The organism is Salmonella sp. SAL04162, from assembly GCF_046551535.1.
Classification (GTDB): domain Bacteria; phylum Pseudomonadota; class Gammaproteobacteria; order Enterobacterales; family Enterobacteriaceae; genus Salmonella; species Salmonella enterica.
In genome coordinates this window covers 111,386-163,826 of the sequence record NZ_JBGDVX010000012.1, presented here as the reverse complement: position 1 = coordinate 163,826, position 52,441 = coordinate 111,386, and the positions used below count along the sequence as shown (strand labels likewise).

Below are 52,441 nucleotides of genomic sequence, written 5' to 3'. Positions count from 1 at the left end.
TTGCATGTGTTAGGCCTGCCGCCAGCGTTCAATCTGAGCCATGATCAAACTCTTCAATTTAAAAGTTTGATGCTCAAAGAATTAAACTTCGTAATGAATTACGTGTTCACTCTTGAGACTTGGTATTCATTTTTCGTCTTGCGACGTCAAGAATCCGTATCTTCGAGTGCCCACACAGATTGTCTGATAAATTGTTAAAGAGCAGTGCCGCTTCGCTTTTTCTCAGCGGCGCGGGGTGTGCATATTACGCTTTCCCGCTTCAGAGTCAAGCGTTTATTTTCGCTTTTCTCCGTGAGGTTCTGGTCTGAACCCCGCTGACCCGGCGGCCTGTGTGCCGTTGTTCCGTGTCAGTGGTGGCGCATTATAGGGAGTTATTTCTGCCTGACAAGAGGAAATTTAAAATAATTTCTCAAGTGCCTGGTATTTACCCAAAACGCCATTAAACCGCCAGTTTTTCGAGCGTTTCAAAGCCATAACGCTGTAAAACGGGTAATAATTGTTCAGCTCCTGGCGTCATTGCCATGCAATAAGCAATATTGGCATCGGTTGATTTCGCATCCGGCGCTTCATGTTCCAACAGCCAGGCTGTACGACGCGCTATCGCCGCGCCGGAATCCACTAACCGCGTCCCTTCGGGCAGGACTTGCAAAAGCTCGTCCCGTAATAGAGGGAAATGCGTACACCCCAGAACGACCGTGTCAGGCGGCTCCGGCATTCGTAGCCATGGGCGTAATATGCGGCGCAGCTCTTCCAGCGATACCGAATCGCCATGTAATTTAGCTTCCGCCAGTTCCACCAGTTCTGCCGACCCCAACATCGCTATCTGACATTCATTGGCGAAGCGCGCAATCAGCTCGTGAGTATAAGGACGTTTGACCGTCGCTCTCGTCGCCAGTAGCCCGACGACGCCATTGGCGGTCAGCCGCGCCGCTGGTTTAATTGCAGGCACAACGCCCACCACCGGGAAGGCAAACTTTTCACGTAATGCGGGAAGTGAGACCGTACTGGCGGTATTGCAGGCAATCACCGCCAGTGAAAGGGGATAGCGCTGCTGTACCGCAGTCACAATCTCGACAACGCGCTCGACGATAAACGTTTCGCTCTTTTCCCCGTAGGGGAAAGCCACGTTATCGAAAGCATATATATAGTGGAGATCCGGCAGGAGCCGCCGAATCTCATCATAGACCGACAATCCACCGACGCCGGAATCAAATACCAGCACGGTGGGACGTGGTTCAGAAGGTGTAGCTGCCAGACAAGGTGTATTCTCGTCCTGCAGTTTGGTAGCCATAAACTGTCTCGTAATCTTTGTCGAACAGGTTGGCTATTTTACCACGAACTGTAAGGTGTGAGGTGACCGGATATGCAACCGTAAGATCCCATAAACTGACGCCGCCCATTTTTACTGTCCGGTATGGGTAAGCGGAGTAGTCCGAATCATAGCGGGAACCAAGGTATTGATATGTCACCCCCCAGTCAAAATCGTAAACGTCCCAGTCAAGTTGATATTTTGCCATCTGTTTGGAACGCCGGGGTAATGGCGTATCGGTAATCGCATTACGCGCATCAACGTAATCGTAACTGACCGTATGCGTTAACGGTCCGGTATCGAAATTCGCCGTCGCCTCAATACCTTAAATGCGCGCCTTACCTTCGTTGTAATATTTTTGCAGATGATCGTCATAATCGATCATGTCATTAATATCGTTACGATAACCTGAAATACGCCAGCTGACGCCAGCGGTTAGCCCTTCAAATGCGCCTTCCCACTGTTTACTCTTTTCAGGATTCAGGTTCGGATTACCGTAATAACCATACAGTTGGCCCAAATTAGGCGCTTTGTAGGAGGTTCCGTAGGAGGCAATAAAGCGATAACCTTCTATAAACTCCCATCCCGCGCTGGTTTGCCATGTACCATGACGACCAAACTGGGAGTTGTCATCACTGCGCGCCGCCGCTTCCAGAGTGAAGTCACCCAACTGTTGTAATCCTGTCAGGTAAACCCCGGTATTACGCTGGTCATATCCCTCGGGCACATAGCCGGTACCTGGCGTGGTAGTCTGTTTCTGCCAGTCTACGCCCGCCCCAACATTACCGTGCCCCACGACCACACTGTTGGTCCATTGAACATTGTACTGTTTCATCTCATCCAGCGTGGCGGAGGTATCATACCGGCCATAGTGCGGATCATAGTTGTAATCTTTACTGTGGCTATAGCTTGAAACCAGCTGAGACTGAATACGTTCGCCATTAAAGCGCAGCCCGGCGTCCCAGCTTTGGCTATAAAGTTTGCGTGTATCAATCAACGGCGAGCCCGGCGAGTAATAGGCGTCGTAATCGGTACGGTTATCGTAGCCATAACCACGCACGAATCCGCTCCAGCGATCAGAAAAGGTATGCTCTAACGCGCCATAAAGCGTTTTACTCAAAAAGCCGTCCCGGTCAGGCTGCGCCTGCATCCCGGTACCGCCTTTCGCTACCACGTCAAACCCTTTGGTGTATTCGTAATCGCCGATCAACGTCGCCCGCGTGTTTTCGCCAAGTTGCTGTTGCGTCGAGATGTCGTAATTCTGGTAGCTATTGCTTCCCCATCCAGCGGTTAATTCTGTGCCTGGGTTATCGCGCGTCGTAATGATATTCACTACGCCGCCGATAGCATCGGAACCATAAATAGCGGAGCGCGGACCACGAATATATTCAATGCGCTGTACCAGCGACACCGGGAACTGGCTGAGATCGGCGGACCCGCTCACGCCTGCTAAATTCAGACGCACGCCGTCAATCAATACCAGTACATGGCTGGAGTTGGTGCCGCGAATGAAAATGGAGGAGTTTTGTCCAGCGCCGCCGCTCTGCGCAATATCGACGCCAGGCAAACGGCGCAGAACATCATTTACGGAGGTCGATTGCCAGCGTTCAATATCCTGACGCGTCACGATGGTAACGGGCGCCAGAACCGCGCTGCGCGGCTGCTGAAAACGGTTGGCGGTGACAACCAGGGTATCCGGGCTAGTGTCCTGCGCCCAAGCGGAAAAGGCCGTGACGGAGAACGCCGTCAGCAGCGTAGCTTTTTTAATCATTGTAAAGCATCCACAATATAAGAAGGATGCCGCAGGCTTCATCGATAGTACGCGATGATGAAAAACCAGATGCGACGTTAGCCGGCAGGTCTTCGGGCTTGGAGGGTTATCCGTTGGCTGGATAGCAGAAATGATGACTTCCCGCCGGAGGCAGTGTCTGCTTACGCTCTCATCTCACCTTTCCTTACCGCTGCGCGTCAGCTCCAGATTTTCACTGGATTCCCTATTAACTCACAGGACCGGCCCACGGATGCTACCGTCTGTCACAACACCCTGTCCAGACCGCGCATCACAAATCAGAAATCATCAATAGCTGGACATCCACTGAGCAATCCCTACAATCCCCGCGTACTTTTATTATTCAGGATGCGATATGACCCCCGAACATCTTCCGACAGAACAGTATGAGGCGCAGCTGGCCGAAAAAGTGGCACGCTTGCAGAGTATGATGGCGCCGTTTTCTGGCCTGGTTCCGGAAGTATTTCGCTCGCCGGTCAGTCACTATCGTATGCGTGCGGAATTTCGCCTGTGGCATGACGGCGATGATCTGTACCACATTATGTTTGATCAGCAGACCAAAAGCCGGATTCGCGTTGACACCTTCCCGGCGGCCAGCCAACTGATTAATACCTTAATGAAGGCGATGATTGCCGGCGTGCGCGATAATCATGCACTGCGGCATAAGCTGTTCCAGATCGATTATCTCACGACCTTGAGCAACCAGGCGGTAGTGTCGTTGCTGTACCATAAGAAGCTGGACGAAGAGTGGCGTGAAGCCGCCACTGCGTTACGCGATGCTTTACGCGCGCAAGGTCTGAACGTACACCTGATTGGCCGGGCTACTAAAACCAAGATCGAATTGGATCAGGATTATATTGATGAGCGTCTGCCTGTGGCAGGTAAAGAGATGATCTACCGCCAGGTCGAAAACAGCTTTACGCAGCCAAACGCCGCCATGAATATTCAGATGTTAGAGTGGGCGCTGGAGGTGACGAAAGACTCAAAAGGCGATCTGCTTGAGTTGTATTGCGGCAACGGCAATTTTTCTTTAGCGCTGGCGCGCAATTTTAACCGCGTGCTGGCAACCGAAATCGCCAAACCGTCCGTCGCTGCCGCACAGTACAATATTGCCGCTAATCATATTGATAATGTGCAAATTATTCGCATGGCGGCGGAAGAGTTTACCCAGGCGATGAACGGCGTTCGTGAGTTTAACCGCCTGCAGGGGATCGACCTGAAGCGCTATCAGTGCGAAACCATTTTTGTCGATCCGCCGCGCAGCGGTCTGGACAGCGAAACGGAAAAAATGGTGCAGGCTTATCCACGTATTCTGTACATTTCCTGCAATCCGGAAACGTTGTGCAAAAACCTGGAAACGTTCAGCCAGACGCACACGGTGTCTCGCCTGGCGCTATTCGATCAGTTCCCGTATACGCATCATATGGAATGCGGGGTATTACTCACCGCAAGGTAAAATGTACGTCGGATGGCCGGTTATACCGCCATCCGGCATTCGCACACTATTCCGCGGTGTCCTGCTTGCGGTTACGCAGTTTAAAGCCAATCCAGAATACCAGAATCACCGACAGCACCGCCGGGAAGAAATTAGAGCCAATATCCGGATATTCTGCACGCACGACGGTGCTATACAGTAAAACGCCAAGAATGAAACAAGCGGCGGCCAACCCCGGCAAACCTACCGGCATAGTACGATTTTGGTAGCGCTGATGCAGGCAATATACCGTCAGCACCAGCGAGATAACCGGGAATACGGAGAACGGCACAATAGCGCTAAACAGCGCCGCGAATGTGCCGTTAATCGATAAGCCAGCGATGAGCGCCAGCAACAGCGTACCTTTATCTTGACCTGACTGTTTCATTACTCGTCCTTCACGTTATTCGGAATGATGTGCTATTTTCTCTTGCTCACGGCGATACCAGTAATACGCCCCTTTCGCAATCATGCGCAGTTGCAATACCAGCCGCTCTTCTAATTGCCGACGCTGTTCAGCGCCGATGTCCAACGCCTCTGCGCCCGCGCTAAAGACAATAGTCACCATCGCTTCGGCCTGGGCTTCAGTAAACGCGCGCGGCATATGGTTTTCGAGTTCCAGATAGTCGGCAAGTTCCGCAATAAAATGCTGAATCTCCCGCGCGACGGCGGCACGAAACGCCGCTGAAGTGCCGGAACGTTCGCGCAACAACAGACGGAAGGCGTTGGGATTGTTGCCGATAAACTCCATAAATGTGGAGACCGACGTGCGAATGACGCTGCCGCCTTTCGCGATGCGCTGCCGCGCCTGACGCATCAACTGACGCAGCATCAGACCGCTTTCATCCACCATCGTCAGACCGAGTTCATCGACATCGCGAAAATGACGGTAAAACGACGTTGGCGCAATGCCCGCTTCACGCGCCACCTCACGCAAACTCAGGCTGGCAAAACTCCGCTCAGCGCTCAGTTGGCTGAATGCGGCTTCCACCAGCGAACGCCGGGTTTTTTCTTTTTGTTGCGCTCTAACACCCATCACAATGTCTGAATCCTTCCATATGCCTTATTCGGCACTATACCAGAGAATAAAAGTAACGGGTTCACACTGGATTGTGAATGATTGTTTACAGACAGTTTGTGCTCCGGCTTCGCAAAAAAGCACAACGATAATTGGGTTAAAGCTGGGCAAATGTTATCATCGTGTTTATTTTATGTATAAAAACAGGTGAGTAATACCATGCCACATTCCTGGGATTATGATGCAGTCGTCATAGGGTCAGGCCCCGGCGGTGAAGGCGCTGCAATGGGTCTGGTTAAGCAAGGAGCACGCGTCGCGGTGATTGAGCGTTATCATAACGTTGGCGGCGGATGTACCCACTGGGGCACCATTCCATCCAAAGCCCTTCGCCACGCCGTCAGCCGCATTATTGAATTTAATCAAAACCCGCTCTATAGCGACCACTCCCGTCTTCTTCGTTCTTCATTCGCCGATATCCTTAATCATGCCGATAACGTGATTAATCAACAAACGCGTATGCGTCAGGGGTTTTATGAGCGTAACCACTGTGAAATCTTGCAGGGCAACGCCCATTTTATTGACGAACATACCCTGGCGCTGGAATGCCATGACGGCACGGTTGAAACCCTGACGGCAGAAAAATTTGTTATTGCCTGTGGTTCGCGTCCTTACCATCCCAATGATGTGGATTTCTCGCATCCGCGCATTTATGACAGCGACTCAATCCTGAGTCTCCACCATGAACCGCGCCACGTTATTATTTACGGCGCCGGCGTTATCGGCTGCGAATATGCGTCCATCTTCCGCGGTATGGATGTGAAAGTGGATCTGATCAACACCCGCGATCGCCTGCTGGCCTTTCTCGATCAGGAGATGTCCGACTCTCTCTCTTACCATTTCTGGAATAGCGGCGTGGTTATTCGCCACAATGAAGAGTATGAGAAAATCGAAGGCTGCGATGATGGCGTCATCATGCACCTGAAATCCGGTAAAAAACTGAAGGCTGACTGCCTGCTCTATGCTAATGGCCGTACCGGTAACACCGATTCGCTGGCGCTGGAGAATATTGGTCTGGAAACAGACAGCCGTGGACAGCTCAAAGTCAACAGTATGTACCAGACCGCCCTGCCGCACGTCTATGCGGTGGGCGACGTGATTGGCTATCCCAGTCTGGCCTCCGCCGCCTACGATCAGGGGCGTATTGCAGCGCAGGCGCTGGTGAAAGGCGAAGCGACCGCGCATCTTATCGAAGATATCCCCACCGGGATTTATACCATTCCGGAAATCAGTTCTGTCGGCAAAACCGAGCAGCAGTTAACGGCAATGAAAGTGCCTTACGAAGTGGGCCGCGCGCAGTTTAAGCATCTGGCGCGAGCGCAAATCGTCGGCATGAACGTCGGCACGCTAAAAATTCTCTTCCACCGCGAAACCAAAGAAATTCTGGGGATTCACTGCTTTGGCGAACGCGCCGCCGAAATTATTCATATCGGCCAGGCGATCATGGAGCAGAAAGGTGGCGGTAACACCATCGAATACTTCGTTAACACCACCTTTAACTACCCAACCATGGCGGAAGCTTATCGGGTTGCGGCGTTGAACGGCTTAAACCGCCTGTTTTAACGCCTTGTCGAAATGGCCATCCATTGCGCCACGGATGGCCTCTGCCAGTTGCTCATAACGGCTACGCAGCGGCGATCCAGGGCGATAAACCAGCCCCACGGTACGACGCGGCTCCGGCTTAATGCATGGCAGATAAACCACGCCGTCGCGCTTACGCTCCTGCGGTACGGCCAGCGCGGGGAGTAGTGTAATACCACTGCCCGCCGCCACCATGTTGCGCAGCGTTTCCAGACTGGTTGCCCGGAAATGGGTATCTTCATCCGCTCCCGCTTCAAAACAGAACCCCATCGCCTGATCGCGCAGACAGTGGCCATCTTCCAGCATCAGCAATTTCTCGCCCGCCAGGTCGGACATCGGCACGCGATCGCGATTCGCCCACGGATGATCCTCATAAATAGCCAGCATCATGGGCTCATCAAACAGCGGCACTTCGATAAACGCCTCGCTCTCTTTCACCAGCGCCAGAATAGCGCAGTCAAGCTTGCCGCTATCGAGTTGCGCTAACAACTGATGCGTTTGCGCCTCATGCAGATACATTTCCAGCTTCGGGAAAGTCTGGTGCAACATTGGAATGATAAGCGGCAGCAAATAGGGACCAATCGTTGGGATTAAACCAATATGCAGCGGGCCGGACATCGTCTCGCCTTGTTGGCTTGCCATCTCCTTGAGCACCTTGACCTCACGCAGTACGGTACGCGCCTGATCCACCAGCAGTAAGCCCGCCTGGGTAAACAGCACCTTACGGCTCGTACGCTCCAGCAGCATAACGCCCAGCTCATCTTCCAGCTTACGTATTTGCCCACTAAGGGTTGGCTGGCTGACGTGACAGGAGTCCGCCGCTCGCCGGAAATGGCGATGTTCGGCTAACGCCACCAGATATTCAAGATCACGAATATTCATTATTCATCCTCCGTCGCCACGATAGTTCATGGCGATAGGTAGCATAGCAATGAACGATTATCCCTATCAACCTTTCTGATTAATAATACATCACAGAACGGAGCGGTTTCTCGTTTAACCCTTGAAGACACCGCCCGTTTAGAGGGTATCTCTCGAACCCGAAATAACTAAAGCCAACGTGAACTTTTGCGGACCTCTGGTCCGCTTTTTTTTTGCGTAAAAAAGCCCGGCGTCGCTGATGCTCGGCCGGGCAGTATTACCTGATGGCGCTACGCTTATAAGGCCTACAACGCGAGGCGCGCCCTGGCATCGTCGATGGCCTGCGCCACCTGTTGTGGAGAAACGCCGCCTTTTGCCGCCCGTTTATCCAGACACGACTGCAAAGACAATATCGGATACACATCGTCGCCAATCACGCGGCTGAATTTCTGTAAATCGGCCAGCGGCAACGCTTCCAGCGGCTTACCCTGGCGAATAGCTTCTACCACCGCTTCGCCGACAATATGGTGCGCTTCGCGGAACGGCACGCCTTTCGCGACCAGGTAATCCGCCAGCTCCGTGGCGTTGGCATACCCCTGTTGCGCCGCGTCCTGACAACGTGGGCGTTTCACCTGAATACCGTCCAGCACCAACGCCGCCATATGCAGGCAGTCAAGCCAGGTATCGAGCGCATCGAACAGCCCTTCTTTGTCTTCCTGCATATCTTTGTTATACGCCAGCGGCAGACCTTTTAAAGTCATCATCATGCCGGTTAGCGCCCCTTGTACGCGACCGCACTTACCGCGAATCAGCTCCAGCGCGTCCGGGTTTTTCTTCTGCGGCATTAACGATGAACCGGAAGTCACGCGGTCAGAAAGCTCTACAAAGCCCGCTTCACCAGAATTAAAGAAAATCAGATCTTCCGCGAAGCGTGACAGATGCACCATGCCGATAGCCGCATCAGAAAGCAGTTCCAGTACGTGGTCACGATCGGACACGCTGTCCAGGCTGTTGCGGGTCGCAGACGTAAAGCCCAGCCAGCCTGCCAATTGTTCACGGTCAATTTCATAGGCCGTTCCCGCCAACGCGCCGCAACCTAGCGGACTCACGTCCAGACGTTTAAGCGTGTCCTGCAGGCGGCTTTCATCGCGCGCCAGCATTTCGACATACGCGAGACACCAGTGGGCGAAAGTCACCGGCTGCGCGCGTTGCAGATGGGTATATCCCGGCATTACCGCGTCCTGGTTCGCCTGCGCGGTTTCCACCAGCGCGCTCTGTAGCTGGCGGTTAGCGGTAAGCAGTTCCCTCACCGTCTCTTTGCACCACAGTTTCAGGTCCGTCGCCACCTGATCGTTACGGCTGCGTCCGGTGTGCAGCTTTTTACCCAACTGACCCACTTTGTCGATGAGCTTACCTTCCACCCAGCTATGGATATCTTCCGCATCGCTTTGCAGGATTTGCTGCGGATTCGCGCGAACCTCTTCCAGCAGCACGTTCAGCGCTTCTTCCAACTGTCGTTGCTCATCGGCAGTCAGTACGCCTACCGTGACCAATGCTTTGGACCAGGCCACAGAACCGACAATATCCTGCTCCGCCAGACGGTAATCGAAGCGCAACGAATCATTGAATTGTTTAAACCGCTGGTCTGCCGCCTGTGTAAAACGCCCACCCCAAAGTGCCATAATAGACTTCCTTAAATTCTTCGAATTTCACTGCCGGATGGCGCTACGCTTATCCGGCCTATAATTTCTGTTCACGTAGGCCCGATAAGGCGCAGCCGCCATCGGGCGAACAAATAGTTAAGCCAGAATACGCGTGCCAATCGGCGTGCCGTTAAACAGCGCCGGCAGTTGCTCCGCATGACGCCAGGAAGCGATATCCACAGGGCGACCCAGCGCCCGCGCAGCATCGAGGGCCGCATTCACTTTCACAATCATCCCGTCGGTAATAATGCCCTGGTCGATAAGCTGCTCGGCTTTGGACGCCGTCATTTCGGCGATACGCTGGCCTTTGCCGTCCAGAATACCGCTCACGTCAGAAAGCAGGATCAGATCGGCCCCCAGCGTCGCCGCCAGCGCGGTTGCCGCCTGATCGGCGTTGACGTTCATCAGTTGGCCGTCGTCTGTTACGCCAATGGAGCTGACCACCGGCAGAAAGCCATTTTCCAGCAGCATGTTAATCAGCTTCGGCGACCCCGGCTGTGCCAGCCCGACGTGGCCTAAAGCTTCATCGAGTTGGGTCACTTTTACGCTGTCGCCATCGCCCAGAAACAGACCAACAGAGGCGATATGGTGTTTCTTCGCCCAGGCCAGCAGAGTTTTGTTAGCGGTTCCCGCCAGCGCGCCGGTAATGATGCCAATCTGATCGGCAGGCGTCACGCGCAGGCCGTCTTTCTTTTTCACTGGCAAATTAAGCCCTTTCATCAGCTCATCCACCACGCAACCGCCGCCGTGAACAATCACCAGCGGACGCTGATGGGACTCACGATAGTTGACCAGCGCGGTAAAAAGACGTTCCAGAGCCTCTTCGCTATCCAGTAATACGCCACCCAGCTTGATAATTAATGGATTCATCATTTCACCCTTAAATAAGAGACTGCGTTTCAGCGAAGCCAAAACGAATATTAGCGCACTGCACCGCCTGCGCCGCTGCGCCTTTCAACAAGTTGTCTTCGGTTGCCACCACAATCAGATGTTCGCCCTGGACGGCAAAACCAATATCGCAGAACGGCAGCCCGACGACGTTCTTTAACGCCGGAACGCCTTTGTCATACAGGCGCACCAGCGGTTTGTCGCCATAGGCTTTTTGCAACACGTCGGCGACCTGCGCATGGGTTACTCCCGCTTTCAGGCGGCAGGTAATGGTTTCCAGAATCCCGCGCGGAAAATTCCCCAGATGCGGGGTGAAGATGACCTCCGCGCCCAGATGGACGGCGATTTCCGGCTGATGACGATGCGTAAACACACCATACGGTTGCAAACTCACTTCACAGAAACTGTTCGATATTGCCGCTTTGCGCCCCGCGCCGCTCACCCCGCTGGTGGCATTAATTACCGGCCACTGCGTCAGATCCAGAAGCCCGCCGTCAATCAGCGGTTTTAGCGACAACTGCGCTGCGGTTGGATAGCAACCAGGAACCGCAATCAGATTCGCCGTGTTCAGTTTATCGGCATTCCACTCCGCCAGACCGTACACCGCCTGCTCCAACAGCTCAGGATACTGATGAGTAAATCCGTAGTACTTTTCATAGAAGGCGCGATCGTTTACCCGAAACGCGCCGGAAAGATCGAATACGACGCATCCGGCCTGTAAAAATTGCGGCGCCAGATCGTGGCTCACTTCATGCGCTGTCGCCAGGAACACCACATCAACATCTGCACTAAAATCACGTACATCCGACATCGGTTGCAATGGCAGGTCGACAATCCCTTTTAACTGCGGATGTAAATCAGAAATTAACTTTCCTGCATCATTGCTTTGCGCTGAGACGGTCAAAGCGGTTATGGTCATATGTGGGTGGCGATTTACGTAGCTTACAAGCTCTGCGCCCGCATAACCGCTAGCGCCTACAATCAGCGTATTCAACATCGGGTTCCTTTATGCTCAACGTTAATGTATTTTTATTCATAATTAATGCATGAATATTGATACTATCATGACCTGAGGTGTGTCAACAATGAAAAACGTTTTACCGCCATTTATCGAGATTTACCGCGCTCTGATTGCCACACCGTCGATAAGCGCAACCGAAGAATCCCTCGATCAAAGTAATGCGTCTTTAATCACTTTGCTTGCAGGCTGGTTCAGCGATCTTGGTTTCAACGTAGAGGTTCAACCGGTTCCAGGAACGCGAAACAAATTTAATATGCTCGCCAGCACCGGACATGGCGCGGGCGGTTTGCTGCTGACCGGCCATACCGACACGGTTCCCTTTGATGACGGACGCTGGACGCGCGACCCGTTCACGCTGACCGAGCACGACAATAAGCTCTATGGTCTGGGCACTGCGGATATGAAAGGCTTCTTCGCTTTTATTCTGGACGCGCTACGTGACGTTGACGTCACAAAGTTGAAAAAGCCGCTCTACATTCTGGCGACCGCCGATGAAGAGACCAGCATGGCGGGGGCGCGTTATTTTTCCGAAACCACGGCATTACGTCCGGACTGCGCGATCATTGGCGAACCGACGTCGTTGCAACCGATACGCGCGCACAAAGGGCATATCTCTAATGTCGTTCGCGTCCTGGGGCAGTCCGGTCATTCCAGCGACCCGGCGCGTGGGGTTAACGCCATTGAACTGATGCACGATGCGATTGGCCATATCATGCAACTGCGTGACTCGCTGAAAGCGCGGTATCACTACGAGGCGTTTACCGTTCCGTATCCAACGCTGAATCTGGGCCATATCCACGGCGGCGATGCCTCAAACCGTATCTGCGCCTGCTGCGAATTGCATATGGATATTCGTCCACTGCCGGGCATGACGTTAAACGACCTTAATGGACTGCTTAACGACGCGCTGGCCCCGGTAAGCGAACGCTGGCCGGGCCGCCTGACGGTGGCGGAATTACATCCGCCGATTCCAGGTTACGAGTGTCCACCGGACCACCAGCTGGTTGAAGTAGTAGAAAAACTGTTGGGAACAAAAACCGACGTGGTGAACTACTGTACTGAAGCGCCGTTTATGCAGACATTATGCCCAACGCTGGTGCTTGGTCCGGGCTCAATTAATCAGGCGCATCAGCCGGATGAATATCTCGAAACGCGTTTTATTAAGCCAACCCGGGAATTGATTACCCAGGTAGTACATCATTTTTGCTGGCATTAATGCATATTGCCCGGTGACACGATGTTTACCGGGCCTCCCCCGTCTTGTAGGCCGGATAAGCGCAGCGCCATCCGGCATCTCTACGCCACATGTTCATAAGCATTTCTTATTTGGCACGATGCGAATTAACTTTAATAAATTACCGCCATTTTTTCGTTTGCTGAACCGATTTCGCAGTAATTGACGCCACGGGTTTTACGTGGCTTTATAAAAGACGGCTAAAAAGCAAAGTCCGAAAAATCTCACGTCACAGCAAGGCGGCAAACGAGCCCATTCCGCAGAACTGGCATACGGGCGAGCGCAGCCACTGCCGCTGTGGCATGAAAGAGACAGGGCAATTACATTAAAGATGGGGTGTCTGGGGTCATATGAACGAACAATATTCCGCGTTGCGTAGTAATGTCAGTATGCTCGGCAAGGTGCTGGGAGAAACCATCAAGGATGCGCTGGGAGAACACATTCTTGATCGCGTAGAAACAATCCGTAAGCTATCCAAATCTTCACGCGCCGGCAATGAAGCTAATCGCCAGGAGCTGCTCACCACGCTACAAAACTTGTCTAATGACGAGCTGCTGCCAGTTGCGCGCGCGTTTAGTCAGTTCCTGAACCTGGCCAATACTGCCGAGCAATACCACAGCATTTCGCCAAAAGGCGAAGCCGCCAGCAACCCGGAAGTGATTGCCCGCACTCTGCGCAAACTGAAAAACCAACCGGACCTCAACGACGCAACCATCAAAAAAGCGGTAGAGTCGCTGTCTCTGGAGTTGGTGTTAACCGCCCATCCGACAGAAATTACCCGCCGTACGCTTATTCACAAGATGGGTGAAATCAATAACTGTCTGAAACAGCTTGATAATACCGATATCGCCGACTACGAACGCCACCAGGTAATGCGTCGCCTGCGCCAGTTGATTGCCCAATCCTGGCATACGGATGAGATCCGCAAGCAGCGCCCAAGCCCGGTGGATGAAGCCAAATGGGGCTTCGCCGTGGTTGAGAACAGCCTGTGGCAGGGCGTACCTAACTATCTGCGTGAACTGAACGAACAGCTGGAAGAAAATCTCGGCTACAAATTGCCGGTGGATTTTGTGCCGGTACGTTTTACCTCCTGGATGGGCGGCGACCGTGACGGCAACCCGAACGTGACGGCGGATATCACCCGCCACGTGCTCCTGTTAAGCCGCTGGAAAGCCACCGATCTGTTCCTGAAAGACATTCATGTTCTGGTATCAGAACTGTCGATGGTCGACGCCACGCCGGAGCTGCTGGCGTTAGTGGGCGAAGAAGGCGCGTCTGAACCGTATCGCTACCTGATGAAAAAATTGCGCGCCCGTCTGATGGCGACCCAGTCCTGGCTGGAAGCGCGTCTGAAAGGCGAGAAACTGCCCAAACCGGATGGCCTGCTGACGCAAAACGAGCAGCTCTGGGAACCTCTGTACGCCTGCTACCAGTCGTTACAGGCCTGCGGCATGGGCATTATCGCCAACGGCGAGTTACTCGACACGCTCCGCCGCGTGAAGTGTTTCGGCGTACCGCTGGTGCGTATTGATATCCGTCAGGAGAGCACCCGCCATACCGAAGCGCTGGGCGAAATTACCCGCTACCTTGGTATTGGCGACTACGAAAGCTGGTCAGAAGCCGACAAGCAGGCCTTCCTGATCCGCGAGCTGAACTCCAAACGTCCGCTGCTGCCGCGTAACTGGGAGCCGAGCAACGATACCCGCGAAGTGCTTGAAACCTGCAAGGTTATTGCCGAAGCGCCAAAAGGGTCGATCGCCGCCTACGTAATTTCAATGGCGAAAACGCCGTCTGATGTGCTGGCTGTGCATCTGCTGCTGAAAGAGGCAGGTATCGGCTTTGCCATGCCGGTCGCGCCGCTGTTTGAAACCCTCGACGACCTGAACAACGCCGACGACGTAATGACCCAGTTGTTGAATATCGACTGGTATCGCGGGCTGATTCAGGGTAAGCAGATGGTCATGATCGGCTACTCCGACTCGGCGAAAGACGCCGGCGTTATGGCCGCGTCATGGGCGCAGTATCAGGCGCAGGACGCCCTGATCAAAACTTGTGAAAAAGCCGGCATCGAGCTCACCCTCTTCCACGGCCGCGGCGGCTCTATTGGCCGTGGCGGCGCGCCAGCCCACGCGGCGCTGCTTTCGCAACCGCCAGGCAGTCTGAAAGGCGGTCTGCGCGTGACCGAGCAGGGCGAGATGATCCGCTTCAAATACGGCCTGCCGGAAGTCACCGTCAGCAGCCTCTCGCTTTACACCAGCGCAATTCTGGAAGCAAACCTGCTGCCGCCGCCGGAACCGAAAGACAGCTGGCGTCATATTATGGATGAGCTTTCCGTCATCTCCTGTGAAACCTACCGCGGCTACGTGCGCGAAAATAAAGACTTTGTACCGTACTTCCGCTCCGCGACGCCGGAGCAAGAGCTGGGCAAATTGCCGCTCGGCTCACGTCCGGCGAAACGTCGTCCAACTGGCGGCGTCGAATCGCTGCGCGCGATTCCGTGGATCTTCGCCTGGACGCAAAACCGCCTGATGCTGCCAGCCTGGCTGGGCGCGGGTACTGCGCTGCAAAAAGTGGTGGAAGACGGTAAACAAAGCGAACTGGAAGCCATGTGCCGCGACTGGCCGTTCTTCTCCACGCGTCTTGGAATGCTGGAAATGGTATTCTCGAAAGCCGACCTGTGGCTGGCCGACTATTACGATCAGCGTCTGGTGGCGAAAACGCTATGGCCGCTGGGCAAAGAGCTACGAGACCTGCTGGAAGAAGACATTAAAGTGGTGCTGGCGATTGCCAACGATTCGCACCTGATGGCCGACTTACCGTGGATTGCGGAGTCCATTCAGTTAAGAAACGTTTATACCGATCCATTAAACGTGTTGCAGGCCGAATTGCTGTATCGTTCCCGTCTGACTGAAGAGCAGGGCAAATCGCCCGATCCTCGCGTCGAACAGGCGTTGATGGTCACGATTGCGGGCGTCGCCGCCGGTATGCGCAACACCGGCTAACGCCAAAAGAAAGCCGCCCTCACGCAGTTATGTGGGGGCGGCATGAAATACTGCTGTCATCCTCGTCATTTTTTCAATATATTCCTGTCTGCATTTTATGCATTTGTAAATCTTTCTTAGCAAAACGTGCGGCATAAAGCAGGTTTGCTTCAGATTCTTTTAAGGTTCAGGCGTTACGTTTGGCGCTACGATTAAAGACAGGCTCTCATTATGCAATCCACATTACTCCAGACTAAACCCGCGTTTAGCTGGAAAGCCCTGGGCTGGGCACTGCTCTACTTTTGGTTCTTTTCCACCCTCCTGCAGGCCATTATTTATCTCACCGGATACAGTGGGACAAACGGTCTGCGGGATTCGCTACTGTACAGCTCACTGTGGCTGATCCCGGTCTTTCTGTTTCCAGGCCGCATCCGGGTTATTGCTGCCGTTATTGGCGTCGTACTTTGGGCCGCCTCGCTGGCGGCGCTGAGCTATTACGTAATCTACGGGCAGGAGTTCTCGCAAAGCGTGCTGTTTGTGATGTTTGAAACCAACGCCAATGAAGCCAGCGAATATTTAAGCCAATATTTCAGTCTGAAAATTGTTCTTGTCGCCCTGGCTTATACGGTAGCGGCGATTCTGCTGTGGACACGTCTGCGCCCGGTTTATATTCCATCGCCCTGGCGCTATCTGGTGTCGTTTGCCCTGCTGTACGGGCTGATCCTCCATCCCATCGCGATGAATACCTTTATCAAGCATAAGTCGATGGAGAAAACGCTGGATAGCCTGGCGTCACGAATGGAACCCGCCGCGCCGTGGCAATTTATTACTGGCTACTATCAGTACCGTTTACAGCTCGCTTCGCTGAATAAACTGCTGAATGAAAACGATGCCCTGCCGCCGCTGGCTAACTTCCAGGACCACTCCGGCGATGCGCCGCGCACGCTGGTACTGGTGATTGGCGAATCGACCCAGCGTGGCCGTATGAGTCTGTACGGTTATCCGCGCGAAACCACGCCGGAACTGGACGCACTGCATAAAACCGACCCCGGGCTGACCGTGTTTAATAACGTGGTAACTTCGCGACCGTACACCATTGAGATTCTGCAACAGGCGCTAACGTTCGCGGACGAAAAGAACCCGGACTGGTATCTGACGAAGCCATCGCTGATGAATATGATGAAACAGGCCGGGTATAAAACCTTCTGGATCACTAACCAGCAGACGATGACGGCGCGTAATACCATGCTGACCGTGTTCTCTAAGCAGACTGATAAGCAGTTCTATATGAACCAGCAGCGCACTCAAAGCGCACGCGAATATGACAGCAACGTGCTGGCGCCGTTTAAAGCGGTGTTAGCCGACCCGGCGCCGAAAAAATTCATTATTGTGCATCTGCTGGGAACGCACATTAAATACAAGTTCCGCTATCCAGAAAACCAGGGCAAGTTTGATGGTAAAACCGACCATGTTCCGCCGGGATTAAGCAGCGACGAACTGGAGTCGTATAACGATTACGACAACGCGAATCTGTATAACGACTATGTTGTCGCCAGCCTGATTAAGGACTATAAAGCGACCGATCCGAACGGTTTCCTGCTCTACTTCTCCGATCACGGTGAAGAAGTGTATGACACGCCGCCGCATAAGACGCAGGGACGAAACGAAGATTCGCCAACCCGTCATATGTATACGGTGCCGTTCCTGCTGTGGACCTCAGAGAAATGGCAGGCGGCGCATCCGCGCGACTTCTCACAGGATGTCGATCGTAAGTACAGCAGTTCCGAGCTTATCCATACCTGGTCGGACTTAGCGGGCCTGACCTATGATGGTTACGACCCGACACGTTCCATCACCAACCCGCAGTTCAAAGAGACCACGCGCTGGATTGGCAACCCGTATAAGAAAAACGCGCTGATTGATTATGATACGTTGCCGTATGGCGATCAGGTCGGTAATCAATAGCCTGTATGCTGCCCGATAACGCTAACGCTTATCGGGCCTGGCGTGCTTCTCTCCCGTAGTCCGGATAAGGCGCAAAGCGCCGCTATCCGGCAATAATCGCTTGAGGACATCGGTTTTCGACGTTACTGTTTCCTCTGTTTGCGATCGGCAGGGGATTATCATGTATCACGACGTCAGCCACCTTCTCTCCCGTCTCATCAACGGTCCGCTGCCGCTGCGCCAGATTTATTTTGCCAGCGCCAGCGGCCCAGCGCCGGAACTGGCGTACCAGGTGGATTTTCCGCGGCTGGAGATTGTGCTGGAGGGCGAGCTTACTGACATGAGCATTACCGCCCCGCTCATTCCTTGCGATGTTCTCTACGTTCCGGCTGGCGGCTGGAACATCCCGCAGTGGCAAACGCCCGTCACCACCCTGAGCATTCTGTTTGGCAAACAGCAGTTAGGTTTCAGCGTAGTCCACTGGGATGGTCAGCAGCATCAAAACCTCACGAAACAGCACGTTGCGCGCCGCGGCCCGCGTATAGGCTCGTTCCTGTTACAAACGCTTAATGAGATGCAGATGCAGCCGCAAGAGCAGCAAACGGCCAGATTGATTGTCGCCAGCCTACTAAGCCATTGCCGCGATCTGCTCGGCAGCCAAATCCAGACCGCCTCCCGCAGCCGCGCGCTTTTTGAAGCCATTCGGGAGTATATTGATGAACGCTACGCCGCGCCGTTGACGCGCGAATCGGTAGCACAGGCGTTTTATATCTCGCCAAATTACCTCTCGCACCTGTTCCAGAAAACGGGGGCCATCGGCTTTAACGAATACCTGAACCATACGCGACTGGAACACGCCAAAACGTTGCTGAAGGGCTATGACCTGAAAGTGAAAGAGGTGGCGCACCGCTGCGGCTTTGTCGACAGTAACTATTTCTGCCGCCTGTTTCGCAAAAATACGGAACGCTCGCCGTCGGAGTATCGCCGCCAGTATCACAGCCAGCTAACGGAGAAATAATCCACACGCCAATAAAGAGAATACAGTAGATAAAACGCGCATTTACTGGATTATTGTAATATCAATGCAAAAACCTCACTCCCCCACATGGCATACAACAGCACGTTATACGTTAATCATTACCAACTTGTGAAGTAAATCACACTTTACCAAGAGCATCACATTTGTCCAGTTTTTGGCAGATTTGTCACATAGCGCATCCGGGACACGCTCCTTTATCCTGTCCATAACGAAAACTCACGAAGAGAAAGACTATGGAACTCTATCTGGATACCGCTAACGTAGCGGAAGTTGAACGTCTGGCGCGCATTTTCCCGATTGCCGGCGTCACCACCAATCCAAGCATTGTGGCAGCCAGCAAAGAATCTATCTGGGATGTGCTGCCCAGGCTGCAAAACGCCATCGGCGAAGAAGGCACTTTATTTGCGCAGACCATGAGCCGCGACGCGAAAGGGATGGTGGAAGAAGCCAAACGGCTGAATAACGCCATCCCCGGCATTGTGGTTAAAATTCCGGTGACCGCCGAAGGTCTTGCAGCGATTAAATTGCTGAAAAAAGAAGGCATCGTGACGCTGGGCACCGCCGTCTACAGCGCATCGCAGGGCCTGCTGGCGGCGCTGGCGGGCGCAAAATATGTCGCTCCCTACGTCAACCGCGTTGATGCGCAGGGCGGCGATGGCATTCGTATGGTTCAGGAGCTGCAAACGCTACTGGAACATCACGCTCCCGACAGCATGGTGCTGGCGGCCAGCTTTAAAACACCGCGGCAGGCGCTGGATTGCTTACTGGCAGGTTGCCAGGCGATTACCCTTCCTTTAGATGTAGCGCAACAAATGCTCAATACGCCTGCGGTAGAGTCAGCAATAGAGAAGTTTGAGCAAGACTGGAAAAACGCTTTTGGTAATCTGAACCTGTAGGGGAGAAATGTATGGATCGCATTATTCAGTCACCAGGTAAGTATATTCAGGGTGCAAACGTCATCGCGCGTCTTGGCGATTATTTAAAACCAATGGCGAACAACTGGCTGGTTGTGGGCGATAAATTCGTGCTGGGATTTGCCGAAGAGACGCTGCGCAAAAGCCTGACGGATGCCGGTTTGTCAGTAGAAATCGCCCCGTTTGGCGGCGAATGTTCGCAAAATGAGATCGACAGGCTGCGCGCCGTCGCCGAAAAAAGTCAGTGTGGCGCCGTACTGGGTATCGGCGGCGGTAAAACGCTGGATACCGCCAAAGCGCTGGCGCATTTTATGAACGTCCCGGTCGCTATCGCGCCGACCATCGCCTCTACCGACGCACCGTGCAGCGCGCTCTCGGTTATTTATACCGATGCCGGTGAGTTTGACCGTTATCTGTTGCTGCCGCATAACCCGAATATGGTCATTGTCGATACGCAGATAGTGGCGGGCGCGCCGGCGCGTCTGCTGGCAGCCGGTATCGGCGATGCACTGGCGACCTGGTTTGAAGCGCGCGCCTGCTCACGCAGCGGCGCCACCACAATGGCGGGCGGCAAGTGTACACAGGCCGCGCTGGCGCTGGCGGAGCTATGCTATAACACGCTGATCGAAGAAGGCGAAAAAGCCATGTTGGCCGCCGAACAGCACGTCGTCACGCCAGCGCTGGAGCGCGTCATCGAAGCCAACACCTACCTGAGCGGGGTCGGTTTTGAAAGCGGCGGTCTGGCCGCAGCGCACGCGATTCATAACGGTTTAACGGCGATTCCGGATGCGCACCACTATTATCACGGTGAGAAGGTCGCTTTCGGTACGCTGACGCAACTGGTGCTGGAAAACGCGCCGGTCGAAGAAATCGAAACCGTTGCGGCGCTGTGCCATTCCGTTGGCCTGCCGATTACGCTGGCGCAACTGGATATTAAACAGGATATCCCGGCCCAAATGCGCACCGTCGCGGAAGCCTCCTGCGCAGAAGGTGAAACTATTCATAACATGCCTGGCGGCGCAACGCCGGATGAAGTGTACGCCGCGCTGCTGGTCGCCGACCAGTACGGTCAACGCTTCTTGCAGGAATGGGAATAAGGTCGGCTTGCAATGAAAAATCCCCGCAATTGCGCGGGGATTTTTTTGCCCGGTGGGCATATGAGACGGTAGGCCGGATAAGCGTTAGCGTCATCCGGCATAAGATTTACAACAGATCGAAACGGTCCAGGTTCATCACTTTCACCCATGCCGCGACGAAGTCCTTCACAAACTTCTCGTGCGCATCGCTACACGCGTAAACTTCCGCCAGCGCGCGCAGTACGGAGTTGGAACCAAACACCAGATCGGCGCGGGTAGCCGTGTATTTCACCTCGCCAGTCAGACGATCCCGGCCTTCGAACAGCTCATTAGATTCGTCGGTCGGTTTCCACTCGTAACGCATATCCAGCAGATTAGCGAAGAAGTCTGTGCTGAGCACGCCCGGTCTGTCGGTAAAGACACCGTTCTGGCTGCCGTCAAAGTTGGTTCCCAGCACACGCATCCCGCCAACCAGTACCGTCATTTCCGGCGCGGTCAACGTTAACTGCTGCGCTTTATCAATCAACAGCGATTCGGTCGTCGACACATCCAGACGCGCACGATAGTTACGGAATCCATCGGCAATCGGTTCAAGCAGCGAGAACATCTCGATGTCGGTCTGATCCTGACGCGCATCCACCCGGCCCGGCGCAAAAGGTACGCTGATGCTGACACCCGCAGCAGCGGCCGCCTGCTCGATACCGACCACGCCCGCCAGCACAATAATATCGGCCAGCGAAGCTTTATTCGTCGTTTTCTGGATCTCTTCTAATACCGGCAGAACGCGAGCCGCAACGGCGTTGACCTCCCAGTCGCGCTGAGGCGCTAATGCCAGACGCGCGCCGTTAGCGCCGCCACGCTTATCGCCGCCGCGGAAAGTAGACGCGGATGCCCAGGCAACCGAAACCATCTCGCTAATAGAAAGCCCGGATGCAGCGATCGCCGCTTTCAGGTTGATAATGTCTTCCTGCGTTGGCTGATAGAGCGGTTGCGGCAACGGGTCCTGCCAGATCAGATCTTCTTTCGGCACTTCCGGTCCGATGTAACGCGCTTTTGGTCCCATATCTCTGTGCGTCAGTTTGAACCAGGCACGAGCAAAGGCTTCATTAAAGGCCTGCGGATCGTTAAGGAAACGACGGGAAATCTTCTCGAACTCCGGATCAAAACGCAGCGTCAGGTCGGTGACCAGCATGGTTGGCTTACGTTTTTTCGACGGATCGAACGGGTCCGGGATGATGTCCGGCGCGTCTACCGCTTCAAACTGGATAGCGCCAGCCGGACTACGGGTTTGTACCCACTCATATTTGAACAGGTTCTCGAAGAAATAGTTGCTCCACTGGGTCGGCGTCTGCGTCCAGACCACTTCCAGCCCGGAGGTGATAGCATCCGCGCCAACGCCGCTACCATAGCTGCTGGCCCAACCTAAGCCCTGCGCTTCAATCGGCGCGGCTTCCGGATCGGCCCCTACATGGGATGCCGCTGCCGCGCCGTGGGTTTTACCGAGGGTATGCCCGCCAGCGATCAACGCCACGGTCTCTTCGTCGTTCATCCCCATATTGCCAAAGGTAGCGCGAATAGCGGCGGCGGCAGAAAGTGGTTCGCCGCTGTGATCCGGCCCTTCCGGGTTAACGTAGATAAGGCCCATCTCGGTCGCGCCCAGCGGCGCTTTTGCCAGCGCTTCAGGGTGTCGGTGAGTCAACCAGGCTTTTTCATCGCCCCAGTTCACATCCAGATCCGGTTCCCAGACATCTTCACGCCCGGCGCCGAAACCGAAGGTACGGAAGCCGGAGTTTTCCAGCGCCACGTTACCCGCCAGAATAAACAGGTCGGCCCAGGAAATTTTCTGGCCATATTTCTGCTTAATCGGCCACAACAAACGACGCGCCTTATCCAGGCTGACGTTATCCGGCCAGGAGTTAAGCGGCGCAAAACGCTGTTGACCACGACCCGCGCCGCCACGACCATCAATAGAACGGTAGGTGCCAGCGCCATGCCAGGCCATACGAATAAACAAACCGACATAGCTGCCCCAGTCGGCGGGCCACCACGGTTGTGAATCGGTCAGCAGCGCCTTGAGATCCCCTTTCAGGGCGGAGTAGTCTAACTTGCTAAACTCTTTGCGGTAGTCAAAGTCTTCACCCAACGGGTTAGAACGGTTGGAATGTTGATTCAAAAGATCCACACGAAGCTGGTTCGGCCACCAGTCGCGGCTGGCTGTCCCTGCGCCTGCGCTTCGGTCATGCCCCCCCTGATGGAAAGGACATTTTCCAGTGGATAACGTGTTATGGGTATCGTCGGTCGTGCTCATATCTCAGCTCCCTTTTAAAGTGTTACCGTTACGATATACACCAGGAGCAAATAGATATAGTTGAATTAATCCACAGATTCGATAGCTAATACCTTTTATATTTTTAGTTACAGAGATGTAGATCAATATGAGGTGTAATAAAGCTCCCGGCAGGGAGCTGGAGATTATAAACCGGGTCTTACGCCCAGCGTGTGGCAAATGGCATAACTCATTTCCGCACGATTCAACGTGTAGAAGTGGAAATCCTTCACTCCTTCGCGGCTTAAAATTTTCACCATGTCCATCGCAATGTTAGCGCCCACCAGCTTGCGGGTTTCTGCGTCATCATCCAGCCCCTCAAACATCAGTGACATCCAGGACGGAATGCGGACATTGGTCATATCGGCAAATTTTTTCGCCTGTTTAAAATTAGACACCGGTAAAATGCCGGGAATAATTTCTACGTCGATACCGGCGGAAACACAGCGGTCACGAAAACGCAGATAGCTTTCCACATCGAAGAAAAATTGGGTTATCGCGCGGTTAGCGCCAGCATCCACTTTACGCTTCAGATTAAGCAGATCGGCCTGCGCGCTTTTCGCTTCCGGATGTACCTCCGGATAGGCCGCTACTGAAATATCGAAATCGGCCACCTCTTTGAGCAAACCAACCAGATCGGCGGCGTACATCTCCGGCTTACCGCTGCCCGGCGGCAAATCGCCGCGCAAAGCAACAATGTGGCGGATACCGTTATTCCAGTAGTCGCGGGCGATGGTGCGCAGCTCATCGCGCGTGGCGTCAATACAGGTAAGGTGCGGCGCGGCCTCAAGCCCAGTACGCTCTTTAATGCCTTTAATAACGCTATGAGTGCGGTCACGTTCTCCAGAGTTGGCGCCATACGTTACCGAAACAAACTTCGGTTTCAGACTGCTCAGGCGATCGATGGAGTTCCACAGGGTTTGCTCCATTTCACTGGTGCGCGGCGGGAAAAATTCAAACGAAACGTTAATCTGACCCTGTACTTCCGCCAGGCTCTGATTCAGGGCTTCCCGCTGGTTGGCGTGAAAAAAGCTCATACCTTACCTCATCAATCGCATGTTATTATTTGTTGTGTTGTAAACATCTATCCGTTTAGACGTCCAGATGTAAAAATGACGGAAAAGCAGAAGGACGTCAACTGAAAAATCACGCCAAAGAATGAGGAATATTCAGCAAAGTTGAATTTTCTTCATGTCACGCCGCGACACTGAACGCGCCGCGGCAGGGGAAATTACTTCTTCACATCCGCAACGCGCATCCCTTTGAGCTGCTCATCCGTGATGGTGTTGCCCGCCTTAAAGTAATCAACTATCGCATTCGACACATAGTAGCCGCCGGAGGTATTCCGCGCCTGGCCTTCCGTGAACGCCGCAAAACCATCGCCGCCGTCGGCAAGGAAGCTGTTGGTGGCGATGTGATAAACCGCCGCATCGTCAATCGGTTTGCCATTGAGCGTCAGCACGGTAACCCGCTGGCCGAGAGGTTTGCTGCTGTCATACTTCATCTCCAGCCCTTTAGACACCTGCAATACGCCGTTGCTTAATCCGGCGCCATGCTCCATCAGGCTGCGCAATTGTTTACCGGTTAAATCCATCGTGACCAGTTCATTAGGGAACGGGAAGGTACTGATTACCGCACCCATCGTCACCGCGCCAGCCGGGATTTCGTTGCGGATACCGCCAGAGTTAGTAAGCGCTAACTGGGTGTCTTTCCCCGCCGTAAAAAGCAGCGCATCCGCCGCCAGGTTCCCCAGCGACGACGATTCGCCATACGCGCGGGTCAGCTCAACCGGCGACTGGGCCACCGTTTGCTGCACGACTTTATCGAGCTTTTTGTTCCAGCCGTCGATCACCTGTTTCGTTTGCGGATCGGGCTTCCACTCATCAGCAAAAATGGTCTTCAGCTCGAAGTTCTTCACCGTAAAGTGGTGTGGTTTCTCTTTGTAATCCAGCACCAGTTTACCCACATCAATACCGCCGCTGTCCGTTGAGAGGATCAGCGTATTACCGACTTTAATCGGTTCCGGCGTACCGACATGCGCGTGGCCGGTAATCAAAATATCCAGCCCTTTTACCTGACTTGCGGTCTGAATATCTTTATCCAGCGCGCGTCGCACATCGGTATTTCCCATGCTGGACTGGCGGGCCGGGGTGCCTTCGTGAATCAGCGCGACGGTCAGATCGACTTTACCTTTAAGTTCATCAATGTAACGTTGCAGCCACTTAATCTCATCGCGTGCCTCAATGCCCACGCGCGTCGCGGCGGATACCGTATCATTAAAAGCAAAGACACCATGTAAGCCGATTACGCCAACCTTGACGCCATCTTTTTCAACAATGGTGTACGGCTTATCCCAGAAGGATTTACTGCTGTCCTCATAAAAAATATTGCCCTGCACGATAGGGAATTTTGCCCGGCTAAGTTGCAACAATGTATTGTCCCAGCCATGATCGAACTCATGATTACCGATAGTGGCAGCGTCATACTGCATGGTATTCAAAATATCGATAATCGCTTTACCCTTCGTCAGGCTGCTGATATACGGTCCGGTAAAGTAATCTCCGGCATCAAAAAACCACGTCGCCTTATTTTTGGCTTTTTCCTGCTTCACAAGCGTAGTGATATTGGCCCAGCCGCCAATATCGCGTTTACCGTCAGCAATCCACGGCACTTTATAAGGCTCTACGTGAGCATGAAGATCGTTGGTGTAAATAATGGTGACATCTTTGGCGCAGGCCCAGAACGGCAGCGTGAACAAAATACCGGCAGCAAGCAGTTTTACTTTCATAAATAAGTCCCTTTCAGTCATATAAAGATTCGCTACGTTACGTTCTGAAAGGTTTTTTTATGTGAGAGTCCTCACATCCGCCTACCGTTTTATGAAGGCAGAATCAACGACCTGCCAAAATCGTTGGTAAAATGTATGCCGCCTCTGTTCACCATTAATGCCTGCAAAAGCGCTGGTTGTCGCAATCTTGGGCTGCCTGACTCGCCGGATTATGTGTGGCCGGACTATCGCCTGGGTTATCCGGCATTGCATTGTCGAGCCTGCGGCAGTTATCCGCCGCTCTTCAACGAGGTGGAATTTCGCCGCTGGGCGTCTGCTTATATCGCGCAGTATGCCAAAGAGCATGGTCACTTTTGTCCCGACTGCTATCAAAAAACATGGATTCGCTATGGACGTAATCCCGGCGGAACGCAGCGACTTCAGTGCCAGTACTGTAAGAAGGTCTGGACGCCAAAACAGCACGCGCTGAATGTCGCCGAAACGCCGGAACAGATTTGCAGTATTCCGCTGCTCGTACCGTTTCAGGGAGCGAATGCCTTCCAGCAATTGTATTTTTTATTCAGTTTTGACGCTGTTCGCGGCAATATTCTTCACCTTTCCAGCAATTTCACGTTACTTTCTGCCGGAAAGAGTTTGCATTACCACTGGAAAGGAATTGCGCCGCCCGAGGGTGAGAATGGCGATATTATTCACCGTATCGCCACTAAAGAACGGCAATTTTTACAGCGCAGTCAGTTCGATGAGATTCAGTATGGCCCGGCGGTGCTTAAACGTAACGCGCAAGGAACAATACTTCGCCCGGTCATTACGGCGCATGGTCATTTTCGGGTGCTGAAAAACCGCTTTCCTGATGTCACGACACACATCATTGCCCATGAGTGTTTTTTGCGCGGCGCGGTCATTACGGCATGGGCGGAGCGGTTTCGCCAGCGTCTCTCCTCGCTGTGGTTCGTTGAGGAAGAGATAAACGATGACGATTGCCGCGCAGAGTGGCAACTGTTAGGCAAAACATGGCAGGGATGGTGGCAAAATCAGTGGCAACTCTGGGGGCAAGGTCACAACCGCAAAATGGTCTGTTCGTTAACCGGTTCCCACTTAGAACAAGGTGTCGCCGTTAATCTGGCGGCCAGTCGCCGCTTTGTTACCTGGCTATGGCAACAACCTGAATTCCAGCAAAGCGCCCACTATTCCGCCAAACGCGTCACGCAAATTCTGTATTTGCTGACGGAAAAATATAACTCACAATGGAATCACATTTAACCCAATGATGTAATGCCACGCATAAAAAATCACAGATTATCATTCAGAAGGCGCTATAGATTTAATCACCTCACATCCTGCTTTTATACGCTGAAAAAGAATAGAACTATTTGATAAAATGGCCCTTCGTTTTAAGTTAAAATCGGCTATAAACGTTGTTCACATAATAAATATTTATTATCGATTTGAATAGATCTATACATTCTTATTTTCTATGGAAAACAAGGGATAAATATGGAAATTACTTTACCGTCAATGTCAGATAAAAAATGGACCTGCGCCGATCTCCTGAGTAGCTATCGATTCTGGGGGATCACTTTTTTCTTTTTGGTGCTCTCTTTTATCAGTTCGCTGGGATCGTCGTATGGTGTTTATTTTTGGAGTAAATCACTGTCTATTCCAGCCGATCGTATTGGTGTTATTCTCGTTTGCGTAAATGGCCCATCTGACGTAGTCAGGCTTATCATAGCACAGCAATATTGTGTCTGACGCTTAGCGGCGAAATCCGAACATTGCTGGCGAATGCAAACGAAAATACGGGGATACAGAGCGGCTGGGCGCTATTTTGGGCCTTGCTGTTCCCCCCTGTCGGCATAGCCATTATTCAGGCGAAGATGAATCGATTTATCGTCGCCAATGCAGAAAACGCATCTGACGAAGAATAAACAGATACCCCGGTTTGCCCGCTGCCGGATCTGGCGAAGCCGCTATCCGGCAGGCAGGCGTATTACAATAGCTGCGCCAGGCGGTTGATATCCGACTGAATCGCCCCGGCGGTCACATCGCGACCCGCGCCCGGCCCACGGATCACCAACGGGTTATCGCGATACCAGCGGCTTTCAATAGCAAAGACATTATCGCACGGCAGCAGCGCCGCCAGCGGATGCTCCGGACGCACCGCTTCAACGCCGACGCGCGCTTTGCCATTGGCGTCGAAACGCGCCACGTAACGCAACACCAGCCCCAGTTCGCGGGCTGCCTCCAGACGCTGCACCATCTGTTCATTCAGCGCGTCGCCGTTTTCGAAAAAGTGATCGATAGACCCTTCTTCACAGTGCGCCGGCACCAACGATTCTACACGCACCTGATCCGGCTCGATGTCGTATCCCGCCTCGCGCGCCAGAATCACCAGCTTACGCATGACATCTTTTCCGGAAAGATCGACGCGCGGATCGGGTTCGGTCAGCCCCTGCTGCCAGGCCTGATCCACTAGATCGGTAAACGGCACCGTGCCGTCAAATTGCAGGAACAGCCAGGATAGCGTCCCGGAGAAGATCCCGCTGATCGAGAGAATCGTATCGCCACTGTCAATCAGATCCCGCACCGTGTGGTTGATCGGCAATCCCGCGCCCACGGTGGCGTTATACAGCCAGTAACGCCCGGTTTTTTCAAACGCGTCATGAATCTGGCGATACTTATCGCTGGCGCTTGCGCCCGCCAGTTTATTAGCGCTAATCACATGAAAACCGTGGCTGGCGAAATCAAGGTACTGATCGGCCAGTTGCTCGCTTGCTGTCACATCCAGCACCACTAAATCATCATACGGATGCGCACGCATCCACAGGAATAGCGACTCTTCGTCCTGCTCAACGGCTTCATCATCAAAGAATGCCAGCGCGCGGCTGGCGTCCAGCCCTTCATAATTCAGCAGGCTACGGCGGCTATCTACCACGCCCGCCAGCACAAATTCAAAACCAGTACGCGCGGAAAGCGTGCTTTGTTCACGGGCAAACAGTTCCAGCCAACGGGAACCGATGTTCCCCTTACCGAACAGCATCAGGCCGATGCGTTTTTCGGCGCGGAAAACCGACTGATGCAGCCCCTGAATCAGGCTCTCAGTCGGGCCGGTACGCAGCACCGCCACCAGACTGATGCCCTCCTCCGACTGCCAGGTAAATTCCACTGGCTGACCTTTAAGCTGCTGCCAGAAGCGATGGCAGTGTAGCGGATTGCGAGTGACGCCCGCACCGACCATCGCCACCAGCGCCAGCCCCTGCCGCAGGCGCAATTCCCCCGGCAGCCCGACATCGTCGAGGAGTTTCAGTACGCTATCCGCTACCTCGGCGGTATAGCAGAACTGTAATAACTGGCGATCGCGATGCACGCCCACCGCCAACGGACGCGCCTGCGCCCGTTTTAAAATTTGGTCGAGCTCTTTATGCGCCAGCCTGAAATCCTGGCTGGCGGGCACCTGAAACTCAATCAGACAGATATCATCGTGACTGGTCACGATACGCGCGCCCGTCCCGGAAGCCAGCACCCGTTCAATTCGGGTGGACCCTTGATCCGGCGTGTAGCTACAGCGCAACTGCAAATCGATATCGCTGCCGGACACTGGCTGTAGCGTGCGGGCGTGCAGAACAGGCGCCGCCAGACGCGCCAGCTCGCTGGCTTCGTCCAGACGCAGCAACGGCAGCAGGCAGGCATCTTTCACTTTGCGCGGGTCGGCGCTATAAACTCCCGCGACATCGCTCCAGATGGTCACGCGGGAAACGCCCGCCAGCGCGCCGATTTGCGTGGCGGAATAGTCGGAACCGTTCCGGCCTAACAGGACTGTTTCGCCGTCATGATTGCGGCTGATAAAGCCGGTCACGACCAGACGTTTGCCAGGATGCTGCGCCAGTAGCTGTTGCAATAAAGGATAAGATAGCCCTTCATCAACCTGCGGCTGTGCGGCGCGTTCGGCGCGTAAAAATGCGCGCGCGTCCAGCCAGGCGGCATCCAGCCCCTGCTGATTCAGGACGGCGGACATCAATCTCGCCGACCAAATTTCGCCGTGTCCGACAATCTCGGCATAGACGGCATCCGTTACGCCGCCGTCGAGCAAGGCGGCAAGACGTTCCAGATCGCTGATAAAAGCGCTGGTTAAGTCATCTGCCGCGTCGGCGGGAAGCAGCCCGCTAATCAGATCGCACTGGTAGCGGCGTAACGTCTGTAATACCTGATGCGCAGAAAGGCGATCGGTCTGGCTTAACTTGAGCCAGCTAATCAACTGGTTGGTGGTACTGCCTGCGGCGGACACTACCATCATATCGTCAGGCTGCGAATACTCCGCCATAATGCCTGCGACACGCAGGTAACACTTCACATCCGCCAGACTACTGCCGCCAAATTTATGCAGTTGACGACCTTTCGCCCCTGCCTGCGCAATCACACTCATGTTTACCCCTTGTTTGCAGCCCGGAAGCCATTTTCCAGGTCGGCAATTAAATCTTCGCCATCTTCAATACCGGTGGAGATACGCAGTAGCGTTTCGGAGATCCCGGCGGCGGCACGCGCCTGCGGCGACATACCGGCATGCGTCATGGTGGCGGCGTGAGAGATCAAACTTTCCACTCCCCCTAAAGATTCCGCCAGCGTAAACAGCGACAGCCCGCCCAGAAAACGACGCAGCGTCTCCTCATCCCCATCCAGTTCAAAACTCAACATTGCGCCAAAGCCTTTTTGCTGACGCGCGGCAATCTCATGTCCCTGATTTTCCGGCAGCGACGGATGATACAGTTTTTTCACCAACGGCTGGGTTTGCAGGTAATCCACAATCGCCTGCGCGTTGCGCTGCGCCAGCTCCATACGCGGCACCAGAGTTCGCAAACCACGCAGCAGCAGATAACTATCAAACGCCCCGCCCGTCACGCCAATATTATTCGCCCACCACGCCAGTTCAGTGACCATTTCCGGATCTTTAGCAATCACCACGCCGGCCACGACATCCGAATGACCGTTGAGATATTTCGTGCATGAATGCAACACCAGATCGGCACCCAACGCCAGCGGATTTTGCAGCGCCGGGCTTAAAAACGTGTTATCAACGACGCTCACTGCGCCCGCCTCGCGCGCCAGCCGACAGATTTTCGCAATATCCACCACGCGTAACAATGGATTACTTGGACTTTCTACCAGTACCAGCTTCGGTTTTTCTTCCAGCGCCGCCTGTAAGGCGCGTTCATCGCCCTGATCGACAAACCGCACACGATAACAGCCGCGTGTCGCCAGACTGTCAAACAGACGATAACTGCCACCATAGCAATCATGCGGCGCGACCAGCAGATCGCCCGGCTTGAGGAAAACGGTGGTGACCAGATGAATCGCCGACATGCCGGTATTCGTCAATACCGCGCCCGCGCCGCCTTCCAGTTCCGCTAATGCGCGCTGAACCACATCACGCGTGGGATTACCGCGGCGGGAATAATCATGCGCGCGCGGCTCATTGAAACCGGTAAAGTTATAGGTACTGGAGAGATGGATTGGCGGCACAACGCAGCCGTATTGCTCGTCGTCGTTTAATCCGCTACGCACTGCGATAGTGGCCTGTTTACGCGTCATATGAAGATATTCCTGGCTGAGTCGGTGAAAGTCAGGCCACAGATTAACCACTACCACAATAGACGTCAATACATCTGGACATCTAAACTTCTTTGCGTATAGATTGAGCAAACCGCAAATAGCCGTTAAAATTATATGCATTAGCGCACATCTGCGACCGCTAACTTCGTGTCAGGGCCGCGCCACTAAGGTAAACTACGCGCGATTATGGTCCGGGCTCAGGTTCAGACCTCAATATTAATGACGAAGAGGATTAAGTATCTCATGGCTGAATGGAGCGGCGAATATATCAGCCCATACGCTGAGCACGGTAAGAAGAGTGAGCAAGTCAAAAAAATTACGGTTTCCATTCCTCTGAAGGTGTTAAAAATCCTCACCGATGAACGTACGCGTCGTCAGGTGAACAACCTGCGCCACGCCACCAACAGCGAGCTGTTGTGTGAAGCATTTCTGCACGCCTTTACCGGGCAACCCTTGCCGGATGATGCCGATCTGCGAAAAGAGCGCAGCGATGAAATCCCGGAAGCGGCAAAAGAGATCATGCGTGAGATGGGGATTGACCCGGAAACGTGGGAATACTGATAGCAAAGCATGCGGTCAGAACGCCTCTGGCCGCGCTTTTTTAACGATTCCCGCCGTACACGGCTATCTCCGACATTTTTCTAAATGTTCATCTTCCCTAATAGCCCTCGGTGGATAAATTTGTCAGACATGATAAGTTTCTCTTCGTTATTTTCCTGAAAAAAATTCCCGGCATGCCATAACCGATATAATTTTATTATATTTAAACTTCCAATCTTTATTTAAAGTTTCACGTAGCAAAGCGCACATGAATAATAATACACCACCATATATTTACTGAACAAATAGTATAACGATGAGTATTGTTAAAAAGACCATGGACACCTCATATTTGTGACCAACATCATTATTCCCCTCCGCGGATTGTTTTACTTTTTTAAATGTTTTTTCATCTCCGATAAATAAGAAGGTTAATATACATTCATTTTATCGATAATATCGAATGGGGAAATAAATATGTTATTTACAAGGAAAGTCTTATCTGTATTATGCTGCCTGTGTTTGAGCGGCAGCGTTTTGGCCTCAGGCGTTTTAGACCCAAACAGGCCAATGGTCGCATCAGCAGATGTCATTCCAGTACATGAAGGGCCATTAGGTATGGTCGATGTCGCTCCCTACGGCGGCGTTTTCCCATTAACAGCAATCATTAATAAAGCCAATCATAATGTACAGGACGTGAAGGTTACCGTTTTAGGGAAAGGGGAAAAAGGTATCCCGATCAGTTATGATGTCGGCCCGCAGGCTATAAATACCCATGACGGCATACCTGTATTTGGCTTGTATCCAGATTATGTCAATAAGGTTAAAGTTGACTGGACTGAAGAAGGTAAAAAACAAACTTATACGTGGTCCATTTACGCCGCACCGGTATCATTGCCCTCTACTACCGGGCAAACTGCCGTTCTTCCTACGGTAGAACCGGTTAAAGTCGATAGCTCGCTTAAAAATCGCTTATATCTTTTTAACCATATAACAGGGATGCCAAGAGCCGGCCACATTATGCATGTCGCAGGCGGCGCGGCGAACTGGGATTATACCGGTATCAACTGGATTAGCGATACGAATGGCGACGTTCGCGGCTATATGAATATTGATAAATTCCGTAACCAGGATGATATAACGCGCTTTGGTTCCATGATGAGCTTCCATCAGGTTAACGATGGCAATCTTATTTTTGGTCAGGGTCAACGTTACTTTAAATATGATTTCTTAGGCCGCGTTATTTCCGATAAACGACTGCCAAAAGGATTTATTGATTTTTCGCACGCCATTACCGAAACGCCGAAAGGCACCTACCTGCTGCGTGTCGCAAAAGAAAATTATCCATTAAATGGTAAATACACCATCAATACTGTGCGTGATCATATTCTTGAAGTTGACCAGAACGGCGATACCGTCGATTACTGGGATCTGCCAAAAATCCTCGACCCCTATCGTGACGACGTTATTCTGGCGATGGATCAGGGAGCGGTATGTTTGAGCGTCGATGCCGAACATTCCGGTCAGGTCATGACCAAAGAGCAGCTTGCAAAACAACCCTTCGGCGATATCGCGGGCTCCGGCCCGGGCCGCAACTGGGCGCATGTTAACTCCGTCAGCTACGATCCTCGCGACGACAGCATTATCATTAGCTCGCGCCACCAGTCTGCCATCATCAAAATTGGTCGCGATAAAAAAGTGAAATGGATACTTTCCGATCCATCCGGCTGGAAAGGCGAACTGGCGAAAAAAGTGCTGAAACCCGTAGACAGCAACGGTAAACCACTAACCTGCGAAGCGCACCACTGCGACGGTGGATTTGACTGGACATGGACACAACATACCGGTTGGTTAGTGCCATCCAAAAGCACCGGAGGTAAAACCGTCGTGACCGCCTTTGATAACGGCGATGCGCGCGGCATGGAACAACCGGCCATGCCATCAATGAAATATTCCCGCGGCGTGGAATATCAAATTGACGAAAAAAATATGACGGTTTCCCAAATGTGGGAATATGGTAAAGAGCGCGGTTTTGACTGGTACAGCGCCATTACTTCCGTCACGGAATATCGCCCGGAAACCAAAACGATGTTCATGTACTCGGCTACAGCGGGAATGAGCGGTACAAAACCGATCGTTTCCGTTCTGGATGAAGTCAAAGACGGTACTCAGGATGTGATGCTGGAGCTAAAAGTACACAGTAACCGTGCCGGTATGCTGGGTTATCGGGCGCTGATTATCGATCCAGAGCAGATGTTTAAAAAATAAAGCGAGATAGTAAAAGTAAAACAGGCGGAAGCCAACTTCCGCCTGAATGGTTAAAACGTATTGTAGTTACGACATCCACCTTATTGCCCTCGAAGAGGAATGTAAAAATATCAATGGATTACCAATCCGGTACCGACCCGATAAGCGCTGCGTCATTAGACAAACGCCACAACATACCGCGCCTTTACTGGTGATATGTCATGAAAAATCTCTTTATCGCCTGGTTAAGTTTATTGCTATATGGCTGCACAACCTTTCCACAAGCCGTAAAACCTACGACAGGCGGACATCCCTCCCCGACGGAAATCTATATCGTCAGTCATGGCTGGCACACGGGAATTATTGCGCCGGCCCATGATGTTAATACCGTTCTGCCACAGCTTAAAAAACGGTTCGCTCAGGAGACGCAGTGGTATGAAATCGGCTGGGGAGATAAGGGCTTTTATCAGTCACAAGAAATAACCACCGCGCTTACGCTCCAGGCCATGTTCTGGTCATCCGGCGCGGTTATGCACATCGTCGCCTTTTCCGGTAAACCAGAACGCTATTTCGCCGGTAGCGAGATAAAATCACTGCTCCTGCACACAAACCAGCGTAACAGTCTGATGCGTTATCTGGGCCGCAGCTTTGCGCGTGACGCAGAGGGTAATCTGATTCCGTTAAAACAAGGAATTTACGGCGATAGCCAGTTTTACGCCGCGAATGGCCGCTACGGCATACTCAATACCTGCAATAAATGGACAGCGAAGGGGCTGGAAAGCGCGGGACTGACTATAAATCCTTCGTTAAAACTCACGGCAGGAAGCGTAATGAAAGCGATTGCGGATCACAGAATGTGTCTGAACAAATACTGTTATCCCTAGAAAACAAAAAAAGCGCCCTGCGGCGCTTTTTTTCTGGCGGTAACTTATTTGCTGCCAGGGATGCTGAAGCGCTTGTTGAAGCGCTCAACACGACCACCGGTATCAACAACACGCTGCTTACCAGTGAAGAACGGGTGGCATTTGCCGCACACGTCCAGGTTCAGGTCGTGACCCACGGTAGAGTGGGTTTTGATAACATTACCGCAAGAACAGGTTGCAGTAATTTCTACGTAATTCGGGTGAATACCTTTTTTCATGGGGAACCTCAGTGTAAGGCCGCGTCGCTCTTCCAGCCCTAACGCCAGACACCACGCGAAGTTAATAGTAAAGGGTTTGATGCTCACAACACGCACCAAAGGCGGCGAATCATACAGAATTTGACCACCGTATGCAAACTGATCCGCGCTCCCTTATCGTAATGTGTATACTACCCGACGAAATTTCAAGTCAGGAAGATGCTATGTCCGTCGCGCACGTTGCCTTGCCCGTTCCGCTTCCCCGAACCTTTGATTACCTGCTGCCGGAAGGCGAGGTCGCCAAAGCCGGGTGCCGCGTGCGCGTGCCGTTCGGCAAGCAGCAAGAGCGCGTGGGCATTGTCGTCTCGGTTAGCGACCACAGCGAATTGCCGCTCGATGAATTAAAATCGGTCATTGAAATCCTGGATAACGAGCCCATCTTTTCTCCCTCCATCTGGCGCTTACTCCTCTGGGCGGCGGATTACTACCACCATCCCCTCGGCGACGTTCTGTTTCACGCTCTGCCGGTTTTACTGCGTCAGGGAAAACCAGCCAGCAACGCGCCCCTATGGTATTGGTTCGCCACCGAAGAGGGGCAAGCCGCCGACATCAACAGCCTGAAACGCTCCGCCAAACAACAACAGGCGCTGGCGGCGCTACGGCAAGGAAAGATCTGGCGCTATCAGGTAGCCGAGCTTGATTTTACTGACGCCACGCTGCAAACGCTGCGGCGTAAGGGGCTTTGTGAGCTTGCCAGTGAAACGCCCGCGTTTACCGACTGGCGGGAGCGTTATGCCGTCGCAGGAGAGCGCCTGCGGCTGAATACCGAACAGGCGACAGCAGTCGGCGCGATTCACAGCGCGTCGGACGGTTTCTCCGCCTGGTTGCTGGCAGGCGTAACCGGTTCCGGCAAGACCGAAGTGTATCTGAGCGTGCTGGAAAACGTCCTCGCCCAGGGCAAACAGGCGCTGGTGATGGTGCCGGAAATCGGCCTGACGCCGCAAACGATCGCCCGTTTTCGCGAACGTTTTAACGCGCCGGTGGAAGTGCTGCATTCCGGGCTAAACGACAGCGAGCGTCTTTCGGCATGGCTGAAAGCGAAAAACGGCGAAGCGGCGATTGTCATCGGCACGCGCTCCTCGCTGTTTACGCCGTTTAAAAATCTTGGCGTGATTGTCATCGACGAAGAGCACGACAGCTCTTATAAACAGCAGGAAGGGTGGCGCTACCATGCCCGCGATTTGGCTGTGTATCGCGCCCATAGCGAACAGATCCCGATTATTCTCGGCTCCGCCACCCCAGCCCTGGAAACGCTATGCAACGTGCGGCAGAAAAAATACCGGATGCTGCGTCTGACGCGGCGCGCAGGCAACGCCCGCCCAGCCCTGCAGCATGTACTGGATTTAAAAGGCCAGCGTCTTCAGGCGGGACTGGCGCCCGCCCTTATCGCCCGTATGCGCCAACATCTCCAGGCCGACAATCAGGTAATTTTATTTCTTAACCGCCGGGGATTCGCGCCCGCGCTGCTTTGCCACGACTGCGGCTGGATTGCGGAGTGCCCGCGTTGCGATCACTACTACACGCTGCACCAGGCGCAGCATCATTTACGCTGTCATCACTGCGACAGCCAGCGTCCGGTACCGCGTCAGTGCCCCTCCTGCGGCTCCACACATATGCTACCGGTTGGGTTAGGGACGGAACAACTGGAGCAGGTGCTGGCGCCCTTCTTCCCCGGCGTGCCGATCTCACGAATCGACCGTGATACCACCAGTCGTAAAGGCGCGCTGGAGCAGCATCTGGCGGAAGTTCACCGCGGCGGAGCGCGCATTCTGATAGGCACACAAATGCTGGCGAAAGGCCATCACTTTCCGGACGTCACGCTGGTGGCGTTGCTGGACGTCGATGGCGCGCTTTTTTCCGCAGATTTTCGTTCGGCGGAACGCTTCGCCCAGCTCTACACTCAGGTTTCCGGCCGCGCCGGGCGCGCGGGTAAACAGGGCGAAGTGGTGCTCCAAACGCACCATCCTGAGCATCCCCTGCTGCAAACGTTACTGTATAAAGGCTATGATGCGTTTGCGGAGCAGGCGCTGGCGGAACGGCAAACGCTCCAGCTTCCGCCGTGGACCAGCCACGTCATTATTCGCGCAGAGGATCACAACAATCAGCAGGCGCCCGTCTTTCTCCAGCAGTTGCGTAATCTGATTCAGGCCAGCCCGCTATCAGACGATAAGCTGTGGATCTTAGGTCCGGTTCCGGCCCTCGCGCCAAAACGCGGCGGCCGCTATCGCTGGCAAATTTTACTTCAGCATCCTTCACGGATTCGCCTGCAACACATCATCAGCGGCACGCTGGCGTTGATCAATACGCTCCCTGAAGCGCGGAAAGTTAAATGGGTTCTGGACGTCGATCCGATTGAAGGATAGTCCTCACGATGCGAGGCGGATCGTAAAATTAAAGATCCATCACACTTTTTATGAAAATTCTGTAACCGCTTCCACGCACTATCTGATAAAAATGTTTTCGATGAGTGTTACCAGGGATAGATCTGCGCCAGCAGTTCCCAGGCGAGGAGAAAGAGTGAAATCGAACAAGCAGGTTACTGCCGCTACGATGAAGGATGTTGCGTTGAAGGCGAAAGTCTCTACGGCAACCGTATCCCGCGCGTTAATGAACCCCGATAAAGTCTCCCAGTCGACCCGTAGCCGGGTTGAACAGGCCGCGCTTGAAGTGGGTTATTTCCCGCAGTCGATGGGGCGAAATGTAAAACGCAATGAATCCCGTACGATTTTGGTGATTGTCCCGGATATTTGCGATCCCTTCTTCAGTGAAATTATCCGCGGTATCGAAGTGACCGCGGCAGAACAGGGGTATCTGGTGCTGATTGGCGATTGCGCCCATCAAAACCAGAAAGAAAAAACCTTTCTTAATCTCATCATCACCAAACAGATCGACGGCATGGTACTTCTCAGTTCCCGACTGCCCTTTGACGCCAGCGTTGAGGAGCAGCGCAATTTGCCCCCGATGGTGATGTCGAATGAGTTCGCGCCGGAGCTTGAACTGCCGACGGTACATATTGATAACCTGACCGCCGCGTTCAATGCCATGAACTACCTGTTGGATTTGGGCCACAAGCGGATTGGTTGTATTGCGGGGCCGGAAGATATGCCGCTCTGTCACTATCGCTTACAAGGTTACGTACAGGCATTAAGACGCAGTGGCATTGTGGTCGATCCGCATTACATCGCCCGTGGCGACTTTACCTTTGAAGCCGGGGCAAACGCATTAAAGCAGTTGCTTGAGCAACCGTTGCCGCCTACCGCCGTCTTTTGTCATAGCGACGTAATGGCGCTGGGCGCCCTCTCCTGGGCCAAGCGCCAGGGTCTGAAAGTGCCTGACGATCTGTCGATTATCGGCTTTGACAATATCGCGCTGGCCGAGTTTTGCGACCCTCCGTTGACAACCGTGGCGCAGCCGCGTTTTGACATTGGTCGCGAGGCGATGCTGTTGTTGCTCGATCAGATGCAGGGGCAAAATGTGAGCAGCGGCTCGCGTTTAATGGATTGCGAGCTGATTATTCGCGGTTCTACGCGCGCTTTACCCTAAAGTAAATAGCTTTAAGACTCACCTGTCTGGTCAAAGGCCCGCCGCTTCAGTAACATGACGGGCTGACGAACGAATAAATACAGCGAAACGATAGTGGCACAACGAGATTATGTACGTCGCGGCCAACCGGCTCCTTCGCGGCGCAAAAAGAGCACCTCACGGAACTCACGGAAGAAGCAAAGCAACATGCCTGCCGTCTCGCCGGCAATGGTCGCGATTGCGGCAGCCGTCCTTGTGACCTTTATCGGCGGTCTGTACTTCATTACTCACCATAAGAAAGAAGAGTCCGAAACGCTACAAAACCAGAAAGTCACCGGCAATGGGCTTCCGCCAAAACCGGAAGAGCGCTGGCGTTACATCAAAGAGCTGGAAAGTCGCCAGCCGGGCGTGCGTACGCCAACGGAACCGTCCGCCGGCGGCGAAGTCATGAATCCGAATCAGCTCACCAGCGAGCAGCGTCAACTCCTGGAGCAGATGCAGGCGGATATGCGTCAGCAGCCGACGCAACTTAACGAAGTGCCGTGGAACGAGCAGACGCCAGAACAACGCCAACAAACGCTACAGCGCCAGCGTCAGGCGCAGCAGCAGCAGCAGCAGCAGCAGCAGTGGGCTCAAACGCAGCCTGTTCAGCAACCACGCACGCAGCCGCGGGTAAACGAGCAGCCGCAAACGCGCACGGTACAGTCCGCCCCGGCGCAACCTGCGCGCCAAAGTCAGCCGCCGAAGCAGACGGCTTCGCAGCAACCTTATCAGGATTTGCTGCAAACGCCGGCGCATACCAGCGCGGCAGCGCCGAAAGCCGCGCCAATTACACGCGCGCCTGAAGCGCCGAAGGCGACAGCAGAGAAAAAAGATGAACGTCGCTGGATGGTGCAATGCGGCTCATTCAAAGGCGCTGAGCAGGCAGAAAGCGTCCGCGCTCAGCTGGCGTTTGAAGGCTTTGACTCCAAAATTACCACCAATAACGGCTGGAATCGCGTGGTTATCGGGCCGGTGAAAGGTAAAGAAAATGCCGACAGCACCATTAACCGTCTGAAGATGGCGGGCCATACAAACTGCATTCGACTCGCCACCGGGGGTTGAAACCCTCAAAATCTCCCCCATCTATACTTGCATTATGCCCCGTACGCCGTACGGGGCCGCAATTCAGCATTAGTAACCAAGGGGTCTGCTCGTGACAACAATAGTAAGCGTACGCCGTAACGGCCACGTGGTAATCGCCGGTGATGGTCAGGCCACACTGGGTAACACAGTAATGAAAGGCAACGTGAAGAAAGTCCGCCGCCTCTACAACGACAAGGTCATTGCGGGCTTTGCGGGCGGTACTGCGGATGCATTCACGCTGTTCGAGCTGTTTGAACGTAAACTGGAAATGCATCAGGGGCACCTGGTCAAAGCCGCCGTTGAACTGGCGAAAGACTGGCGTACCGACCGTATGCTACGCAAACTGGAAGCGTTGCTGGCCGTCGCGGATGAAACCGCCTCGCTCATCATCACGGGTAACGGCGATGTCGTGCAACCTGAAAACGATTTAATTGCTATCGGCTCCGGCGGTCCTTATGCCCAGGCTGCCGCTCGCGCTCTGTTAGAAAATACCGAGCTCGGCGCGCGCGAAATTGCTGAAAAGGCGTTGGATATTGCAGGCGATATCTGCATTTACACCAACCATTTCCACACCATTGAAGAATTGACCGCCAAAGCGTAAGGACCTCTCATGTCTGAAATGACCCCACGCGAAATTGTCAGCGAACTGAACAAACACATTATCGGCCAGGATAACGCAAAGCGTTCCGTGGCGATTGCATTGCGTAACCGCTGGCGTCGTATGCAGCTTGATGAAGAGCTGCGCCACGAAGTAACGCCGAAAAATATTCTGATGATTGGCCCAACCGGCGTCGGTAAAACCGAAATCGCCCGTCGTCTGGCGAAACTCGCCAACGCGCCGTTCATTAAAGTCGAAGCCACCAAATTCACCGAAGTGGGCTACGTCGGGAAAGAAGTGGACTCTATCATCCGCGATCTGACCGATGCCGCTGTGAAAATGGTTCGCGTACAGGCTATCGAGAAAAACCGCTACCGTGCGGAAGAGTTGGCGGAAGAACGTATTCTCGACGTACTGATCCCACCCGCAAAAAATAACTGGGGCCAGGCCGAACAGCAGCAGGAGCCTTCTGCCGCCCGTCAAACGTTCCGCAAAAAACTGCGCGAAGGCCAGCTCGACGATAAAGAGATCGAGATTAACCTCGCCGCCGCGCCGATGGGCGTAGAGATTATGGCGCCTCCGGGCATGGAAGAAATGACTAGCCAGTTGCAGTCTATGTTCCAGAACCTGGGCGGTCAGAAACAGAAACCGCGTAAGCTGAAAATTAAAGACGCGATGAAACTGTTGGTTGAAGAAGAAGCTGCTAAGCTGGTCAACCCGGAAGAGCTGAAACAGGACGCTATCGACGCGGTTGAACAGCACGGCATCGTGTTTATCGATGAAATTGACAAAATTTGTAAGCGTGGCGAAACCTCCGGCCCGGATGTTTCACGCGAAGGCGTACAGCGCGACTTACTGCCGCTGGTAGAAGGCTGCACGGTTTCGACCAAACACGGGATGGTCAAAACGGATCATATTCTGTTTATCGCCTCTGGCGCGTTCCAGGTGGCGAAGCCGTCTGATCTGATCCCGGAACTGCAGGGCCGTCTGCCGATTCGCGTTGAACTTCAGGCGCTGACCACCAGCGATTTCGAACGCATTTTGACCGAGCCAAACGCCTCCGTCACCGTGCAGTATAAAGCGCTGATGGCAACTGAAGGCGTCAATATCGAGTTCACCGATTCCGGTATTAAACGTATTGCCGAAGCCGCCTGGCAGGTTAACGAAACCACCGAAAACATCGGCGCGCGCCGTCTGCATACCGTACTGGAGCGTCTGATGGAAGAGATTTCCTATAACGCCAGCGATCTGCACGGCCAAAACATCACAATTGATGCGGAATATGTGAGCAAACATCTGGATGCGCTGGTCGCAGATGAAGATCTAAGCCGTTTTATCTTATAATCGCGTCCAATGCATTTTCATCACTGTTGATGGGGCTGAAAAGCCCCATTTTTATTGGCGCTAAATATGACTGAACAACAACAAATTAGCCGCACCCAGGCCTGGCTGGAAAGCTTACGACCCAAAACCTTACCCCTCGCCTTCGCGGCGATTATCGTCGGTACGGCCCTGGCATGGTGGCAAGGCTATTTCGATCCTCTGGTCGCACTGCTGGCCCTTATCACCGCCGGGCTGCTGCAAATTTTATCCAACCTCGCCAACGATTACGGCGACGCTGTCAAAGGCAGTGATAAACCGGATCGCATCGGGCCGCTGCGGGGGATGCAAAAAGGCGTCATCACCCGGCAGGAGATGAAGCGGGCGTTAATCATTACCGTCGTGCTGATCTGTATCTCCGGACTGGCGCTGGTGGCGGTCGCGTGCCATACGTTAACCGATTTTGTCGGCTTCCTGATTTTAGGCGGGCTGTCGATTATCGCCGCCATCACCTACACCGTGGGTACTCGGCCCTACGGTTATATCGGGCTGGGTGATATCTCTGTCCTGGTATTCTTTGGCTGGCTAAGTGTCATGGGGAGCTGGTATCTCCAGGCGCATACGTTGATTCCGGCGCTAATTCTCCCGGCCACCGCCTGCGGTTTACTGGCGACGGCGGTGCTGAATATTAATAACCTGCGCGATATTAATAGCGACAGAGAGAACGGCAAAAACACCCTTGTGGTACGACTCGGCGATGTCAACGCGCGTCGTTATCACGCCTGCCTGTTGCTAGGCGCGCTGCTCTGTCTGGCGCTGTTTAATCTGCTCTCGCTACACAGTCCGTGGGGATGGTTGTTTATTCTGGCCGCGCCATTGCTCATTAAACAAGCGCGCTACGTAATGCGCGAAAGGGAGCCTGCAGCAATGCGCCCAATGCTTGAACGTACCGTTAAAGGCGCGTTGTTAACCAACCTGTTATTTGTGATTGGGATACTCTTAAGTCAGTGGGCCGTTTAACTGACAAATATCAATTAACAATTGATGATTTTGCCAACAGTATACTTAGCGCGATATACTAAAAATTCTCGCAGCAACTGAACGTTAAGCCTATGAAATACGATACTTCCGAGCTTTGTGACATCTATCAGGAAGATGTCAACGTCGTGGAACCGCTGTTCTCCAATTTTGGAGGACGGTCGTCGTTTGGCGGACAAATCATCACGGTAAAATGTTTCGAGGACAACGGGTTGCTGTACGATCTGCTCGAACAAAATGGCCGTGGTCGGGTTCTGCTGGTCGATGGCGGCGGTTCTGTCCGTCGTGCATTAGTCGATGCGGAGCTGGCGCGTCTGGCTACGCAAAATGAATGGGAAGGGCTGGTTATCTATGGCGCGGTGCGTCAGGTGGACGATCTGGAAGAGCTGGATATCGGCATTCAGGCGATCGCCGCCATTCCGGTTGGCGCCGCAGGTGAAGGCATTGGGGAAAGCGATGTGCGCGTCAATTTCGGCGGCGTGACGTTCTTCTCCGGCGATCATCTCTATGCCGACAACACCGGGATTATCCTTTCCGAAGACCCGCTTGATATCGAGTGATCAAAAAAGGCGCCGTAAGGCGCCTTTTTTATGCGTTGTCGCTGATTGCCGGATGGCAGCTTACGCCTTATCCGGCCCACCGGTATCCGCATTCTAAATCCTCTATAGATTTCGCGTCAGGGCAAGGCGGCAAGTAAGTGAATCCCCAGGAGCATAGGCCACTATGTGACTGGGGTGAACGCACGCAGCCAACGCCGCCATAACGTGAAATATGACGAGGATTAGACTTCTTCCATACGACCAAGCAGCGCCTGCAAACGTTCCTGCCAGCCGCTCTGCTGTTCCTTCAGAGAATTATTTTCACGCTCGAGTTCTTCACGCTGATGCTGTGCAGACTGCACTTCCTGCGTCAGGCTATTGTTCTTTTCTTTCAGCTCTTCAATTTCCATCTGTAACAGGGTGATGGTGTCAATCGCCTGCTGTACTTTTGCTTCCAGTTTCTCAAACACTTCTAAAGACATGATCTTACCTCTCCTGAATTGCAAGGCGACGCTTCACGTAAACGCGCACAATATATAGTGTCGATTGTATGAAGCCCCGCTCTCGCTGTCCAGCGACATACCGCGTAGATCGCGGTTTGCAGCAATTTTCATCCATCTCCTGGTAACATTCATTCAATAACTTAAAAGTGTTAACATATTGGTTAATGAAATGATTCAATTCACTCTCTTCTGCTGTCTCAAAATGCGCCTCATGGCGCGATAACGCTCATTTTATTGACGCAGTACACACATTTTGATTTCGATATTTCTCGTTTTTGCTCGTTAACGATAAATTAACAGTGTGCCTACAGGGCATCGTGGATGTCCATGACCTCCTCGCATACCAATAATCATTACATACTCTTCAGGATCCGATTATGAGTCAAACATCAACCTTAAAAGGCCAGTGCATTGCTGAATTCCTCGGTACCGGGTTGTTGATTTTTTTCGGTGTGGGTTGTGTCGCTGCGCTTAAAGTTGCCGGAGCTACTTTTGGACAGTGGGAAATCAGCGTCATCTGGGGTCTGGGAGTAGCGATGGCTATCTACCTGACGGCAGGTGTTTCTGGCGCACACCTGAACCCGGCAGTGACCATCGCACTCTGGCTATTTGCCTGTTTCGACAAACGTAAAGTTGTTCCTTTTATTATTTCTCAAGTTGCCGGCGCCTTTTGCGCAGCGGCGTTAGTTTACGGGCTTTATTACAATCTTTTTGTGGACTTCGAACAAACCCACCATATCGTCCGTGGCAGCGTTGAAAGTCTCGATCTCGCAGGCATTTTCTCAACTTACCCGAATCCTCATATCAATTTTGTGCAGGCCTTCGCGGTTGAAATGGTGATTACCGCTATTCTGATGGGGCTGATTCTGGCGCTGACCGACGACGGCAACGGCGTACCTCGCGGTCCGCTTGCGCCACTGCTCATTGGTTTACTGATCGCCGTTATCGGTGCCTCTATGGGGCCGTTGACCGGGTTTGCGATGAATCCGGCGCGTGACTTTGGCCCCAAAATGTTCGCCGGGCTTGCCGGCTGGGGTGAAATTGCGTTTACCGGCGGTAGAGACATTCCTTACTTCCTGGTGCCGCTGTTTGGCCCCATCGTCGGCGCCATTCTGGGCGCGTTTGCTTATCGCAAATTTATTGGCCGTCATTTGCCGTGCGATACCTGCGTCGTGGAAGAGAAGGACTCCACCGCGACCACACAACAAAATGCTTCGCTGTAATCTGATTACGGGACAAAATTATGACTGAAAAAAAATATATCGTTGCGCTCGACCAGGGCACCACCAGCTCCCGCGCGGTCGTTATGGATCATGACGCGAATATCGTCAGCGTATCACAGCGCGAATTTGAGCAAATTTATCCTAAGCCAGGCTGGGTAGAACACGACCCGATGGAAATTTGGGCGTCCCAAAGCTCAACGCTGGTAGAAGTGCTGGCCAAGGCCGATATCAGTTCCGATCAGATTGCCGCTATCGGTATCACCAACCAACGTGAAACCGCGATCGTCTGGGAACGTGAAACCGGCAAACCGATATACAACGCTATTGTCTGGCAGTGCCGTCGTACCGCCGATATTTGCGAACAGCTTAAACGCGACGGCATGGAAGATTACATCCGCGACAATACCGGTCTGGTCGTCGACCCGTACTTCTCTGGCACTAAAGTGAAATGGATCCTTGACCATGTGGAAGGTTCGCGCGAACGCGCGAAGCGTGGCGAGCTGCTGTTCGGTACGGTGGATACCTGGCTTATCTGGAAGATGACGCAGGGCCGCGTCCACGTTACGGATTACACCAACGCCTCACGAACCATGCTGTTCAACATCCATGATTTGGACTGGGACGATAAGATGCTGGACGTGCTGGATATCCCACGCGCGATGCTGCCCCAGGTACGTAAGTCCTCCGAAGTCTACGGTCAGACCAATATTGGCGGTAAAGGCGGTACACGTATTCCTATCGCCGGGATTGCCGGGGATCAGCAGGCCGCGCTATTCGGCCAACTGTGCGTAAAGGAAGGAATGGCAAAGAATACCTACGGCACCGGCTGCTTTATGCTGATGAACACCGGCGAGAAAGCGGTAAAATCGGAAAACGGCCTGCTGACCACCATCGCCTGCGGCCCAAGCGGCGAAGTCAACTATGCGCTGGAAGGCGCGGTGTTTATGGCGGGAGCGTCCATTCAATGGCTGCGTGATGAAATGAAGCTCATCAGCGACGCGTTCGACTCCGAATATTTCGCCACGAAAGTGAAAGATACCAACGGCGTCTACGTGGTTCCGGCCTTCACCGGTCTGGGCGCGCCGTACTGGGACCCGTATGCCCGCGGCGCCATTTTTGGCCTGACCCGCGGCGTGAACTCTAATCACATTATCCGCGCGACGCTCGAATCCATCGCTTACCAGACCCGCGACGTACTGGAAGCGATGCAGGCCGACTCCGGTATCCGCCTGCACGCTTTGCGTGTGGACGGCGGCGCAGTGGCCAACAACTTCCTGATGCAGTTCCAGTCAGATATTCTCGGCACGCGGGTGGAACGCCCGGAAGTGCGCGAAGTGACCGCGCTGGGCGCCGCCTATCTGGCTGGTCTGGCCGTCGGTTACTGGCAGAACCTGGACGAGTTGCAGGAAAAAGCCGTCATTGAACGAGAATTCCGCCCCGGCATTGAAACCACCGAGCGTAACTACCGTTACAGCGGCTGGAAGAAAGCAGTTAAACGCGCAATGGCGTGGGAAGAGCACGACAAGTAAGGTCGCCATCCGGCAAAATCTTTGTGCGGGGGCAACTCCGCACACACATCAATTATTCCCTCCTTCCCCTGTGCTACACTGCGCGCCACTCCTTTTTGCTACGAGTTTGTTATGAGACGAGAACTTGCCATCGAATTTTCCCGTGTGACCGAAGCGGCGGCGCTGGCTGGCTACAAATGGCTGGGACGCGGCGATAAAAATACCGCGGACGGCGCGGCGGTCAACGCCATGCGTATCATGCTCAACCAGGTCAACATTGACGGCACCATCGTGATTGGCGAAGGCGAAATCGACGAGGCCCCGATGCTCTATATCGGCGAGAAAGTCGGTACCGGCCACGGCGATGCGGTAGATATCGCCGTCGATCCGATTGAGGGCACGCGCATGACGGCGATGGGTCAGGCGAACGCGCTGGCGGTGCTGGCGGTCGGCGATAAAGGCTGTTTCCTGAATGCGCCCGATATGTATATGGAAAAACTGATTGTCGGTCCGGGCGCCAAAGGGGCAATTGATCTCAATCTGCCGCTGGCGGATAACCTGCGCAACATCGCGGATGCGCTGGGTAAACCGCTTGGCGATCTGACCGTGACCATTCTGGCAAAACCGCGTCATGACGAGGTCATCGCAGAGATGGCCAAACTGGGCGTACGCGTGTTTGCCATTCCTGACGGCGACGTCGCGGCCTCAATTCTGACCTGTATGCCGGATAGCGAAGTCGACGTGCTGTACGGGATTGGCGGCGCACCAGAAGGCGTGGTATCCGCAGCGGTGATCCGCGCGCTGGACGGCGATATGCAGGGACGTCTGCTGGCGCGCCATGACGTGAAAGGCGACAGCGAAGAAAACCGCCGCATTGGCGAACAGGAACTGGCGCGCTGCAAAGCAATGGGCATTGAAGCGGGCAAGGCGTTATGCCTGGGCGACATGGCGCGTAGCGATAACGTTATTTTCTCCGCGACCGGCATCACGAAAGGCGATCTGCTGGAAGGAATTAGCCGGAAAGGCCATATTGCCACGACGGAAACGCTGCTGATCCGCGGCAAATCACGCACCATCCGCCGCATTCAGTCGATCCACTATCTTGATCGTAAAGATCCGGATGTGCAGGCGCATATCCTCTAGCGCATTTGTTAGTTAGAGCCTTCCAGCCTCGCGGGGCTGGAAATCTTTCTCCTGACGAACGAAGATAAGGTTAGCGATTCAGAACAGGAGAAAACCATGGCCGATTGGGTAACAGGTAAAGTCACTAAGGTGCAAAACTGGACTGACGCACTGTTCAGCCTGACCGTTCACGCCCCCATTAATCCTTTTACTGCAGGCCAATTTACCAAACTCGGACTGGAGATCGATGGCGAGCGCGTTCAGCGCGCGTATTCCTATGTGAATGCGCCTGACAATCCGAATTTAGAGTTTTATCTGGTGACGGTTCCGCAAGGAAAGCTCAGCCCACGGCTGGCGGCGCTAAAACCTGGCGATGAGGTGCAAGTGGTCAGCGACGCGTCGGGTTTCTTTGTACTGGATGAAGTGCCTGACTGCGAGACGCTATGGATGCTGGCGACCGGAACCGCTATTGGCCCGTATTTGTCTATTCTGCAATATGGCCAGGATGTCGCGCGCTTTAAAAATCTGGTCTTGGTCCACGCCGCACGCTTCGCCGCCGATTTAAGCTATCTGCCGCTAATGCTGGAATTGCAACAGCGTTATGAAGGCAAGCTGCGCATCCAAACGGTGGTCAGCCGGGAGAGCGTGCCAGGCTCGCTCACCGGACGCGTGCCAGCGCTCATTGAAAACGGCGAGCTGGAAAAAGCCGTAGGATTGCCGATGGATAAAGAGACCAGCCACGTCATGCTGTGCGGGAACCCGCAGATGGTGCGCGATACGCAGCAACTGCTGAAAGAGACCCGACAGATGACTAAACATCTGCGCCGCCGACCGGGGCATATGACGGCTGAACATTACTGGTGATGTTTTACCGAATGGCGGCTAGGGCTTATCCGGCCTGCAAATCATCACCAATCTGTAGGCCCGGTAAGCGTCAGCGCCACCGGGCAAATTACGGTTTACCGCCCGTTTACGATTCTGCTTTAAACTTCACGTCCTGTGTCGCTTTCCCAAACTTATTTTCCCCCTGAACACCGACAAACGCGCCCAGATCGATAAGCATCATCACCAGGATCAGCGTCGGAATAAATCGCCCGACGACCCACTGCCACATCCCCGGCAGCATCACCCAGTTTCCGGCCAGCAACATCCACGCCAGAATCATTAGCAACGCCCACGCGCCGGAGCGTCCCCGGTCATGCAGACGTTTGACCATGACGGCGGCGGTCGGCCACAGCAGGCACACCAGGCAAAATGCCGCCGTTTGGATATCAAGCAGATTTTTCCCCGCCAGCGAAAATAGCGCCAGCATCCCGGCAAACCAGAGGCCGATCCAAATCCAGAAATCACGGCGTCCGATACGCCCTTTAAATGAGAATAACCATTGCTGTATGGTCATGTAAGTTCCTTATATTTTGCCTTCCGCTACAGTTTACCCTTTTGACAAGCCCGACAGTTATCGTTTTAATCGTGAGCAGTCCTAACGAAAGGTAAGATTGATGAAGCCAGGATGTACTCTGTTTCTACTGTTGTTTTCTGCTCTCACCGCCAGCATAACGGCGCACGCGCAGCTCTCTTCATCGACCACGACAGCGCCCTATCTGCTGGCGGGCTCGCCAACCTTTGATCTTTCTATTAGCCAGTTTCGTGAGAACTTTAACCGCCAGAATCCCGATCTGCCGCTCAATGAATTTCGCGCCATTGAGAATAGCCGCGATAAGGCGAATCTGACCCGCGCCGCCAGTAAGATTAACGAAAATCTGTATGCCTCCACGGCGTTGGAGCGCGGTACGCTCAAAGTGAAAAGTATGCAGATTACCTGGCTGCCCATTCAGGGGCCGGAACAGAAAGCGGCGAAAGCGAAAGCGCTGGAATATATGGCCGCCATTATTCGTACTGTCGCCCCGTTGCTGACAAAAGAGCAAAGCCAGAAAAAACTGCAAAAGATGCTTATCGCCGGTAAAGGTAAACACTATTACGCCGAGACCGAAGGCGCGGTACGTTATGTTGTCGCAGATAACGGCGAAAAGGGGCTGACCTTCGCGGTTGAACCGATTAAGCTGGCGTTATCTGAAAATCTGGAAGGGGCGAATTGATGACAAAAAGCAAAGCCTTTCCGGGGATGAATCTCTATACTGTTTCACAGACCATGCTGCTCTGACGAGCGGCCATCTTCCTTAATTCGCTGACTAAGCGTGGAGAAATGAAATGCGACATCCTTTAGTGATGGGTAACTGGAAACTGAACGGCAGCCGCCACATGGTAAACGAACTGGTGGCTAACCTGCGTAAAGAACTGACGGGCGTAGCAGGCTGCGACGTGGCAATCGCTCCGCCGGAAATGTATATCGATCTGGCGAAACGCGCTGCTGCCGGCAGCCACATCATGCTGGGCGCGCAGAACGTTGATCTGAACCTGTCTGGCGCATTCACCGGTGAAACTTCGGCTGAAATGCTGAAGGATATCGGCGCGCAGTACATTATTATCGGCCACTCCGAGCGTCGTACTTATCACAAAGAATCTGACGAGCTGATCGCCAAAAAATTCGCCGTACTGAAAGAACAAGGTCTGACGCCGGTACTGTGCATCGGTGAAACCGAAGCGGAAAACGAAGCGGGCAAAACAGAAGAAGTATGCGCACGCCAGATCGACGCGGTACTGAAAACGCAGGGCGCGGCAGCCTTTGAAGGCGCGGTTATCGCTTATGAACCCGTATGGGCGATCGGTACCGGTAAATCTGCAACTCCTGCGCAGGCGCAGGCGGTTCACAAATTCATCCGTGACCACATTGCTAAAGCTGACGCGAAAATCGCTGAACAGGTCATTATCCAGTACGGCGGTTCTGTTAATGCCTCCAACGCAGCCGAACTGTTCGCGCAGCCGGACATCGACGGCGCGCTGGTTGGCGGTGCTTCTCTGAAAGCTGACGCTTTCGCGGTGATCGTGAAAGCAGCAGAAGCTGCTAAACAGGCTTAATTGCCGATCAATGTCTGATGGCGCTGTGCTTATCAGGCCTACCAGCCGAGTGCTTATGTAGGCCTGATAAGGTAAAGCCGCCATCCGGCATTTATGCTGTGGAGGGTAAGAAAGTAGTATCCCCGGCAACCTTAAACATCGCCCTCCAGCTCCGCGTATTCTCAACCAGCCGATCATCACGAAATAACGCACTACCAGAAACAACACGATCGATGCCCTGTGCAATCAGCGAAGGCAATTGATCCTGCGTTAACGACCCATCAATAACGATAATTTTACCTTCGCGTTTATCACCAAGTAGACAGAGAAGCTGCGCCACGCGCTCGTGCAAATCACTGGAGCGCATTTTACTGCCGTATCCAGGGTTCACTGCCAGTAGTTGAATAACCTCGATGTCGCTCAGAATGGGGATAATGACATCCAGAGGCGTTGCCGGGCATAAACTAATCCCCCGGATCACCGGCATTTCACCGCCGATAACGGGCACGGTCTGCTGACCAAGCCAGCTTAGCGTATGATGCAGATGAATATCGCCTTCAGCCTGAAGCGTGATGCAGTGTGCGCCCGCCTTCACGCAGGCTTGCGCCGCCGTCCATTGATCCGCTACCATCAAATGAACATCTTTGATAAAGGTTTGCGGCAGTTGCCCAACTGCCCATGGCCCAACGGTAAACTGCGGGCAAAATTGACCATCCATCAAATCCAAATGCAACAGCGGCTGGTTTAGCGCTTCCAACTGTTGCAAATAGCGATGTAACGCAATCCACTGCCCTGCCAGAATACCCACACTAAGCGGATATGACGCTAACAATGCCACACATGCTTCGCGCGTTAATCCGGCAAACTGGCTGTTCATGAGCGCTCCTTAAGGCATCAAACCCATAAAAACTTTTTTTGTCCGCGGACCGGTCATCAACGGTTCAAGCTGCTCCACGCAAGTTTTATAGTGTGGCGTTGTCTTATGAAAAGCGACGGCCTGTTCATCAACGTAGGCTTCATAAATATAAAATCGCGTAGGCACCTGCGGATCCTGCAGAACATCAAAACGCAAGTTACCCGGCTCTTTAATCGAGCCCAGATGATTTTGCCGAAAAACATCGATAAATTGTTCAACCTTGTCATCATGAACGTTAATTTCAACCAGCGTAACGTGCATCATTAACCCCCTGATTATTCCAAATAAAATAACAGTCATCCCCATCTCCTCGCATCGGTAAAAGATGGGGAAGCGATCTCATTTAACCTTTCTCACTCAAAAACAGCTCATAAGCACGCTCTGCTGTTTCGTTATGATGAACGACAGCATGTACCGCTTTAATCATGGCTACCGGATCTTCTGACTGGAATATATTACGCCCCATATCTACGCCAGAAGCCCCCTGGTCAATCGCCT

At 53.4% G+C, this 52,441-nt stretch carries 43 protein-coding genes, 2 pseudogenes and 1 riboswitch (1 of these 46 only partly in view); of the genes and pseudogenes, 26 read left to right on the top strand and 19 right to left on the bottom strand.

What is annotated here, in order from left to right:
* Positions 1–439 precede the first annotated feature (439 nt).
* Both murI and btuB read right to left on the bottom strand, forming a co-directional pair.
* Complete coding sequence (gene murI / locus ACLJRH_RS20975; protein WP_000201804.1) at positions 440–1,291, bottom strand: glutamate racemase; 852 nt, start codon at positions 1,289–1,291, stop codon at positions 440–442.
* Positions 1,236–3,080: pseudogene (gene btuB / locus ACLJRH_RS20970) on the bottom strand (TonB-dependent vitamin B12 receptor BtuB). The gene murI and the pseudogene btuB overlap by 56 nt, the downstream one beginning before the upstream one ends.
* Before the next feature lie 65 nt (positions 3,081–3,145).
* A riboswitch (cobalamin riboswitch) is annotated at positions 3,146–3,339 on the bottom strand.
* A gap of 114 nt (positions 3,340–3,453) precedes the next feature.
* Between btuB and trmA the strand changes: the two are divergent.
* A complete protein-coding gene (gene trmA / locus ACLJRH_RS20965) occupies positions 3,454–4,554 on the top strand; it encodes a tRNA (uridine(54)-C5)-methyltransferase TrmA (protein WP_023137072.1) in 1,101 nt (366 codons plus the stop codon).
* 46 nt (positions 4,555–4,600) lie between these two features.
* On the opposite strand, the gene ACLJRH_RS20960 is transcribed toward trmA, so the two are convergent.
* Positions 4,601–4,960, bottom strand: coding sequence for a YijD family membrane protein (locus ACLJRH_RS20960; protein ID WP_000813838.1), 360 nt, complete (start codon positions 4,958–4,960; stop codon positions 4,601–4,603).
* Positions 4,961–4,975: 15 nt separating this feature from the next.
* Positions 4,976–5,611 carry an HTH-type transcriptional repressor FabR gene (gene fabR, locus ACLJRH_RS20955; protein ID WP_000971958.1) on the bottom strand — a complete coding sequence of 212 codons (636 nt, stop codon included), beginning with the start codon at positions 5,609–5,611 and terminating at the stop codon, positions 4,976–4,978.
* 198 nt (positions 5,612–5,809) lie between these two features.
* On the opposite strand from fabR, the gene sthA reads away from it, so the two are divergent.
* A complete protein-coding gene (sthA, locus tag ACLJRH_RS20950) occupies positions 5,810–7,210 on the top strand; it encodes a Si-specific NAD(P)(+) transhydrogenase (protein WP_001120789.1) in 1,401 nt (466 codons plus the stop codon).
* Here sthA and oxyR read toward each other — a convergent pair.
* The 4 genes from oxyR to argC all read right to left on the bottom strand — a co-directional run bounded on the left by oxyR (position 7,193) and on the right by argC (position 11,677).
* Entirely contained in the window at positions 7,193–8,110 is a 918-nt protein-coding gene (gene oxyR, locus ACLJRH_RS20945) for a DNA-binding transcriptional regulator OxyR (protein ID WP_001025919.1), read from the bottom strand. The genes sthA and oxyR overlap by 18 nt on opposite strands.
* Positions 8,111–8,394: 284 nt before the next feature.
* On the bottom strand, positions 8,395–9,771 hold the full coding sequence (gene argH, locus ACLJRH_RS20940) for an argininosuccinate lyase (RefSeq protein ID WP_001230054.1): 1,377 nt from the start codon (positions 9,769–9,771) through the stop codon (positions 8,395–8,397).
* A gap of 117 nt (positions 9,772–9,888) precedes the next feature.
* Positions 9,889–10,665: an acetylglutamate kinase gene (gene argB / locus ACLJRH_RS20935; RefSeq protein ID WP_086776771.1), complete on the bottom strand. Its 777-nt coding sequence runs from the start codon at positions 10,663–10,665 to the stop codon at positions 9,889–9,891.
* Between the two features lie 7 nt (positions 10,666–10,672).
* Positions 10,673–11,677, bottom strand: a complete 1,005-nt coding sequence (argC, locus tag ACLJRH_RS20930) for an N-acetyl-gamma-glutamyl-phosphate reductase (RefSeq protein ID WP_000935336.1) — start codon at positions 11,675–11,677, stop codon at positions 10,673–10,675.
* An 88-nt stretch (positions 11,678–11,765) separates the two neighbouring features.
* Here argC and argE point away from each other — a divergent pair, with 88 nt between their 5' ends.
* The 6 genes from argE to ACLJRH_RS20900 all read left to right on the top strand — a co-directional run bounded on the left by argE (position 11,766) and on the right by ACLJRH_RS20900 (position 20,910).
* Positions 11,766–12,917, top strand: a complete 1,152-nt coding sequence (gene argE / locus ACLJRH_RS20925) for an acetylornithine deacetylase (protein WP_000800208.1) — start codon at positions 11,766–11,768, stop codon at positions 12,915–12,917.
* 368 nt (positions 12,918–13,285) lie between these two features.
* Positions 13,286–15,937: a phosphoenolpyruvate carboxylase gene (gene ppc / locus ACLJRH_RS20920; RefSeq protein ID WP_001005549.1), complete on the top strand. Its 2,652-nt coding sequence runs from the start codon at positions 13,286–13,288 to the stop codon at positions 15,935–15,937.
* Between the two features lie 210 nt (positions 15,938–16,147).
* Positions 16,148–17,881, top strand: a complete 1,734-nt coding sequence (locus tag ACLJRH_RS20915) for a phosphoethanolamine transferase CptA (protein ID WP_001192092.1) — start codon at positions 16,148–16,150, stop codon at positions 17,879–17,881.
* A gap of 160 nt (positions 17,882–18,041) precedes the next feature.
* Positions 18,042–18,878, top strand: coding sequence for a helix-turn-helix transcriptional regulator (locus tag ACLJRH_RS20910; protein WP_000274595.1), 837 nt, complete (start codon positions 18,042–18,044; stop codon positions 18,876–18,878).
* 254 nt (positions 18,879–19,132) lie between these two features.
* On the top strand, positions 19,133–19,795 hold the full coding sequence (gene fsa, locus ACLJRH_RS20905; protein ID WP_000424866.1) for a fructose-6-phosphate aldolase: 663 nt from the start codon (positions 19,133–19,135) through the stop codon (positions 19,793–19,795).
* Positions 19,796–19,806: 11 nt separating this feature from the next.
* Positions 19,807–20,910, top strand: coding sequence for a glycerol dehydrogenase (locus ACLJRH_RS20900; protein ID WP_000374032.1), 1,104 nt, complete (start codon positions 19,807–19,809; stop codon positions 20,908–20,910).
* Positions 20,911–21,016: 106 nt separating this feature from the next.
* On the opposite strand, the gene katG is transcribed toward ACLJRH_RS20900, so the two are convergent.
* From katG to ACLJRH_RS20885, 3 genes are all read right to left on the bottom strand, one after another.
* A complete protein-coding gene (gene katG / locus ACLJRH_RS20895) occupies positions 21,017–23,197 on the bottom strand; it encodes a catalase/peroxidase HPI (RefSeq protein ID WP_000108117.1) in 2,181 nt (726 codons plus the stop codon).
* A gap of 164 nt (positions 23,198–23,361) precedes the next feature.
* The gene (gene metF, locus ACLJRH_RS20890; protein ID WP_000007507.1) at positions 23,362–24,252 is read right to left on the bottom strand and encodes a methylenetetrahydrofolate reductase; all 891 of its coding nucleotides are present in this window, start codon (positions 24,250–24,252) and stop codon (positions 23,362–23,364) included.
* A gap of 194 nt (positions 24,253–24,446) precedes the next feature.
* On the bottom strand, positions 24,447–26,003 hold the full coding sequence (locus ACLJRH_RS20885) for a bifunctional metallophosphatase/5'-nucleotidase (RefSeq protein ID WP_023137071.1): 1,557 nt from the start codon (positions 26,001–26,003) through the stop codon (positions 24,447–24,449).
* A gap of 135 nt (positions 26,004–26,138) precedes the next feature.
* On the opposite strand from ACLJRH_RS20885, the gene ACLJRH_RS20880 reads away from it, so the two are divergent.
* Positions 26,139–27,263 carry a hypothetical protein gene (locus ACLJRH_RS20880; RefSeq protein ID WP_023137070.1) on the top strand — a complete coding sequence of 375 codons (1,125 nt, stop codon included), beginning with the start codon at positions 26,139–26,141 and terminating at the stop codon, positions 27,261–27,263.
* 234 nt (positions 27,264–27,497) lie between these two features.
* Positions 27,498–27,928 (top strand): annotated as a pseudogene (locus ACLJRH_RS20875) (hypothetical protein).
* 62 nt (positions 27,929–27,990) lie between these two features.
* Here the strand turns inward: ACLJRH_RS20875 and metL are convergent.
* Both metL and metB read right to left on the bottom strand, forming a co-directional pair.
* A complete protein-coding gene (gene metL, locus ACLJRH_RS20870) occupies positions 27,991–30,423 on the bottom strand; it encodes a bifunctional aspartate kinase/homoserine dehydrogenase II (RefSeq protein ID WP_000110811.1) in 2,433 nt (810 codons plus the stop codon).
* Positions 30,424–30,425: 2 nt separating this feature from the next.
* Positions 30,426–31,586, bottom strand: coding sequence for a cystathionine gamma-synthase (gene metB, locus ACLJRH_RS20865; RefSeq protein ID WP_000197211.1), 1,161 nt, complete (start codon positions 31,584–31,586; stop codon positions 30,426–30,428).
* Between the two features lie 264 nt (positions 31,587–31,850).
* Between metB and metJ the strand changes: the two genes are divergently transcribed.
* The 3 genes from metJ (at position 31,851) to ACLJRH_RS20850 (ending at position 35,278) form a co-directional block, all read left to right on the top strand.
* On the top strand, positions 31,851–32,168 hold the full coding sequence (metJ, locus tag ACLJRH_RS20860) for a met regulon transcriptional regulator MetJ (protein ID WP_000852811.1): 318 nt from the start codon (positions 31,851–31,853) through the stop codon (positions 32,166–32,168).
* 456 nt (positions 32,169–32,624) lie between these two features.
* Positions 32,625–34,415, top strand: coding sequence for an aryl-sulfate sulfotransferase (locus ACLJRH_RS20855; RefSeq protein ID WP_023137069.1), 1,791 nt, complete (start codon positions 32,625–32,627; stop codon positions 34,413–34,415).
* A 200-nt stretch (positions 34,416–34,615) separates the two neighbouring features.
* Positions 34,616–35,278: a TIGR02117 family protein gene (locus ACLJRH_RS20850; protein ID WP_023137068.1), complete on the top strand. Its 663-nt coding sequence runs from the start codon at positions 34,616–34,618 to the stop codon at positions 35,276–35,278.
* A 44-nt stretch (positions 35,279–35,322) separates the two neighbouring features.
* Here the strand turns inward: ACLJRH_RS20850 and rpmE are convergent, their stop codons facing one another.
* Positions 35,323–35,535 (bottom strand): 50S ribosomal protein L31, encoded by a 213-nt coding sequence (gene rpmE / locus ACLJRH_RS20845; RefSeq protein ID WP_000715284.1) that lies wholly within the window; start codon positions 35,533–35,535, stop codon positions 35,323–35,325.
* A gap of 203 nt (positions 35,536–35,738) precedes the next feature.
* Here rpmE and priA point away from each other — a divergent pair, with 203 nt between their 5' ends.
* The 7 genes from priA (at position 35,739) to rraA (ending at position 43,737) form a co-directional block, all read left to right on the top strand.
* Complete coding sequence (gene priA, locus ACLJRH_RS20840) at positions 35,739–37,937, top strand: primosomal protein N' (RefSeq protein ID WP_001528891.1); 2,199 nt, start codon at positions 35,739–35,741, stop codon at positions 37,935–37,937.
* Between the two features lie 154 nt (positions 37,938–38,091).
* Positions 38,092–39,117: a DNA-binding transcriptional regulator CytR gene (cytR, locus tag ACLJRH_RS20835; protein ID WP_000841337.1), complete on the top strand. Its 1,026-nt coding sequence runs from the start codon at positions 38,092–38,094 to the stop codon at positions 39,115–39,117.
* 93 nt (positions 39,118–39,210) lie between these two features.
* Positions 39,211–40,200 carry a cell division protein FtsN gene (gene ftsN, locus ACLJRH_RS20830; RefSeq protein WP_000068800.1) on the top strand — a complete coding sequence of 330 codons (990 nt, stop codon included), beginning with the start codon at positions 39,211–39,213 and terminating at the stop codon, positions 40,198–40,200.
* A gap of 91 nt (positions 40,201–40,291) precedes the next feature.
* Positions 40,292–40,822, top strand: a complete 531-nt coding sequence (gene hslV / locus ACLJRH_RS20825; RefSeq protein ID WP_000208240.1) for an ATP-dependent protease subunit HslV — start codon at positions 40,292–40,294, stop codon at positions 40,820–40,822.
* Between the two features lie 9 nt (positions 40,823–40,831).
* On the top strand, positions 40,832–42,163 hold the full coding sequence (gene hslU / locus ACLJRH_RS20820; RefSeq protein ID WP_001293360.1) for an HslU--HslV peptidase ATPase subunit: 1,332 nt from the start codon (positions 40,832–40,834) through the stop codon (positions 42,161–42,163).
* A gap of 66 nt (positions 42,164–42,229) precedes the next feature.
* The gene (gene menA, locus ACLJRH_RS20815; protein ID WP_000139642.1) at positions 42,230–43,159 is read left to right on the top strand and encodes a 1,4-dihydroxy-2-naphthoate polyprenyltransferase; all 930 of its coding nucleotides are present in this window, start codon (positions 42,230–42,232) and stop codon (positions 43,157–43,159) included.
* 92 nt (positions 43,160–43,251) lie between these two features.
* Entirely contained in the window at positions 43,252–43,737 is a 486-nt protein-coding gene (gene rraA / locus ACLJRH_RS20810; RefSeq protein WP_000872918.1) for a ribonuclease E activity regulator RraA, read from the top strand.
* Between the two features lie 221 nt (positions 43,738–43,958).
* Here the strand turns inward: rraA and zapB are convergent, their stop codons facing one another.
* Positions 43,959–44,198 carry a septal ring assembly protein ZapB gene (zapB, locus tag ACLJRH_RS20805; protein ID WP_000051370.1) on the bottom strand — a complete coding sequence of 80 codons (240 nt, stop codon included), beginning with the start codon at positions 44,196–44,198 and terminating at the stop codon, positions 43,959–43,961.
* 398 nt (positions 44,199–44,596) lie between these two features.
* Between zapB and ACLJRH_RS20800 the strand changes: the two genes are divergently transcribed.
* The 4 genes from ACLJRH_RS20800 (at position 44,597) to fpr (ending at position 48,936) form a co-directional block, all read left to right on the top strand.
* Positions 44,597–45,442 (top strand): MIP/aquaporin family protein, encoded by an 846-nt coding sequence (locus tag ACLJRH_RS20800; RefSeq protein ID WP_000084285.1) that lies wholly within the window; start codon positions 44,597–44,599, stop codon positions 45,440–45,442.
* 20 nt (positions 45,443–45,462) lie between these two features.
* Positions 45,463–46,971, top strand: coding sequence for a glycerol kinase GlpK (gene glpK / locus ACLJRH_RS20795; protein WP_001523753.1), 1,509 nt, complete (start codon positions 45,463–45,465; stop codon positions 46,969–46,971).
* A 111-nt stretch (positions 46,972–47,082) separates the two neighbouring features.
* Positions 47,083–48,093, top strand: a complete 1,011-nt coding sequence (gene glpX, locus ACLJRH_RS20790; protein ID WP_001250624.1) for a class II fructose-bisphosphatase — start codon at positions 47,083–47,085, stop codon at positions 48,091–48,093.
* A 96-nt stretch (positions 48,094–48,189) separates the two neighbouring features.
* Positions 48,190–48,936, top strand: coding sequence for a ferredoxin--NADP(+) reductase (gene fpr / locus ACLJRH_RS20785; RefSeq protein WP_000796303.1), 747 nt, complete (start codon positions 48,190–48,192; stop codon positions 48,934–48,936).
* A gap of 106 nt (positions 48,937–49,042) precedes the next feature.
* Here the strand turns inward: fpr and ACLJRH_RS20780 are convergent, their stop codons facing one another.
* Positions 49,043–49,471 (bottom strand): DUF805 domain-containing protein, encoded by a 429-nt coding sequence (locus tag ACLJRH_RS20780; protein ID WP_000155238.1) that lies wholly within the window; start codon positions 49,469–49,471, stop codon positions 49,043–49,045.
* A gap of 100 nt (positions 49,472–49,571) precedes the next feature.
* Here ACLJRH_RS20780 and ACLJRH_RS20775 point away from each other — a divergent pair, with 100 nt between their 5' ends.
* On the top strand, positions 49,572–50,168 hold the full coding sequence (locus tag ACLJRH_RS20775; RefSeq protein WP_000802241.1) for a YiiQ family protein: 597 nt from the start codon (positions 49,572–49,574) through the stop codon (positions 50,166–50,168).
* Between the two features lie 112 nt (positions 50,169–50,280).
* Positions 50,281–51,048, top strand: coding sequence for a triose-phosphate isomerase (gene tpiA / locus ACLJRH_RS20770; protein WP_001216339.1), 768 nt, complete (start codon positions 50,281–50,283; stop codon positions 51,046–51,048).
* 91 nt (positions 51,049–51,139) lie between these two features.
* On the opposite strand, the gene ACLJRH_RS20765 is transcribed toward tpiA, so the two are convergent.
* From ACLJRH_RS20765 to lsrF, 3 genes are all read right to left on the bottom strand, one after another.
* The gene (locus tag ACLJRH_RS20765; protein ID WP_023137067.1) at positions 51,140–51,904 is read right to left on the bottom strand and encodes an epimerase; all 765 of its coding nucleotides are present in this window, start codon (positions 51,902–51,904) and stop codon (positions 51,140–51,142) included.
* Between the two features lie 9 nt (positions 51,905–51,913).
* Positions 51,914–52,204: a (4S)-4-hydroxy-5-phosphonooxypentane-2,3-dione isomerase gene (gene lsrG, locus ACLJRH_RS20760; RefSeq protein ID WP_001543603.1), complete on the bottom strand. Its 291-nt coding sequence runs from the start codon at positions 52,202–52,204 to the stop codon at positions 51,914–51,916.
* Between the two features lie 82 nt (positions 52,205–52,286).
* Positions 52,287–52,441, bottom strand: the final stretch of a protein-coding gene (gene lsrF / locus ACLJRH_RS20755; protein ID WP_023137066.1) for a 3-hydroxy-5-phosphonooxypentane-2,4-dione thiolase. Its footprint extends 721 nt past the window's final position; only the last 155 of its 876 coding nucleotides appear in the window; the start codon falls outside the window, past its right edge — the gene reads right to left on this strand; the stop codon is at positions 52,287–52,289.

Bases quoted from the DNA above. Each gene is read 5' to 3' on its own strand.
- murI (WP_000201804.1), bottom strand. From the start codon at position 1,291: ATGGCTACCAAACTGCAGGACGAGAATACACCTTGTCTGGCAGCTACA.
- trmA (WP_023137072.1), top strand. From the start codon at position 3,454: ATGACCCCCGAACATCTTCCGACAGAACAGTATGAGGCGCAGCTGGCC.
- ACLJRH_RS20960 (WP_000813838.1), bottom strand. From the start codon at position 4,960: ATGAAACAGTCAGGTCAAGATAAAGGTACGCTGTTGCTGGCGCTCATC.
- sthA (WP_001120789.1), top strand. From the start codon at position 5,810: ATGCCACATTCCTGGGATTATGATGCAGTCGTCATAGGGTCAGGCCCC.
- oxyR (WP_001025919.1), bottom strand. From the start codon at position 8,110: ATGAATATTCGTGATCTTGAATATCTGGTGGCGTTAGCCGAACATCGC.
- argH (WP_001230054.1), bottom strand. From the start codon at position 9,771: ATGGCACTTTGGGGTGGGCGTTTTACACAGGCGGCAGACCAGCGGTTT.
- argB (WP_086776771.1), bottom strand. From the start codon at position 10,665: ATGATGAATCCATTAATTATCAAGCTGGGTGGCGTATTACTGGATAGC.
- argC (WP_000935336.1), bottom strand. From the start codon at position 11,677: ATGTTGAATACGCTGATTGTAGGCGCTAGCGGTTATGCGGGCGCAGAG.
- argE (WP_000800208.1), top strand. From the start codon at position 11,766: ATGAAAAACGTTTTACCGCCATTTATCGAGATTTACCGCGCTCTGATT.
- ppc (WP_001005549.1), top strand. From the start codon at position 13,286: ATGAACGAACAATATTCCGCGTTGCGTAGTAATGTCAGTATGCTCGGC.
- ACLJRH_RS20915 (WP_001192092.1), top strand. From the start codon at position 16,148: ATGCAATCCACATTACTCCAGACTAAACCCGCGTTTAGCTGGAAAGCC.
- ACLJRH_RS20910 (WP_000274595.1), top strand. From the start codon at position 18,042: ATGTATCACGACGTCAGCCACCTTCTCTCCCGTCTCATCAACGGTCCG.
- fsa (WP_000424866.1), top strand. From the start codon at position 19,133: ATGGAACTCTATCTGGATACCGCTAACGTAGCGGAAGTTGAACGTCTG.
- ACLJRH_RS20900 (WP_000374032.1), top strand. From the start codon at position 19,807: ATGGATCGCATTATTCAGTCACCAGGTAAGTATATTCAGGGTGCAAAC.
- katG (WP_000108117.1), bottom strand. From the start codon at position 23,197: ATGAGCACGACCGACGATACCCATAACACGTTATCCACTGGAAAATGT.
- metF (WP_000007507.1), bottom strand. From the start codon at position 24,252: ATGAGCTTTTTTCACGCCAACCAGCGGGAAGCCCTGAATCAGAGCCTG.
- ACLJRH_RS20885 (WP_023137071.1), bottom strand. From the start codon at position 26,003: ATGAAAGTAAAACTGCTTGCTGCCGGTATTTTGTTCACGCTGCCGTTC.
- ACLJRH_RS20880 (WP_023137070.1), top strand. From the start codon at position 26,139: ATGCCGCCTCTGTTCACCATTAATGCCTGCAAAAGCGCTGGTTGTCGC.
- metL (WP_000110811.1), bottom strand. From the start codon at position 30,423: ATGAGTGTGATTGCGCAGGCAGGGGCGAAAGGTCGTCAACTGCATAAA.
- metB (WP_000197211.1), bottom strand. From the start codon at position 31,586: ATGACGCGTAAACAGGCCACTATCGCAGTGCGTAGCGGATTAAACGAC.
- metJ (WP_000852811.1), top strand. From the start codon at position 31,851: ATGGCTGAATGGAGCGGCGAATATATCAGCCCATACGCTGAGCACGGT.
- ACLJRH_RS20855 (WP_023137069.1), top strand. From the start codon at position 32,625: ATGTTATTTACAAGGAAAGTCTTATCTGTATTATGCTGCCTGTGTTTG.
- ACLJRH_RS20850 (WP_023137068.1), top strand. From the start codon at position 34,616: ATGAAAAATCTCTTTATCGCCTGGTTAAGTTTATTGCTATATGGCTGC.
- rpmE (WP_000715284.1), bottom strand. From the start codon at position 35,535: ATGAAAAAAGGTATTCACCCGAATTACGTAGAAATTACTGCAACCTGT.
- priA (WP_001528891.1), top strand. From the start codon at position 35,739: ATGTCCGTCGCGCACGTTGCCTTGCCCGTTCCGCTTCCCCGAACCTTT.
- hslU (WP_001293360.1), top strand. From the start codon at position 40,832: ATGTCTGAAATGACCCCACGCGAAATTGTCAGCGAACTGAACAAACAC.
- menA (WP_000139642.1), top strand. From the start codon at position 42,230: ATGACTGAACAACAACAAATTAGCCGCACCCAGGCCTGGCTGGAAAGC.
- rraA (WP_000872918.1), top strand. From the start codon at position 43,252: ATGAAATACGATACTTCCGAGCTTTGTGACATCTATCAGGAAGATGTC.
- zapB (WP_000051370.1), bottom strand. From the start codon at position 44,198: ATGTCTTTAGAAGTGTTTGAGAAACTGGAAGCAAAAGTACAGCAGGCG.
- ACLJRH_RS20800 (WP_000084285.1), top strand. From the start codon at position 44,597: ATGAGTCAAACATCAACCTTAAAAGGCCAGTGCATTGCTGAATTCCTC.
- glpK (WP_001523753.1), top strand. From the start codon at position 45,463: ATGACTGAAAAAAAATATATCGTTGCGCTCGACCAGGGCACCACCAGC.
- glpX (WP_001250624.1), top strand. From the start codon at position 47,083: ATGAGACGAGAACTTGCCATCGAATTTTCCCGTGTGACCGAAGCGGCG.
- fpr (WP_000796303.1), top strand. From the start codon at position 48,190: ATGGCCGATTGGGTAACAGGTAAAGTCACTAAGGTGCAAAACTGGACT.
- ACLJRH_RS20780 (WP_000155238.1), bottom strand. From the start codon at position 49,471: ATGACCATACAGCAATGGTTATTCTCATTTAAAGGGCGTATCGGACGC.
- ACLJRH_RS20775 (WP_000802241.1), top strand. From the start codon at position 49,572: ATGAAGCCAGGATGTACTCTGTTTCTACTGTTGTTTTCTGCTCTCACC.
- tpiA (WP_001216339.1), top strand. From the start codon at position 50,281: ATGCGACATCCTTTAGTGATGGGTAACTGGAAACTGAACGGCAGCCGC.
- ACLJRH_RS20765 (WP_023137067.1), bottom strand. From the start codon at position 51,904: ATGAACAGCCAGTTTGCCGGATTAACGCGCGAAGCATGTGTGGCATTG.
- lsrG (WP_001543603.1), bottom strand. From the start codon at position 52,204: ATGCACGTTACGCTGGTTGAAATTAACGTTCATGATGACAAGGTTGAA.